This window comes from Moritella viscosa, from assembly GCF_900120065.1.
GTDB lineage: Bacteria > Pseudomonadota > Gammaproteobacteria > Enterobacterales > Moritellaceae > Moritella > Moritella viscosa.
This window is the reverse complement of the sequence record NZ_FPLG01000019.1, coordinates 1-51,033: the sequence shown is the minus strand read 5'-3', so window position 1 is coordinate 51,033 and position 51,033 is coordinate 1. Positions and strand designations below refer to the sequence as shown.

Below are 51,033 nucleotides of genomic sequence, written 5' to 3'. Positions count from 1 at the left end.
GATTTGAGTTGACCATTACACAGAGGCGTGATTGGGTAGTAGGTGTGAGATCCTTTCCATATCTTTAGTGACATTTTGACTTCGGTTAAGATCAACCAGCACCACTTCTATAGAGGATTCTCTGACATGGCGACGAATATTTTCATCGGTATTCTCGATACTCGCTGGCGTAGTAATACCTTCAAAACGAAAGGCTTCTTCTACTAACTCTTTACACTCTACCGTTTGGTTAAATAAAACCGCCGAAAAAGTATCTTCATGTTTTACCTTCTCATCATTTTTTGATTTGAGTAGATCTACAATATCAAGCATTACAAAGCCTTTGATGGACGAGTATCCATTTCAAATTGATTCAACATATTTTCGGGATTACTCATTAACTGCCAACGCATAGAATCAATCGTACAACCTAATTGATTATGATTAAAATCACCTAATTGAGCAGGACGACAAATGGGTACTGTCACTTGATGTCGCGTTACCCTAATAACATAATCAAAACGCTGCTTGATAGGCTGCTTAACACGGGCAATGCTTATCATAGAGGCCTCTATACCTTGTGCATGCAATTTAGATTCAACTTTTTTAGCAAATTTGTACGCCGTATTGTTACTGACATACATTTCTATATGACCAAACAAGATGTTATCTTTTTGCTCGACAAGGAACGAATCAAGTCTATTTTTTGCATCTAGACTTTTACTTTTGTTCACGTTTAGCGACAATGAATAATGTATTGGTGTGATATCTACGCCAATACCACTCGTAACATCGGCGCTGTCAGCACAAGCTGTCAAAAACAAAATACTACTAATAATCAATACCTTAATGTATTTCATAGTTTAAACCCTCCGTTTGACAACAACTCTTTAGTCCATTTAGCACTCTCAACCGAAAATTCCTGTTCCACAGCAAAGAAACGGCTTAGGGTTGTAGTTCTACGCATCGTCGGAAGTTGAATTTGCTCTGCGCTGATAGGCTTAACAAGATTAACAGTCGCAACAATAACGAGTTCCGTTTTATTACGCTCTGTCTCCGTCTTCCTAAATAGCGCACCTAATATCGGTATCTCTGCAAGCAAAGGCACTTTTTTTAATACTTCTTTATCTTCAGTGCTCATCAGTCCACCAAGTAAAAAGCTCTGGCCATCGCCTAATTCAACAGTAGTGCTTGCTTTACGTGTTTTAAGTGCAGGTAAATCATATGTATTATCAGCAAACTGAGTATCTAAATTACTAACTTCAGGCTCAAGAGATAGTCTGATTTTACTGTCTTGCAGTACTTCAGCAGATACAGTGAGTTTGATGCCATATTCTTTATATGTGACTCTCGTTCCACCATCTTCATGGAAAATCACAGGTAGCTCACCACCGACCAGAAACTCTGCAGACTCACCAGAAATCACAGACAAATTAGGCTCAGCTAATATTTGTCCCACCGAGTCATTTCCAGTCGCAGAAAGCCAAGAAACAATATCCTTACTAGCCCCTGTGGTTAAGTTTTTAACAAATTCGCCAGCCGTGAAATTTGCATTTAATATTGAGCCATATTCGACACCGATATGTTCAAGGAAAGTATGTGAAACTTCTGCAATCGATAACTTAACATTTACTTGTTTGGTTACCGCCAACTCAAGTTCATTCAATAGACCTGGGTAAGTTTTTTTCTTTATTTTATTATTTCTACCGAATAGCGGTAAATATCTACTACTATTACTAGACGCATTTATTGACTTTGATACAAGGTTCAGAATCTTATCTGACACGTCCTGAGAAGATACAATGCCTCGCACCAACACCTGTGTATCCACATTCGTCAGTGTCACCTTTTGCGTAGGAAATAATTTACGAATTTTGTTTCTGATACTGGCAAGATTACGGGCAACCACTATTTTGTAATTAAGTATGATTTCTCCATCTTCGTCAAAAATAACAAGATGTGTTTGACTACGTTTTTTGGCATAAATAATGGCTTTGTTCTTATCAATAACTTGGTAATCAGCTACACTTGGATCGCTAACAAATATAGTGCCAATTTCACGCTTGGTTGTTACTGTATGCGCATCACCATTATCGATATAAATCCATTTTTCCGCATAAGCAAGGTTAGGCAGTGTGAATAAGCATAATGCGGTCAATATTCTAAATAGAAGCTGCATATTTAATTTTATATTTTTCATTTATTTTATTACCACATGATTAGCACGCATCTCAGTAACGGATTTGAAATCTGGTAATACATCACCAGCATCCGCCTTTAGATCACCGGCGGTATAATCCCCGATTGATTTATGTACCTCTATTTCAGCAATTCGCTTCGCAACGGTTACCTTAGCAACTTGCTTTCTTGTCAATTCTAATATGATGTCAACATTGGCAGGTACATCTTCTAACTCGCTGTTTTCGGTAAGCACTTGCTCTACAACTTTAAGAATTTTGATGTTTAAAAGCACCGGATTAACACCGATCATTCTTGCCGTCTTTGCTGCAACAGCGCCGAATTCGATGCTCATACGTGACCGCGGTAATGTTAGCGCTACCAAATCCACATGCATGCCATGACGAATGACACCGCCAACAACAGCTTCGGCCGGTACACGTAACACATAAGGGACACGGTCTGGAGCTAACACTAGCTCGATGTATCCTTGGTCTTGTGGAGATACCAGCATGTCAGGAAATAACAAGGTGCTTTTACTGAGCTTCTGGCTATAAACAGCACCAGACGAGAAATTGATACTCATCTCGGTATCAACCCCATTTTTATTCGCTTCGGCTTCGGGTAAATACCGAATTTCAAAATCACTACGCTTTACAATGTCACCACGCTCAACATCGTTTTTTAACCACCAGGTCTTTAGCTTTTCGACATCTGTGTCTTGGACTAATGCTTCGATAACGGGAATATTGGTTTCCGGACGACTTAAGCTACCAGCAATACCATACAAACCGATGATAATTAATCCAATAGCAAGGCTTAAAATGAGTTTAGACTTCACACAAGGTTCCTAAATTGATGCAGCGATAGCAAATAAAGCACCTACACAAATAGCGAAACCATAAGGCACACCGCGCGTATAAGGTTCTCTCTTGTACCAAGAAAAAAGAATGAGTATTGCAGCTTGTAAACCACCAATAAAAACAATGACCATAATGGTCAAGAGTAAATAACTTGGGGAAATTGCAATTGAGAAAGCAAACAGTAGTTTTGCATCTCCGCCACCAATCATATTGAAGCGATTGAGCATGAACCCACAGATTAAAACCAGACTTGAATTAATGATGCTCAAATAGTCGTAATTATTAATAAAAATAAGCAAGCACAATACAAATACGCACACGCAATTAAAATTAGATATGTACCTGATTTTAAAATCTGAAATACAGATAAGAACAGATAATGTGGCTAAAAATAGCCACAAGTAAAAATCCATTAACTCTTAATTACCTGGAGTAGGAGTTGGACCATTAGCCGCAGTAGATATGTTGCTAGAAATAGTACTCATAGCTTCAGTTAATGCTGCACGCAAGCTGCCATTGAATACAGCTAATACGATAGATGAGATTGCTACACCAATAATTGCGTATTCGATAGCGGTAACACCACGTTGATCTTTTTTGAACTCGTGAAGTGCAATAGCTGATTTTACATATAATTTAGTGATCATGGTTTTCGACCTTACAGTGAATTAAATTGATAGTGAGATTCTAAAATTAATCTCTTCGATTAAGTTCATTCTATTTAACCAAATAACGAAAAAAATACACACTAAGGAAAACCAAGGGAGTTTAAACTGTTAACAAGCAACACAGCTTACACTCCCTTAAAGACTGGCAGTTACCGGTTACTTACACTTTAGAAGGTATCCACGATTAACAACGCTAGGAGAAATAATGAAACGGGTTTATTTAATACTAAAATCAATGTTCATTGCATTACTACTGTCTCAGAATGCGATTGCTTATGCAGACGCGATTGAGGGGAAACATTACGATAAAGTCAAAAATAATTTTTATGAAGAAAGCCTTGGTGTTGAAAAATTCTTCTCCTTAACTTGCGGGCCTTGCTGGAAGGTAAGTACGATGTTGCCAAGTATCAGTAAGCAAAGCCAACAAACAATACATAAAACACACGTCGTATTTGATAAGGTAACTCGGGCGGCTGCAACACTTTATTACTCGGCAGAAATTCAGTTCGAAAAATTAAATCTTAAAGCGAAGTCTAAGTTTACTAATGAACTTTTTATGCTTGTTCAAAAATCGAGAAAAATTGAAAACGTCAATGTGACAGATCTGTTTCGTCGCTATCAACTCACACCAATCAGTCAACTCACAAAAGAACAGCAAGCGAAAGTTAATACACAGCTGGCTCGTTCAGAAAAACTGACTGCACAAGCCACAATCATGCAAATTCCAAGCATCATTGTAAATGGTACATATCAAGTAAATATGCGCCCACATAAGTCTATTTCTGAGTTATCAGAAACAATTAAATATCTGGCTAACTTGAAGGATTTGATGAGTTAAAAATAGAGTCTTACGCGAAGATATCCCTCCTCCTAATTTAGGATAAAAGTGAGGGATATTATTTAGAGAGATAACCGCTTAGTGGTTCATTACCAGTGTAACTTGTCCACCATTGCTATTATTGTGAAGAAAAACCTTTCCATTCAAAAGTTTAGTCAATTCAAATATTAAAACCAAGCCAATGCCAAATCCATCTTTACTTAAGATATTAGCAATATCCCCCTTATTAACGGCTGATATTGTTTTTTCTGAAAAGCCCTTACCATCATCCTTAATTCTCACCACATCTACATTAGGGTAAGATGTAAGTGAAATTCGAATCGTTTTATTTGCATAACGTTCGGCATTAGATAAAATATTTAAAAATAGGATTTTAAGCAGCTTCGCATCACTTTGGATTGTTTTAGAACAGTTAACTAACTCGAAGTTTTTATGCCCCCCCAGCGTTGAAATCGTTGACTCCAAAACGTCAACCAAATTAATTTCCTCTTGGCACAATACGACTTCTTTGTTCAACAGTTTAAAAAGATGGAGGCTACTTTCACACAGCGTATTTAAGCTACAAACTTGCGTACCCAAACGCTCTAAAAGAAATTCATTATTACCTTTATTCGACACCAATATATCACTGGTTAGCTGAATAGCTGCCAAGGGTGTTCTGATATCATGTGGAAGTGTTGCGTAAAGCATTTTTTGTTTAATAATAAGCTCATCAATCGCACTCGCCATCTTATGTTGGTTTCGTATCAAACTGCGAATCGACTCAGGTCCGGTTTCTTCCACTCGGGTCTTAAATTTCCCGTCAGAATAGTTCTCTGATAAGAAGTGAAGAGACATGATCCCATTACTCCATGCTCGAAGCGATATCAACAAAATCATCAAGGTGCATAAAATTTGAATGGCATCATCTATTAATTCAATTTTTTTTAGCTCCTTTACCACCGGCGCATTCGCGTAGGCATCACTATCAAAAGTCGCTCGGATAAACTTAACATCATCATAACTACTTGTAATCGAATGCAGGTTGTCCTGAGGTGAAGGTGAAGTTGTAGCGTAATTAGAGTCTGCATTGCATTGAAACTGCCATACCGCCGCATCGGTATGAGTATGGTCGTCATGGTTTTCCAAACCCTTTATTACCATTTCGACACGATTAAGATTAAGTTGCTCTTCAAGCGCTTTCTTTTGAGGGTTTATGAAAATATCAGAAATAATTGAACTGAGAATATAACCCAATATTACGGAGGTAAATACTTGGGTAATGAATGTTTTCATCGTTTTATCATCGGATAAGAAAGAAAGAAGCCTTTCGCTCGTCGATTTTTGATCAACTCAACACCCGGTAGCTGTATAGCGAATTTTTTTCTTAACGAAGAGATACGCATATATATAGAGCGGTCTTCTTCGTGATAACTAAAACCATGAATTTTTTCGAATAAGACAGCGACAGATATAGGTTGCTCCGCATCTGACAATATTTCTAATAATTCATATTCCGAGGGAATGAGTTTAATCTGAATTTGATTGTAAAACACACTCGAATGCTGAGCACTTAGGTAAAACTGATTACAACTTAAATTATCTTCTTGTTGTTCATCGACTTGTTTTTCAAGCAAATATAGGTCTAGTTGACGCTTGATCCTTTCACTTAACACTTTCGTTCTGATCGGTTTAGTGACGTAATCATTTGCCCCTAAAAGCAGAGAATTTGTTTCTGTTAGCTCTGTATCATTGGCGGTCATCATTAGTATTGGGGCTTCAAATTTCTGCTCTTTTAACGTTTTGAGCACGCTTAATCCTGAAGTATGCGGAAGCTGTATATCGAGGAGTACAAGTTTGGGTTGTTTTTCAATTATGAACTCTACAGCACCATCACCAGTATCAAGACAGTCGATATCATAACCTTCTATTTCAGAAAGAAAATAACACAACATTTCTCGTAACTGAAGATCATCCTCAATGATTACAATGTCTAACATATAATACCTATATTCTTTGGTTCAGCGAAAAATGGCAGAACCTTTATAGTCATAACTTAAGTGGTTAAAATGAAATAAACATAATCTATATAAAATCAATTAAACGACATTAAATCAACAATCAACCTTCTCCGGATTATCCCTCTAATAAAGCAAGCAACGCAATGTTTAAATCGCATTTATATGATATTTAATAAGTACATAATAGTAACGGCGTATTTATAAAACAATTAATGCCATAAAATGAATAGACGATAAGAAAACCTCGCATTACATTCACATTAATATAAGCATAAATATAGCAAATAGAATAATAGGTGCTTAATTGTCATGCTGGATTCTCGTTACTTGACCAGTGCAGACAAGCAAGCGCTATTTAAGGCTGTATCACAAGCACTACTTATAGTGCCCTGATTATCAGAACAGCGGTAATTTGGTCGAGTTCTTAATTTCTTTTACCGCAATATTAGATTGAATCGAATCAACCACTTTGATACGGCGTATTTCAGAAATCTTGTCATAGTATTCATCGAGATCTCTCGCTACAATTTGAAGAATAAAATCTGCACTGCCCGCAATACAAAAACACATGAGCACCCAATCAAAATCTCGAATAATCTGCTCAAATTTATCAGTCTCTTCTGGTGCATGATTATTTAAAGAAACCAGACTAAAGCCTATCACATTGAAACCAAGTTTTTTACGGTCTAAAACCGCCGTATAATGAGTCACAATCCCCTCTTTCTCAAGTCGCTTCCAGCGTCTCCAACAGGGAGTTTCACTTAAATTAACCCGTGGTCCTAACTCATTAATCTTAATTCTACAATCGCGCTGCAAATGTTCAAGGATAGTTAAATCGGTGCTATCCAGCATTGTATTAGTGTTTTTTTTCACATTTACTCCATTAAAAGAAAAAAACCTCTATTTTAAGGCACTATTGTAAAGTACATAGCAGCTTAATTTCAACGTACTTATGTAACATATACCCAAACTACTTTGTGAATGATCACAAATTATAGGCAATGCTAAAATAATAAGGAACCTTGATGTTTAGTCATGAATTTTATGCCTTAGTGATTATTACCTTAATCACTGTCATAACCCCAGGTCCAGACTTTGTGGTGGTCGTCAAAAATACGGTTAGTGTTTCGAGACGGGCGGGATTTTTAACTGCGTTTGGTATTGCTACTGCAATTTGGGTACATATATTTTACTCCATTGTCGCCGTCCAATTTGTGGCTACGCAATCTGAATTTATATTTGAAATTATTCGACTACTCGGGGCAACCTATCTATTCTGGTTAGGATGGAAATCATTAACGTCGGCAGCACAACCTTTAGTAACAACAACTGAAACGGATAAAATTCAACGTTCTGAATTTTGGAAACAAGGTTTTATTAATAACCTACTAAATCCTAAAGCTACGCTTTTCTTTATCAGTATTTTTAGCCAAGTGGTCGATCCCAATACCCCGATCTTTCTTCAGGTCGGATACGGTGTCGTCATTACGATGATCTGTTTTTCTTGGCTTTGCTTCATCTCAATAATGTTAACCATTGATAATATGAAGCCTTATGTTAATAAAATTGTGCAACCCGTTGAAAAAGTAGCTGGCGTTATTTTTGTCTCCTACGCATCAATGGAGATTTATAACAGTTATCAACTTCACTTTTTATAATAATTGAAGCAACGCTGTGAAAGCTCGAGCCTGTATAGCTCGGGCTTAGCTGTAAAATGTTTACTTAGCACATTACATATTCAGCCAATCAACAATCACGATAAGCCTGTACTAATTTATCCAGAAAACCACCCAATAATTGATTCATCCGTGCTGTCGAATGTTTAAGGATCGAATCCGGATCTTGAATATACTGACCTATTGATTCAGTATTAAATGCTAACTGATCATGTTCAATCAAAGGAGCTAACTGCTCACTTATAAACTCAAGGTGACACTGAAAGCCATAAACTAGCGTTGAATATCGTACGATTTGTCGTGGGCATCCTTTACTCACCGCCAATACCACGCTGCCACTTGTCAATCCCGGCATGTCATTATGCCAATGACCCACAACCTCTGCTAAATCAAATTCCGCTAATTTAGAATCGATGTGCCCATGCTCTGTCATCGCAATAGGAAAGTAACCAATCTCTTGCTCTGGGCTTATTTGGTTCGCAGCGCCTAAGGCTTCACCAATTAACTGCGCCCCCAAGCAAACTCCAATAACGGCTTTGTTATTCGCGATTGCCTGTTTAATGAATGCTTGCTCGCCAAGACTATCAAAGTGCGGACACTCCTCTTATATAAAAGCATTTAAAGAACGCTTTTCCCTAACACCACAGCAGTTTCGCTTAAGAGATCATCGAATTTATGAAGCGCTGTAGAAGCCGCACCTCTTAGCCGATAATAGGTGCAACAAGGCTGAAGTAAGAGTTACACGACCACCAGCATCTAAATAATTAAAGCCTTCTTCAGCTAAACAAGCCTACCCCATTTTATATAGTACCGGTTGCATTTATGCCTTATCCTGCAGTATAGTGATAACAGGGTGTTAACATAAACTTAACATCCATTATCCCCACTTTAACTACAATTTGGATTAATAAATGCCTATAGTAAATCAAGTTCACCTTACAGAGTTAAGATGTATCCACACCGATAATTATGTGGGTTACGACAATTACAGACTCGAATCTAGACTCGATAACGGTCCGTGGACTAAATTTCATGAAGGCAGTTTAAATACTGGATTACACACCACATTAGATTACGAAATGATATTTGTAGATCAAGCTGAGATTCGTCTTATTAATGAAGATATGATCACTTCTGATGATGACCTTGGTACTGTGACTATCAACCCTGAACATGCTTGGAGTATAGCGATATTTGAAACATTTTCAGCTGAATATGAATTAAAATTTAGCGTTGCTCCCCATCTAGAGAAAGCGCTCACAATGGCAAAAGACATTGCTCGTGAGCAGCGCAAATTAACTCATGAGGAGGTAATGGCTCGGAGAGAACCATCGGATGCTGAATTGGACCAACTTGCCATGTCAAAGTTGCCCGAATTAATGGCAAATGGGGCTGATGCGGTACTGACTGATGTCTTAACTACGAAGGCAAGAATGATGGCCGGCGAGGAAGGGCTTGAACCCCTACTTGGTGGTGACCTTGCTAGGCTTATCGAGTTACTGAACCCGCTGAAAGGTGTTATTGACGTCTACAGAAAAAGACAATACGCCACATTCCTGTTGGGAGGTGAGCTCGATGTATCACAGGTTGTTGGCGAAGTTATAGGGGTCAGCTATGGATTAGCGTTGGCAATGGATTTCACTGAATGCCGATGGATTATTGAAGTTGGCGCAGGTATAGGTTTGCATGCGGGTGTCAGTGGTGGCATGTGGTTCGGATTTAACCGTAATCCCCCTGAGGATGTTGGTGGAACGACGGTAGATTACGTTTACGGTTTTGATCTTAGTCCATTAAGCGGAGTGATATCCGCCTCGTTTGATCTCAATATCGATTTCAATATACCAACGTTTAACCTTCAAGAGGTGTGTTATGGTATAAAAACTGGTGGGCTGCTTGAGCGTAGTGTAGGGGTAGCCTATTGCTATGTTATGAGTAAGAATAACATTACTAATGGATTTCAAATGATAGATGTTGGATAAGCAATAAATTTCGACCATTGGGCATAATCATTTTTATGCCCTCTCTCATTTAACCTGTTTCTTATTTCACTTGAAATTTATTCAACCAACTGGCTAAATCATCCGTTAGTTTCACTAATGTTTCCGCGCTTTGCTCACCACTAGAAACAGTACTTGATAGTTTACAGCTGCTTTCTTCAATCATATTCACCTGCATGGCAATGTCTTCGCCCACGATTTTTTGCTCTGCCGCCGCGGTCGCAATTTCATGGCTCATCGATGAAATGGTTTCTAGTGCTGCCACGATCTGCGCTAAAGCTTCGGACGCATGCTCTGATTCAGTCACTGTGCTAGCACTGGTTTCAGCACAAATATCCATGGTTGAAATCGCATTACGAGAACCTGTTTGCAGATTCGTCACCATTTGTTGGATTTGTTTAGTACAGTCTTGTGTTCGTCCAGCTAGGTTTCTCACTTCATCAGCAACCACCGCAAAGCCACGACCTTGCTCACCTGCACGCGCCGCTTCAATTGCAGCATTTAACGCAAGTAAATTCGTTTGCTCAGCAATATCACCAATTACATCTAAGATCTTGGTAATATTGTTTACATCACAATCAAGTGCGGATACCGCAGAACTGGCCGTATTAAGCTGCGCAGCAAGGCCTTGGATATTATTAACCGTAGAATTAATTAAGTTATGTGTATCGACACTTTGCTTATCGGCGTCGAGGGTATGCTGCGCCGTTGCTTGTGCAGAATCTGCAACACCATTTGCTGACGACGCCATTTCAGTCATCGCCGTCGCAATCATAGTGGTAGACTCCTGCTGTGTGTCAGTCAATTGACTAATCAATTTAGAACGAGAATCAACATCGTTTAACTCTGTGCTTAACGCATTCAATGCTTTACTCAAATGTTGAACCAGTTCGCCCAGCGACATACTCATCGTTTGTACCGCACCGTAAATACTGTCTTTTGGTGCATAGTCGTTAAATGATGTGGTAATTTTACCATCCGCAACGCACTGGATCGCAAACAGCACATCTTGTGGCTCACCACCAATAATAGCTATCATGCGTTTTATCGCCATAATTAACAACGCTAAAATCAAACTCGCAACAATAAAGCATAAAGTAAACTGCCATTTAGCACTCGACCAAAAACGCGCATTCACTTCATTTTCGCCAATACCAGTACCAACGACCCAACCCCAGCGTGCTGTTCTTTTCGCAATTGAATTCTTTTCCTCAATCGAACCATCAGCTAATCGCTGCGTCCAAGTATATTCCGCTATTTTTGAGGTTTGGTGATTCACCGCATTCATTAAGATCTGGCCGACACTCTGACCCTTACTGTCTTTAAAATCATTAAAGCTAGTGCCATGCAATTGTGGGTCAAGTGGCGCAGCCAAAAAGATAAGATTTTCATCTGCAACATACACATATTCATTATCTTTATAAACATTATTTCTCAGTACCTGAATAGTGATCTGTTTGGCTTGGGTTTCTTCTATGTCACCACTCGCTACCATTTTTTCCATATCATTAATGAAATTATACGTGGTTTTAAAAATTTCAGTCACACGGGATTTATTATCCGCCGTGCTTGATGCTTTTAGCGTCCAAAGTCCCACAACAGTAATGGCGACAAGTGCTGAAAGTATGATACCAGCAAGTAAATAAGATTGTGTTTTCAGATTCATAGTTCGTACTTCTATCAGCAAATGAGTGGACTTAGTTATTATCGGCTAAATTGATGAAAACTTTACGATGTATCATAATTAAACCACGTCGCAGGTTAAAATTTCGAGCTGAGATAAATTTCAGATATATTAAACCAACCATTATTAGGTACTCCATCAGTTATGTTAAGATTCATACCTAACTCGTAATAACTCCAAGCTAAAAACACAACAAAAACAACCTTTCAGGTTGAACTCACCTTAAGTAGCTATAACTAAAATAGTTAATCTAGCTTGGTGAATAGAGCTATTTTACTAATTATTATCGTTAGAATACCGATTAAAAATAGTATGAAATAAAATATAAATTCATTTCACTACTACGACCGATAGGAGTTTAATACCATGATGAATCTAGCCCTCGTTCACCGAATCACCAAGATCATCCTCAGTATATCTATCAGTCTTTTTTTTCTGTTTGTCGGTATCGACAACCTGCTTAACTTCAATGCAAACTATCAATTTGTACAGCATGTATTGGCGATGAATTCGATGCAGCTTTGGTTTGATGCCAGTACCCTTGAATATCGCACAGTAACAAACCCCACCATTCAACTCATCAGCTATACGATCATTATTTTTGCTGAATTATTGGCAGGTATATTTGGTTTAATCGGTAGCATTATCATGGTAAAAAATATTAACAAAGCTGACTTTTCGCAGGGCCAAGCATGCTTCTTATTTGGTGGTTCAGTGGCGATTGCACTCTGGTATTTGGGCTTTGCTGTTATCGATGGTGAGTGGTTTTCTATGTGGGCAAATCAATGGAATGGCCAAATGAAAGCGTATACCTTTGCAACATCTATCCTTGTTTCGATGATTTATGTGTTAATTCCAACACCAGAAGAAAAATAATGTGCTTAGTGTAAGCAGTATAGCGAGCATTACCCAATGGATTTATACGGAAAAGGCCACGAACAGACTAAACCGACAGATACGCTACAGTAATAAATAGATTTACTGTAGACTGTTCAAGTCTTTCTTATACGAGCGCTTTCAATGTCTAATACCTGTCAAGATAATCAGTCAACTGCTAATATTTCACTCGCACAATTAACGCAACAACTCGATGCAATGCACATTGCCCAATTAACCTCATTTGCTTATAGCCTACCGCCACTGTATTTTTGCCGTGAATATTTAGAGCAAGACGAGCAAACTGCCATTGGGCATTGCGTACAACGTTTAGAAAATGGCATAAGCAATCAGGATTTCACTTTAGACAGATTAACTGTTTTATTAGCAGAGAATGATTATTACGACGACTACGAAGCGCGTCTGCGTTTAGGGCCAGAGCCTGTATAACAAGAGGCGAAATAATTATCGCACAGCACTTATTTATTATATTCGATGCTGTTGTAAAAAAGCGCCGTAAATAGGCGCTTTTGGTTATTTATCAACTGAGTACAATAAACAGCGACACACCATTTCTGTTTATCTGTAATAGCATTGATGACTCGCTTAGCTTTAGTGCTTTTTGAAAAGATTCAATGTCGTAAACTTTACGCTTATTTGCTCCAACAATAATATCATTTGGACGCAGGCCACTGTAGGCAGCAGGTGAGCCAAGCAATACGTTATTGACCAAAACACCTTTGCCACTCGAGTTATTTTCAAATTGCGCGCCAGCTAATAAACGATGTGATATAACATTATTTGCTAACATCGAACTAGGTTTACCAACTTTTACCTTGATCTCTTTTTGAACGCCATCACGCAATATAGTTAGCTTTACTCTATCCCCAATAATTTTCATGCCAATTTGACTACGTAATTGAGCAGTCGATTTAGTATTATCACCATCAACAGCTAATATCACATCTCCAGATTTTAACCCCGCGTCGTAAGCTGGTGAGTCTTCTATGACATTGGTGAGCAATACACCTGATTGTCCATTTATTAATTCAAATACGTCACGTAAGTCCTCGGTAAGATCTTGAATACCAATACCAATTTCACCTCGTTTAACTTCACCATGCGCTAATATCTGTTCCATACTCACTTTGGCCATATTGACAGGAATCGCGAATCCTATACCTATGTTACCACCAGCTGGCGCAATAATTGCGGTATTAATGCCCACAAGTTCACCAGCTAAATTAACCAAAGCACCACCAGAATTACCTGGATTTATTGACGCATCAGTTTGAATGAAATTTTCATAGCCCTCGATACCTAAGCCACTTCGACCAAGTGCACTTACAACACCCGTTGTTACTGTCTGACCTAAACCAAACGGATTTCCTATAGCCGCAACAAAATCTCCGACTTCGAGCTCTCTTGAATCACTAATATTAATCTCTACAAGGTTATCCGATTTAATAGATAGAATTGCAATATCTAAATCAGGATCGGAGCCAACCACCTTCGCGTGATAACTCCGACCATCAATCAAAGATACCAGAACGTCATCAGCGCCTTTAATAACATGATAATTGGTCATCACGGTGCCACTCTTAGCATCTACGATCACACCAGAACCCGCACTTTGTTGACGCTTTTTTGGTTGCGCTTGGTACTCATGTTGCTTAGGAATATTAAAAAAACGTTTAAAAAAAGGATCATTTAATAATGGATTGTAGCTGTCTTGTTGCGTTGAAAACGTTGAAATATTTACCACTGCAGGGTTAATCTTTTTTAACATAGGTGCCAACGAAGGTAGTGCCGAACCATTGGCATCAACATTCGGGAGTGCTGCGACAGTTGCTTGTGTGAAAAGGCTACAAAAAATAATCAATAAGCTAGCAAAAAATTTTACGTTCATTATCAGTTCCCTTATCAAGGTAAAAACGAGGGGGAAACAGGGCCGCTACGCAGCCCTTATGCTAAATTAAACCGTTTTTTCAGTTTTAATTTTCACATTTTCCTCAAGTTGATGTTCTATCACTTTTTCTTCTTGGTTTATGGCAATATGTTTAGGTTTCATTGCCTCAGGAATTTCTTTAACCAAGTGAATAGTTAATAACCCATGCTCAAGATTGGCACTCGTTACTTCTACGTAATCAGTAAGATCAAATTTACGTTTAAATGCTCTATTAGCAATGCCTTGATAAAGGTATTTATGTTCCTCTTTATCTACTTTATCTCCAGAAATAGTAAGGAGACCTTTTTCTACATTGATATCGAGTTCGTTCTCAGAAAATCCAGCAGCAGCTACCGTAATCGTATATTTATTTTCGTCGAGAATCTCAATATTGTAAGGTGGATAAGTCGGTACAGTATTATCAGCACCCAATACGCGACTAAACAAGGGTGCTAATCGGTCAAAACCAATAGTGCTGCGGTAAAGAGGGGTTAAGTCGATTGTGTTCATAATATATCCTCCGAAAGAAGCAATACAAAATAAGTTAAAATGCTATAAAGGGGGCTTTCAGTGAAACGTCTCCCTTGACAACTATTTTATATAATCGAATTATATTTTTTCAAATATTTATTTATAATAATAATTAATAATTAAATAACAGTCTGGAATATACTTTATTTTCATATCATTACATAAAGCATCGCTAGGTTTAGATTTAAATTGTAAATGATACAAGTCACACAAACTTCAATAATTTTGCAGCCTAGATCCTATAACAATCATTTGATACTCAATCAATAGTACGAATTGACTTACTCACAATTTCATATTCTATCAATGATAAAACATAATGAATTCAGAACTTAAGCAGTTAAATAAATGACGAAAGACAGTTTTAAACTAAAAAAGTCAACTCAAATATCTTTAATTATATTGAATACCTCTACAATCCTCAGCGCCATCATGGTACTAATAGCAAACTATCTCCGATGAAATTTGACAAAAATATAACAAAAACTAACAAAGTGTCGTGTAAGTTGGAGAGGAAAGGAGCATAGTTTCCTATAATCATAGAGCGAGGACTGGCGTAGCGCGCCTTGAAGCATAAAATGTTTAAAGAAATAAAAACATCACTAATCATACAACTTATTTTTGCCGCCTCAGTCGTGCTATCTGTTATTACGGTTTACGCTATTCATAATTACAAACATCAGCAACAGCGCTTAGCAGCTCAAAACTTATCGGATAGTTATGCCAATCTAATTAAGAGTAATATCAATCAGGTATTATCAGCCACCTTCCCGCTTGCCGCCTTTGTTCAACATCAACACCTTGATGAAGCAGGCTTTGCCCAATTCGCAACTGAAATGTTACCTTTCTATCCTGGCATTGTGGCACTGCAACTTGCTCCTGATGGTATTATCCAATATATTGCGCCGTTAACAGGGAATGAAAAGGCGATAGGACATAACTTACTCACTTCAGCTAGTCGGAATAAAGAGGCTTTTGCTGCCAGAGATAGCGGTAAATTAACCCTCGCAGGACCTTTTAATTTAGTCCAAGGAAAGTATGGGGCCGTTGGACTATTACCTATCTATTTGGATAACCCCAACGGGGAAGCCTATTTTTGGGGCTTTGCAACTGTTTTAATGCATTTTCCACACGTACTCGAAACTGCAAATCTACCGGCACTGGTAGAGGCAGGGTTTGCATATCAGTTATCACGCATTCATCCAGACACCAAAAAAATTCAAATTTTATCACATTCAGCAGAACCACTATTAGACGACTATGTCGTAAATAATATAAAAATCGAAAACGTGACTTGGATGTTAAAAGTGTCCCCTATCAATTGCTGGGCTCACTACGCTTCAATTATAGTAACGTCTCTGTTCGGCATAATATTTACGATTTTAACCACCTTTTTCTCCATACTAGCCATGCGCATAAAAAACAGCCAAGCATCACTTAAAAATATTGTGGCTTCACGTACTAAGGAATTGGGGGATAATTTAAAACGCTTAAACTTGGCGCTAACGTCAGCGGGTCAAGTGTGGTTTGAGCTAAACGTACAGAGCGGTGAAATCTTATTTGGCGGCCAGTACGAACAACTGTCAGAGTACATGCCAGGCGATATTCAGACGACCTTAGCGCAATGGCTAGAAAAAATTCATCCCGATGATCTTGAATCTGTCTCCAATAAATATCAAAAAGCTTTGATAGCAGGTATTCCATTTGAGCTGGAATACAGAAGAAAAGACAAAGATGGGAACTGGTTATGGATCCACACATCCTGCGAATTTACAGAATCAGACGCACATAAAAAACCGCTCTGGTGCACTGGCGTTCATACCAATATATCGCAACGCAAAAAAATAGAGCTACGTGATAATGCACGCAGTGCCGTATTAGAGAAATTATTAAAAGGCGAACCATTAAACATAATTTTGGAACATATCGTTAATTTTATCGAACAAGAACAAACGGGATCACTCTGTTCTGTGCTACTGGCAAATGCACAAGGTACTCATCTTAATGCTGGATTTTCTTCGTCACGCATTCCTGATGATTACAATGAAGCTGTTGATGGCATTGAAATTGGTGATGGCGTAGGCAGTTGTGGTACCGCAGCGTTCACCAAAAAAAGAGTAATTGTAGAGAATATACAAACTCATTCCTACTGGACTAATTTTAAAGCGTTAGCAGCCAAGGCTCAACTAGCCGCTTGTTGGTCTGAACCTATTATCGGTTCAAACAACCAACTGCTTGGCACTTTTGCAATTTACCAACGTAAGCCAAGTATGCCAACAGAACACGATTTCAAATTGCTCGAATTCGCAGTTCAACTCAGTGTGATAGCGATTGAACGAAATCTGTCAGATAAAAAAATCAAGCTTTCTTCCCGTGTATTTAGCGATACCAATGAAGGGCTAATGATTACAGATACGACAGGTAAAATTATTGATATCAACCCTGCTTTCACTCGAACCACTGGTTACAGCCGTCACGAAGTATTAGGTCAAACCCCGAATATCCTCTCTTCTGACAAGCAGAGTCCTGCTTTCTTTATTGAAATGTGGCAAAACCTCATTGAACAAGGCCACTGGTATGGTGAAGTCTGGAATAAAAAGAAAAACGGTGAACTCTTTGCTGCTCGATTGTCTATTTCTTCTCTCACAAATGACGATGATGATACATTACACTATGTGGGTTTATTTTCTGATATAACCGAGATTAAACAACAACAACAAAAGCTGGAGTTGATGGCGCATTATGACATGCTCACCAAGTTGCCCAACCGCTCACTGCTTGCAGATCGTTTTAGGTCTAGCATTGCCCACAGTAAACGAACTGACACTATGTTTGGTGTGTGTTTTCTCGATTTGGACAATTTCAAACCTGTTAATGATAACTATGGTCATGACATAGGCGATCAGTTACTCATTGCTGTCGCCCAGCGTCTGAAAACTAATATCAGAGATGAAGATACCGCGTCACGCCAAGGGGGAGATGAATTTGTCCTGCTGCTAGGTGATATAGAGTCATTTGATCACTGTAACGAAATACTGCAACGAATTAATTATTTTCTGGCCCAGCCTTATATAATCGCAGGGCATACTTTTAATATTAGTGTCTCGATTGGGGTAACGCTATATCCAGGTGATGATGCTGACTTAGATACTTTATTACGTCACGCTGACTATTCGATGTATCAAGCAAAATTAGCCGGAAAAAATCGCTTCCATCTATTTAACCCCGAGCACGATCAACTGACGATTAAAAAACACCTGCAACTTGATGAGATACAACAAGCCTTATCAAATAACGAATTTGTTTTGTATTACCAACCCAAAATCAATATGAAAAGCGGTGAAGTATTTGGTGCTGAAGCGTTAATTCGATGGTTGCATCCAGAGAAAGGATTGATCCCGCCACTTGAATTTTTACCGATCATTGAGGGATCAGAATTAGAGAACCGGATCGGAGATTGGGTTATTAATGAAGCATTGAAACAAATTGTGGCATGGCAAAATCAGCGTATTTTTATTGAAGTAAGTGTCAATATCGCATCCTATCACCTGCTATCATCCGCATTCTTAACGCAACTTGAAAATGCGTTAGTAAGCCACCCCAATTTAAACTCCAAATATTTACAATTAGAAATATTGGAAAGCAGCGCACTGGGTGATCTCAATACAATCCGTAACATTCTCAATACCTGTCAGGATGTACTAGGCGTGAATATCGCTCTAGATGATTTTGGTACGGGTTATTCCTCTCTGACTCACCTAAAAAACTTGCCTGCTAATACGATCAAAATAGATCAGTATTTTGTAAAAAATATGCTAGACGACCCTGATGATTATGCCATTATTAATGGCGTCCTTGCGCTAGCTGATTCCTTTAATCGCGAAGTCATTGCTGAAGGTGTTGAAACAACGGAACACGGTTTGATGTTACTCAACATGGGATGCTATGCGGCGCAAGGCTATGGTATTGCCCGGCCCATGCCAGCCTCTGAATTCCCAAATTGGTTACACAATTATACACCAAACCAACAATGGCTCGATAGTGGCATTTAAGCTGCACCAGCGTATTAACACAGCGACGCTAAGACTGCAGGTTATTCAGCAAAAGTAAATGCGATATCTCATAACACTCTATCTATAACAAAAATATGTCATTATCATAAATATAGTATATTTTACATATATATTGATGCTGCATATTATAACTCCATCTTTCTGAGGAGTAATAATAATGAAAAATATAGCTGTTATTGTCATTATGGCAAGTGTGTTTACTTTCAGCTTAAACGCGGCGACTAAGGTAAATTTCTCGATCATCAATACAGGGCAATCTGCGAGCAGTTCTGAAGGTCTTATTGTATCGGGTGGGGATTGGTTTAAAAAACGTCAGCTCGAGCACAATGCGGTACTCATTCAACATGAACAAGGAGATTTATTAATTGATACCGGCCTTGGTAAAGACGTAGATAAGCAAGTGGCGGCCATGAGCTGGCTTGACCAGCAGTTATTTGCTTACACTAAGGCTTTGCCAGTGATAGATCAGCTACAAAAACAAAGATATGATTTCAAACGATTAAAAGCCATAATACCGACCCATTTACATTGGGATCATGTATCTGGAATTGAAGATTTCATCGCTTTAAACACACCAGTATGGGTGCAGAAAAATGAACTTGAAACCGCAAAAAAACATGCACCACCAGCCTTTATTCAAAGCCAATTTGATGATCCTGCGATAAACTGGAATTTCATCTCATTAAATAAGAAAAATGTATTAGGTTTTTCAGCTAGTTTAGATATTTTTGATGATGGTTCTGTCATCTTGATCGACCTGTCTGGTCACACCCATGGTCAGATAGGTGTACTGGTTAATAATGAATATCTGTTTATTGGCGATAGCACATGGTCAATTAAAGGTGTGAAAAATAATGTAGGCCGCAGCGGATTAGTGAAATGGTTAGTGGATCTCAATTACGATCAACAGCAGTCCGATAATATGGTTAAAAAATTGCATCAATTGACCATACAAAATAAAAAGTTAGTTATTGTGCCAGCTCATGATGAAATAGTCGCAGCAACTTTGCCGCGCTATCCTAAATTTTTAATGTGATCTTTAAAATTAGATTCACACGCCATAAAAAGAGGTACTCGTGGATTTAAAAGCGTTGAAATATTTTGTTGCAGCCGTCGACGCTGGTAGCATCACCGGGGCATCAAAACAATGCTTTGTTGCTCAGCCTTCAATCACGATAGCCATTAATAAGCTGGAGTCAGAATTTGATACCGTGCTGTTAACTCGTCATAAAAAGGGGGTGACTCCGACTTCGGCCGGACAACAGTTTTATCAACATAGTAAAGCCTTGTTAAATCAAGCAGGATCAATGTTCGATTATTTTAACCCTCAGCAATCACGACAAACCATCACCATTGCAGTGCAAGCAGATATAAGTTTAGTCTATTTAAAACGGCTCATGTCTCAGCTGCAACAGCATTGTCCCCAATGGTTGCTGCATTTAACTAGCGATAGTACCGCAGATATTTATTTAGGCAGTGATTACCCAAACGATTATTTAAACTGCGACAGCAAAAAAAGTTTAGCGACATTCCACCCCTTGTGGCAAGATCAGTACTACTTAATTATTCCTAACAATCATGCGCTAAGTTTTAAAACACATGTCACATTAGAGCAGCTGCACGGTGTCGCTATGATTGAACGTAGACAGTGTAACAATATGTGTCTATTGATGGATTATATGCGTGAACTGCAAATAGAACGTGTGGCATCGGTTGATACCGAAGAATGGGCGCTGGCATTGGTAGAGCAACAAATAGGACTTTTGCTCGCCCCACTAACGACCGAGCAGCTTGAACATGAAAATTACACAGCGATCCCCATTTCAAACATAACAGGGGTAGAAAAAATAGAACGTCAAGTAGGGATAACGTTAGCCTCTAATCGTTTACAGCAGCCCGATTTTATGGCGCTAATAAATCGCTTGCTATGCCCTAACCGCAACTAATGCACCCGTTGAAACTATGATTCACACTACCAAATGCGACTGTAGCCGTCAGCATGATTAAAGCTGTATCATAGGCAGACACATCGCCAATATTGACAAATGTAGGGAAGAATCCCACATAAAACAAAATAGCCTTAGGGTTACCTAACGTGATTAACAGCCCCGTCATCAAGTTAAAAACCCTCAAAAAAGTGCATTCCTATCCATAAGTGAATAGTGATCTTCATAACACTAGAAAGCCAAAAATACAGAAAAAACAATCAAGATCAACATAGTTGAAACAAAGTCTTTGACAGTGAGAATAGTTATCAATACGATTCGAATTGAACTCAACGTAGTTTAAATGAGTAACAATTAATAGGGACACAGTATGAAAAAAATGACTTTAGCTATGCTGATCGTAGTAGCTCCTTTCGCTTTAATTAACTCCTCCTTTGTTTCTGCAGCTAAATTTGCAGATACAAAGCAAATAGCCCAGAAGCGACCAGACTACGGTATCAGTGTTGCGAGTGCTAAACGTGAAATAGCATTGGAACTGAGCCGACAATACACTCAGGTCTTGCCAACCCTACAATCTGGCATCAATCGATATAATTTAACAGTCAATGCGGATCAAGTATTACAATCTAGTGGGGTTGCAACTCAGGCATTGCATAAAAGTGAACAAGCGATACGTTCTGCAAAAGGTTTATCAACTAGTTCGGTACAAAACTCCATTTTTAAGCGCGTTGATAATCCTAACTTAGTTCAATTTCGTCTCGCTGACGCAAGTATGCTGAGCGACTGGCAGCACGGTGTGTCACCCTTATTTGCCTTCGAGCCAGAAGGCAACGATAAAGACTGGGCTAATATTGAAGCCTATGATGTAAATGGTGATATTCAGCTGCTAGATGTGTACCAACTGCCAGACAGACCAGTTTTCGTGGTTGAATTAGATAAACAACAAACGATACGTGAAGGGCTAGCAGTAATGCGCAAGATCTTAGCTCAAAGCTCTGATTCAGAAAAACAACTTAAGTCGGCCTATCCTCAGCGAAGTGCGTCTAAATCTGGAGATAAACCGATATCGACAACCCTAATTAAGCAGATAAGCTTACAGGATGATCAAGAACCTTGGATATCAGGTGCTGCTGAAGTATACGCGATAGTGAATGGCGTTAACCCAACCCGTGATGAGCCAGTCCTTGATATCATTGAAATGCCTTATCTTGATTATGCAGAGAAAGAATACTATCCAAATCAAGTCGTCATTCATTGGGAACGCTATCGTTGGGCTGCGGCAGATATTATATTGATGGAGCATGATGACGGTACAAATTACAAAGAACTTGCTACGCAGCTCGTATCTGCTGCCGAAACAATTTTAAAAGCGATTCCAGATCCTGAAGTACAAGGCTTTGCTATTATAGCCACCATCACTAATGGAATAATCAAATCGTTACCTGATGCATGGTTTACTAATGACGATGATTTTGTGGATGCATATTACACCTTACAAGAAGGTGAAACATACACAGATCACTATGGATCAGGTGGTAATGCAAGGGCGACCTTTACACCTCTAGTTATTCAACCAAGGTCATAATCTATTACTAAAATAGTGTGGTGGTATGGCTCATACCACCACAATCTAAAACACGAATAGATCGGAGATTAGTGAAAAGTATTACGATTGCGAGTGGTAGCATATATAACCGTTAATAATGAAGAATTGTGATGAATTGATTTAAAACACTTAACACCTAATTTTAGGTATACTTAAATTGATACTGGAGAACTAAAATGAATCAGTTATTTACATACATTGAGGCTATAAATGGCGTAGATGAAAAAGTGCGTATAGTTAATAAAGTGATAACTAACAACGCTTACAACGATCAAGGTGTTACGGTCACTAATTTTGAAGCCCTATTATCTTTTTCTAATGGTGTTATTTTAAAACACAGTATCGAGTCTGATGAGTTACCACCATCCTCTGAAGTATGTCCTGAATATTGGATTAGCTATGAAGTTATAGATTCATCCACTGAATCTGTAAGCCCAATGAAAAAAACATTTCTCAGCAAGTGCCAAGAGAGCTTTTGGCTAAAAATACAGAAAACGACGTGAAATAAACCCCTTCCGTAAGTTTACTTTAAGCTTATCGTCCTTTGACGTTGATATGTAAAAATATCAGACCGGAACATCAAAACTATTATTGACTCATTCATAATTTTATCTCATGATTATTTTCATTTCAAATGAGAGTGAGCCATGTGCCAGATTTTTGCCAACCAACCCTTAGAAAGTTACAGTTATATCACTCGATCTATTCGTATTAGCGGTCATTCTACAAGCATAAAATTAGAAGCCAGCTTTTGGGATATTTTAGCTCAGATCGCGCATCAGCAAAATATGACGACACCAAGCTTTATCACTTATATCTACAATGAAGCATTAGACTACAACGGAAAAATATCCAATTTTGCTTCGTTGCTACGCTGTGCTTGCTTACTTTACTTAAAGAGGCCAGATGACGTTATGGAGATAGTGAAACAGCAGCTTATGGAAACAAATCATAATAATTAAATTGAATGTAACACCCTAGTACTACCTAAGCCTTCCTGAATTTAGTTACTCTGCTTTCCACAGTAAATCGGAAGAGTAACCAATGGTCAAACTGATCCACAGCATGTTAAGAGTGTCCGACTTAGAACGCTCAATTTTGTTTTATCAACAAACCCTTGAGCTTAACTTGGTCGACAGGTTCCCTTTTAAAGACTTCACTCTCGTCTATTTAAGGAACAAGGAGTCTGCTTTTGAGCTCGAACTAACCTTCAACCATTCATCAAATGAAGAATCTGTTCATGGTAATCAATATGGTCACTTGGCTGTGAGTGTTGCAGATATTGATTCCGTACATCAAAAACTAACCAATCTAAATTTACAGCCGAGTAAAGTTAAATGCCTGCAGTGGGAAGGTAGATTATTGGCTAAATTCTTTTTCATCTCAGATCCGGACGGATATAAAATCGAATTTATAGAACGGAAAGGTCGTTATGTTTAACTATTTAAAAACACTGAACAGCGTATATAAACAGGAAATTTTATGATTTGTTTAACAGCAGAATTTATTGCCAAAACGGGTAGCGAAAATCAATTAGAACAATTGCTAACCAGCATGCTAGAGCCATCACAACAAGAAGATGGTTGTATTAGCTATCAATTACAACGCACGGAAGATAAAAGCATCTATCTATTTCAAGAAAGATTTGTCGACCAAGCCGCCTTCAACTTTCATTGTGAGCAAGATTATTTTAAAGCCTTAATTGAAAATGTGGGGAACTTAATCATTGCCGAGCCAAAAATTCAATTTTACATACCTGTTGAATTGAAATAATCATCCGCTTAATACTAAGAAGGCGCTCAACTGAGCGCCTTTACGACGTTTAAGCGCTATGACCGTCTTGTTAGCCTATCGTACCAATAACCGCCGTTACACCGCCGATCAGCATTTCCACACCGATAACAGCCAAGATCAGCCCCATAAGGCGAGTAACAATACTCAGTCCACTCTCACCGATTGCCGATATGATCTTTGACGAAAAAATAAAACAAACAAAGGTGATAAGACATAAAACAGCAAACGCCGATATTGTAATAATAATTTCACCCCATCCACCTGCTGATGAATAGTTCATTGCAGTTGCTATCGTGCCTGGTCCCGCAAGCAGTGGTACAGCTAGCGGTGATACAGCAACATCTGAATCGTTACTTTCTTCTGCGGTATGTAACTTCGAACTTTTTCCTTGCAGCATATGATAACCGACAAGGAATACCAAAATGCCACCCGTTATACGTAATGCAGGTAACGTGATCCCAAATAGATGGAAGATTGATTTACCTAAAATCGAAAATAAAACAATAATAACAAAGGTGATAGTGAGAGATTTAACGGCAATTTTGACTTGTTTCGACTTGCCCATAGTCCCTGTTAATCCAGCAAAAACGGTGGTATTTGCAATCGGATTCATAATGGCAAAAAAGGCCATAAAAACGGTCACAGCATGTTCAAGTAATTGGCTCATTTATCTTATTCCTTAGTCAGTTAACGATTTAAATCGCACTAATATTTATATCAACTATATCAGAACAAGTCTGCTAAGTTATAAAATATATAGTGACTGACAATAAAGGGAAGTATGTGGCGTATTAGGAGAGCGAATAGAAAATAGAGAGAGGATAAGTTTACTCGGGTTGACTTAAAAGCGATAGTGGCATGCCATACAAAAAAAGCCACTCAATGAGTAGCTTCAATATTTGGAGCGGTCAGCTAGGATTCGAACCCGGCGTCTTCAACTTGGAAAGCTGACGTATTACCATTATACGATGTCCGCATGGGTTGAGATATTACTTCAGTTTTATCGTAATGCAAACAGAAGAAATGTAAGTGTATGTAAGCGTATTTTTTCGATAACGAATGAAAAACGAAAGAAAGAATAAGTGTGCTCGGGTAGACTTAAAATCGATGCTGGCATGCCATACAAAAAAAACCACTCAATGAGTAGCTTTAATGTTTGGAGCGGTCAGCTAGGATTCGAACCCGGCGTCTTCAACTTGGAAAGCTGACGTATTACCATTATACGATGTCCGCATGGGTTGAGATATTACTTCAGTTTTATCGTAATGCAAACAGAATAAATGTAAGTGTATGTAAGTGAGGGGTCCCATAAATTGGGGTTAGAGTCTAATTTTACTTAGTCCGCTATCAGCGATTTAAAAATACCAACTGAAATCAATATAACCCTTTTATACGCGCTACAGCATTATTCAGCGCTGTCTCAATTTTATTATTTTTCGCTTTAACGTCCATACCGCTAGTAATAGAAATTCGAAATGCGTAGGATGCAACTCATATTACTTTAAGCAATGAGCTATGAGCACCGACATGTCGATCACAACAACAGAACACTCTGTTACCCGCGCCTTACTAATTTCTATTCGCACACCTTGTACTACGCAACAGGACGTGGACGAATCATTATCTGAATTAGGCCGTTTAGTTAATACCCTCGGCTTTTCAGTGGTTGGAACCAAAACGCAACGACAAAAATCGACCAAACAACTGTCAGTATTAGGCTCAGGTAAACTAGAAGAATTAGCCTCGTTAACAGGTGAAAGCACATTTTATGAAGATGAAGTGCAGATTGAATTAGACCAAGACGAGTTAAGCCAATTATTAGCAACAACAGATGTTAAATGCCAAGCCAACATTGTGGTATTCGATTGCGAACTAAGCCCGAATCAATTAAGTAATGTTAAGGCGGCACTCGGCGTAGAAGTTTACGATCGTACCCGCGTTATTATCGAAATTTTTAGTAAACACGCACGTACTCGTACTGCGAAGCTGCAAGTAGAGATCGCGCGACTTAATTACTTAACACCGCGATTACGTGATGAAAGCAGTGGCGATCGCGAACGCCAAAAAGGCCGTTCAATCAGTGAAACTGTGTTTGAGATTAATCGTCGCCGTGTTCGCACTAAAATAGCCGAGCTACGACGCGAACTGACCAAGGTACAACGCGAGATGCAAGGTCGAAGCAGTGGTCGTATCGAGCAGTTAACCGTGGCGTTAGTGGGTTATACCAATGCCGGTAAATCATCTTTAATGCGTGCTCTAACAGGATCTGAAGTATTAGTTGAAGATAAACTGTTTGCTACTTTAGATACCACGATACGTACATTACAGCCGCCGACACAACCGCGTATTTTAATCTCCGACACCGTTGGTTTTATCCAGAAGCTGCCTCATGATTTAGTGGCATCATTTCATTCAACTTTAGAAGAAGCAAAAAATGCAGACTTATTGCTTTACGTGGTTGATGCATCAGACGAAAATTTCATTTCGCAATTAGCCATTGTAGATCATGTATTAGGGCAATTAAATATCGATTTGAATAACAAAGTATTATTACTCAATAAGGTAGATTGCTTAAACGAAGAACAGCAATTAGACCTACTGGAGCGCTATCCAGATGCGCTACAAATCAGTGCACATGACAAAGGTGATGTCGCGTTCGTACATCAGGAAATTCAAAACTTATTAGAAAAGAAAATGTGTCCAGCTTGCTTTGATATTCCCTACACAGCCAGTGGTGTGATAGGTGAAATTCACAGTAAAATGCAGGTTCTAGAAGAGGAATACCATGAAAAAGGTATTCGTATCACATTAAAAGCAAGCCCGGTTGCCCTAGAGCGATTACATAAAATGCTGCAACTCACTACTTTTTAATACGCAGTTAGAAATAAGTAGACCTCGTACTCCGGTTAGGGCCTCAGTGTCCTAGCCGGATATCCATGTGGTTAGTCTCTTGATCGACACACTCACTCTTATATATTATGTGATTTGTTTGCGGTGAGATAAACAGCCTTGACTTTCGAACCTACAAGTTCAGCAGTTATCGTTTGAAAACCTAAAGATTTAGTCATGTTTTCAGCCAACTGAGGAGTAAGCATTATAGTTGAAGATGACTTTGCCCCATACTTCCTCATGTACCTGAACTTCAAACGTATTTTATTAAAAAAGCTCATTCCGTGAAGCGTAAAACTTGCGATAACAAGTCTCCCATCATTTTTCAATACTCGAAAACATTCAGACAGTGCAATTTCTGGGTTGGGAATAACATGTAATAGATTAGCCATAAAAACAGTATCAAATGAAGAGTCCTGATACGGTAAATTAAAGCAATCTGCTTTTTCAATTTGAACCATTTTGTGGTCTTTAAACCTATCTCGAGTTATAGAAATCATCTGGTCTGAAATATCTGTAGCCACTATGCTGGACGCCGATTCAATGAAGCACTCAGTATATGTTCCATTACCGCAACCAAGTTCAAGAATATTCCCAGTACCAGATAGTAAATTCAACTTACTTTTTACAGTTTGAATGTCTTTTATACCAACAACATAATTGTTACTTTCTTCAAAACTCTTCGCAAACTGTTCCCATTTGTTATCTGTCATAGTGAACACTCCATAGTCAATAGTGATGAATTAAATGAAAAATAGAGCCCCCAAAAAAATTAGGAGACCAGATCAACGAGCCATTACAGTAGGCATTTTTATTACACATCTACTATTTATTTACTATTATTATGGCAATTATTTTATCTTATGATTGCTAGTTCAAATTTTTGATCTCGAAATGAAATTGCTGATGCATAACCTATTGAATATAAGAGTGGCAATGCGCATAATGATTCTTGGTCAAATATAAGTTCTTCAGTATTGTATTATGAGGTTATTATGATTGTTCGGTCTTACTCAAAATTTTCAAAAGATAATCCATTTTGCCATAAATTGCATATCATTTCTTTATTGATCATAACCTTATTTTCGATTTATCAAGTATTAGAATTCAACCGCGTTATTTTTTTTATAGGGTTTATTTTTATTATTCCTTCGATAGTACTGCTATCTAAATCATCAACGTATAAAAGAAAATATTTAAGCTAAATTCGATTTCTAGACTGTAGTGGTTCATTGATTTTCGCCTACTATTTACGGTGGTTTTATCGCTAGGCACGAACGGAAAGCCTAGCAACTTGTCGCAAGTCCTGCACCGAAAACGCGCACATAATAGGTTTGTTATGTTAATGTCTATCACGCACCAAGAAGAGGTAAATGCTTACGCTGTTGATAGGTTAATCCCAGCTCTAGACAATACTTGATAACTGGTTCTGGTATAGGTTCTGATAAATTCAACACTATTGCCCTATTACCTTGAAACTCCAGCACGTCACCATATAACTCTCGAAAGGTGTCTACCAACTTAGTTTTGCAATTGAAAAATAAGTAATAACTATTTGGAGTTTTCAATTTCCAGTCCATTCGAATTGGACTACCAGTCTTGACGCTGTAGCTCGGCTCACCCCATTTAAGAGATTCTTCGACTCCACCTAACTCCAACTCAGAAACGAGCCTAAGAACTAAGTTTCGTAATTCTCCTAGCCGAATTCGAGCATTCTCTGGATACTCATCAAACCGATTTTTGACTGCCTTGTCCATTGAGGCCTCCTATTCACATAACATTAGTATCACAGGACGTCTCGACTACCCTAATGTATTCACCTAATTACTAGCAACTAATCAAATAAAAAAAGATAACATAGATAGCATAGATAGCATAAGTAGCTTATTGGGCTTCAACTCCCCAAGCCCCCGGAGCTAATACGTACCCTTTATTTCTGATGGTTTTAAAGCGAGGGTTTACCTGATCATTATCAAGTAGTTTTTTTCTTAATTGGCTTATTCTGTTATCAATACCTCGCTCTAAACCATCAAATTCTGCGCTAGTAAGGTATACGTAGATGCCATTTAGAGTGACTTTTCGATTGAGTGAATCGATAGATAATGCACCAAATTGAATAAGTTGTATCGGTAAGTCTGCTTTTGTGGAAGTTGTTCGGCGTAAGAATGCTTTGATTTTGGCTAATAATAGGCGTGGCTTGATTGGTTTTATAAGATAGTCATCTGCGCCAACTTCTAGCCCGACAATTTGGTCGATATCATCCTCTTTTGCTGTGAACATTAAAATATAACCGTTATAAGAGGAACGCACATCTCGACATATACTGATACCATCTTTTCCGGGCAACATTACATCGAGCAACACTAAAGAGGGCTGTTCTGCCAATATTCTTTTTTCTGCAAGTAATCCATTTGACTCATAACTAGCATTAAAGTTTTCTTGCTGCAGGTAGTCACAAATAGACTCTGCAATACCTATATCATCTTCAATAACTAGAATACTTTGACGCTTCATGATCCGTTCCATATAAACAAATTAGTATGATGGTTTTACTGGAAGTGTAATTTTTACTTTTACTCCACCTGAGTGACTATCTTCAATCCATACTTTACCATGATGCCAGATAACAATTTGTTTAACAATCGCCAGCCCAAGTCCTGTTCCACCTGAATTACGTGAACGGCTTTGATCCAATCTAAAGAATGGTTCAAACACTTTTTCCTTATACTTATCCTCGATTGAAGTACCGTCATTTTCAATCGTAATTAGGCACTCGTCATTGAGTATTTCAATGTGAACATTGATGGTATTTAAAGAATGTTTATAAGCATTTCGAATTATGTTATTAATCATTCTTCTGAAATAAAAAGGCTCGATTGGTACGTATATTTGAGATGGCACATGAACAACATTAATGGTCGTGCCTTTTTCGTAATATATCCACTCTTGCTTTACATTATCAAACCAGGTTGTCAGTTCAGTCATGACAAATTCAAAATTAGGTCGTTCTCGGTCAAATCGTGCATACAGCTCCATTTCATCAGACATGACTCGTATTTCCGAAATAGCTTTTTCAATACGATGCATCTGTTTTTCTTGCTGTTTTAATGACGGATTTCTAAGTAATTCAATGGCAAATTCAATTCTCGTTAACGGCGTTCTTAATTCATGAGAAACAGCACTGTTCAACATAATGTTATTGTCATATAGCGTCTCGACTCTTGCTGCCATCTTATTAAATGTAGTGGTTAATCCATTTAAATTACTGCCTTTAAAAATGGTGGAACGACTAGATAGATCACCATGTCCAAAATTTTCGGTCGCTTTGAGTAGAGAAGCTGAAGTTCGCCAAGAGGGAAATAGCCAGATGCTTAACGGTAAGAAAACCAATACGCCGATAATGATGACAAATCGCATTAATACATCATTAATAATCCTTTCTTCTATTACGCTGTTAAGTGGGCCAATAACAACAACTGTATTGTGATTAGGTATCTTCTGGAGGATATATTCAGGAATGTCGCTTTCGTTTAGTGGATCAATATACTGAAAAACAATCTCTTGGTTAAGCAAGTCTTCGCGTTGGATTTCAGAAATTCGACTGTCACTTAAGGCAATCATTTTAATCGTGACGGAAAAATATAGATCTATCTGTGCCATTCTCTTAGACCAATCGTCCGAAGGTATCGTTAATAAGTCTTGATAAATGAGGTTTAAAATTGCAGCAACCTCATCCTGTTGTACTGTTTGATGAATTGGGGCTGCATTGTCTATATCGCCAATGACCAAGATGAAACCGTTATCACCCAACTGATAGTAAAGTTCTGATGTTTCTGAATCGAATAGGGTTTGACCTTGTGCTAATACTTTAGCTTGTTCAAAAGTTAATGATAGCGGCTCCTTTTTTTTCAGTGTTAAAACATAGTTGAATTGAATTTGCAGTTGAGCCAGAGCTTCAATTTGTTTACCTTGTTCAATTGTATTAAGTTTCTTTGCTAACAAATAGATCGTACCAGCTGAGCGATAGGTTTCAATCGTTTCAACATGACCTGATTGCTCAAGCCAAAGCAAGTTTAGCGTTGGTATTAAAAAAGTAAAACTAACAAAAACAGACAGTGAAATAATAAACATTAATTGGATTAATATATTACGAAAGAACATTGGGTATCTCCAACGTTATTGTATTGTTTAAATTATTACGAATAACCTGGCCCTTACACTGCTGAGCAAATAGTAAAAGATACTGTGCATTTAGATTTATAGGCATCTTAACATCTGTTTCATGCTCACTTTTATAAACCAAAATCTGACTCACTTTCTGGTTAATGGTTAAATGCAGTTCTAATCCGAGCGTTGTCCCTATTGAAAGACTCAGTATGCTTAAGATAGCGTTATCAAAAAAATAAGGGTCTATATACGTTAAAATATCAGGCTCGATATCACTTTCAGAATGATTGATAACAGTCAGTTTGCTATCAAGCTTTATTTGCCATTGCAGTGAATGTTTATTTATCCACTCGGTCAATTTAATCGGCACAAATTGACGGTTCTCTTTTTCTCGGTTAAATTTTCCTATTAATAAAATCAATGAAGTAATATCGCGCATATCATTAACCGACTGTTCCATTTGGTCTAAAGTCTCGCTTTGTTGCATGCCTTTTTTGTATTGCTCTAGCTGTTTTTCAATTTTGGCCAAGGGCTGTTTGAGTGCTTTTGAAGAGGTATGGATCAATTGTTGGTTATCATAAAAAAGTTGCTCCGTTCTTTGCGCCATCTGGTTAAAGGTTCGAGCTTGAGGGTTTAGCAAACTAGCAAAAAGGATAGGCATTCGGCAGGTATAGTCTTGTGATCTGAACTTGCTGGTTACTTGGTTTAAATAGTAGATCGAACGCCAAGTCGGTAGCAACCATATTAGCAATATCAATACATTGAACATCCCAATACTAAGCAAGATAGAAATATTCCCAACGGTAATTTCATCTGTAATAAATGGGGAAATTGGACCTCCGGATAATATACGACCATTGGATAATTGCTGATAAAACCGATCAATGCCCGAACCATATTTATAACCATTTAGAGTAGTTTGAGTAAGTAACTTTCCTTGCTTAAGTTGTTCAACCTCATCTATGGATAAAGGTAAATTATCGATAGATAGGAGCTCTATTGGATAACGAAAATTAATCGTTAATTGTTGAGTTAGAGTATCCCAGTGCTCAATGGGTGTCTGATTAAATTCTTGGATGAGTAAAAACACGGTACCCATAATTTCATGCTGAGAGTATGACAAACTCGACTCGCTTCGCATATCAGGGTCACCAATAATAAATACTTGATTATTATCTAACAATTTATATGAGTTCAGCGTATCTGGATGAACCCAGAAATCATTTTTTTTTAATGTATTAAATTGCGCTTTAGTGAGACTGAGTTCGCTAAACCTTTGAACCTTTACTGTGTAGGGGAAATCATCCAGATTAACGCTATTTGAGCCACCTTTACTTGCTTGTGAATTCAATTGTTCTGCTAGTATATTTGCAACGCCTTGACTTCTTAAAGCCTGAAACTTAACTTTCCCTGGTTGTAACCAAAGAGGTTCTAATAACGGCATGACATAATTTGGTACAGCATAAAAAAACAACAGCACAATAACTAATAGCTGTACGATAAAAAAACGGCTCAAAGCTTATCCCTCACATCGGTAATATGATGCAATCCTATCACTTTAAATCTTGTCGATAGATATAGAATGTCTGATTTCTTCTATTTTTGTCTTGTTTTGTCTTGTTTTGTCTTTACATTAAATATTCATTATTTACATATCAATAGGTTATGAATATACCTCATCGTACACTCGGACATAATAAGACATTAAAATACGTTCCTTGAAACTCTAATCATCTAATCTTGATAGCATGATTTTGACATTAAATTACGCTATTCAACTGGAGAAATGGAATGAACAAAAGTGCTATATTGATTATTGGAATGCTTACTTCTGGATTCGTACAGGCAAATGGATGGACCGGTAATGGATGGACCGGTAATGTAAATGGTTTTGTCGGTAATAAGTCATTAGACAGTGATTGGGGGGAGTTTGATTCACAGAGTGAATTTGGCATTATCAGTGATTTTGGCCACCAAAGTTGGCCCTTTCTTATTGCGATTGATGTTTTTGCTTCTCTCGATGATGCTGATAATAAAGAGAATAAAAGTAGTAAAGGTCGTTTGCGTGTTGATGCTGTAACGTCCGAGGTTATGGTTGGTATTAGACGTTATTATGATTTTAATTACGTCATTACCCCCTACCTCGGAGGCGGGATCACTTCAGCTTATGGCCATCGAGAAATTAAACAATCCGATGGTACGTATAAGGATGAACATGATCGAGGTGTCGGGCTTTGGATCGGTGGGGGGTTAGTATGGAAACCATGGAAGCACTTCAATATCGGTGCTGATATTCGTTACTCGCATGCCGAGATTGATCTTTTTGGAAAAGAGCTAAATGCTGGCGGGCTTCATACAGGCCTGACTGCTGGATTTAATTGGTAGTATTGCGAGTCACGTTATGATTAATGACTCTGTATTCTGGCGCACGGTGGATACAGAGTCATGGTAAATTATTAATACCATGAAGTATTCACACTTTGCACCAGAACATTTAGAGGATGCAGTTAAATTGAATCCTTTGATTAATTAATATAATTCGTAAATACCTTTACCAATAGCAGCAAAAACTCGGCCATCTTTATTTTCAACAATACGTTCAACGACCAACACTTTTTTGCAACCTGCTGAATCCGGGTTCCATTGACAAGCATCAGTTTTGATTGGAGCCATCAAAGAATTGCTATTATCAGTTACTTCCCAATCGGAGCCATCTTCAGATTTAGCAATACCATAATCATGTGAGCCAACAATAATCCCGTCAGTATATGCAACAGATACTAAATTATGGTCTATAATCCCTGAATTATGAGGTGTAAACTGCTCCAAGTTATTAGATTCAGAATTATATTTTATTAATCCATTAATATTATTAGCCATGTAAATATTTCTATTATTATCTTCAGAAAAAGCAAGTATCCCGCCAGCAGGCATTTGGGAGTTAAGCTCTGTCATTGGTGTCCAAGAACCTTTTGCATAATAAGAAATACCACCTTTTATCATAGAACCCGCCCATACACGATCTTGGCTATCAACAAATAAAGATTTAAAGTCTGTAAACTCATCTAGGCCATGTTCTGTGATTTTAGAAAATAAGCCATCTTTATAAGAAAATAATCCATCACTAGTCCCTATATAAAGCTTATCTAACATAGAAGCTAAACTGAATACAGCAGAACACTCATCATCATTCTTTGTTTTGCATGATAATCGACTGTCTAGATCGGATACTATGTTGCTATCCAAGTCATATTCAACAAGTAGCTTCCCTCCCATATATTGATCCTTCCGACCACCCATATATAGTTTATTACCTACTCTAGCCATATCATAAATAGGTTTAGGTAAATCTTTCCCAGATATATTCAGTAGCGTTATGTCGTCCGATTTAATATTAACGGAACGAACTTCTACATCCTTCATCATATCGCCTGTAGCGACATAGAGCGTATCGCCAAAAATACTAATATCTGAAATCTTATTGTTAAATGTGGCTATAGGACGAAGGATTTTATCAAATGATCCCTTAAATACTTCTTCTGCTGAACCGTCAGGTAAAGAAGTACTTATCTCATAAAAATATTTACCATATTTAAGGCTTGTATTATTGTACCCAGAGCCCACATTAACAGTAATTTCAGATGCAGCAGAAGATATAACCTTCTCAAAAATCATCGCATGATCTTTATCATAAACTTTAATTTCTGCATTAATGGTTTTAACAAAATTAAACGTAAGTTGATCGGTTACAAACCGAGTGCCCTTCTTCACTTGAAATACAGGGTCGGTTGTTAGCTTAATAACTGACGTGTCAGGTACTTCCACCTTGTCAGGCACCTCCACTTTCACAGGTGATTCCGCTACTTTAGAACGATCAACTGACTTAACATCCTTATCACAACCTGCCAAAGCAAGTATTAAAACTAATATTGTGTATTTTTTCATTATCATATTCTTATAAAAAATGGTGCTGCGATTATACACAAATGATAATGATTGTCATTATCACTTACATTGTAAGATTGTATTTTTAAATTATTGGCAAAATAAATATGCAATTACAGTCACAGCAACTAAATGTTCTGAACATTCGCTTAATATCAAAGTAGAAAAAGGTCCTCTTACTATTTCAGGTGACAAAGAGGAACACAAATACCTTTAAATAGAAGGAGTATCACCTTAATTAAAAACTAATTTGTCAGTAACCGCTCTAGAATCCCCGCCCCCCCAAGAAGTTCCCCAAGTTACTACCGAGCCGTCTTTTTTAATGCAGCAAAAGCAGAATCTGTAGAATAAATAACTCTGATATCCGTTAATTCATTAGCAACCGAACTCGAATCACCACCACGTCGACTATTACCCCAAGTGACTACCGAACCGTCTTTTTTTAACGCTGCAAAAGTATCTCCTGCAGGATAAATAACACTGACATCCGTTAATTCACCAGCAACCGCACTAGAATCGCCACCAAAATCAGGCTCACCCCAAGTTACTACTGAACCGTCTTTTTTTAACGCCGCAAAAGCGCCATTAGTCGAATAAATAACGCTGACATCCGTTAATTCACCAGCAACCGCACTAGAATCGCCGCCCCAAGAAGAACCCCAGGTTACTACCGAACCGTCTTTTTTTAATGCTGCAAAAGCAGAAATATTAGAATTAATAATAGGGGCTGGTTTATCCTCAGTGGAAATATCTTTAGTAGAGGTATCTCCAGGATCACCACTACCACATCCCGCTAAAAACAAGCAAATCAGTCCAATTAAAAAAGTGTTTTTCATTCCTATACCTTCATGCAAAATACTAGGTTATATATTAACAATCTCGCGCGATTGATAATGCGTTTCACTATCATTACTGCAATCATAATTACAATCAAGAGTTTAAACACGAGCAATACATTTCGATACAATTGAACACAATTAGATACATTTAAGGACAAATGAACACTATTAGACGCATTTGAGCACTCTTAGATGTAGTATCAGTTAAACACACTACTAAACCAACCAGAATTAAACATATTCAACACCAGAAACCCCAGTAAAGTAAAATAAACTTCGGTATTTTTTATTATTTATAGGTTTATGTGTTGACTATACGACATATAAAAGTAAAATCGCAACTCAGAATAAAAACTCAGTTTAAATGAATAAAAAATCACGGAGAATTCAATGAGTGAAACCAGAAAAAATATATTAGTATTTTTAATCCCGTCTTTATTTGGATTATTTTTCTTTCTTGCACCATTAAGCGTTGATGGTAATTTTACATTCCCACTGGCTTTAATGGCTAAAGGCGTAAAAGGTCTGCTAGGTGACGCGATTCATCCACTCATTACCACGATTATTTGTTTATCAGCACTGATCTCTGTATTTGCTAATACAATTAAACCTGCATTTATTGTTCACTCTGAATTATTAACGCGTTTATTTATTCTTACCCCTATTTGGGTTGTGATCCGTGTTCTTGGTGCTGCATTCACATTATTCGCACTTTATAAGGTTGGTCCAGAGTTCATTTGGAGCGCAAATACCGGCGGGCTAGTATTGCATGATCTATTGCCATCACTTCTTGTTACCTTTTTCTTTGCCGGCTTATTACTGCCATTATTATTAAACTTCGGCTTACTCGAGTTCTTAGGCACTATTTTAAGTAAAGTCATGCGCCCTGTATTTCGTTTGCCAGGTCGTTCTGCTATTGACTGTATTTCATCATGGCTTGGTGATGGTACGGTTGGTGTGATTTTAACAAGTAAACAATATGAAGAAAAAAAATATACACAAAGAGAAGCTGCTGTTGTTGCAACCATGTTTTCACCAGTCGGTATTTCGTTTTCTTTGGTGGTATTAACACAGGTTGGCTTAGAAAATTACTTTGTTCCTTTCTACGCAACAATTTGTCTGTCTGGCATTATCGCAGCAATGATTATTCAGTTTCTGCCACCGCTAAGCTATAAAAAAGACACATACATTGATGGTAGCAAACCAGATCTTGATAACGAACTTATTCCGGAGTCACTGTCAGCTGTCAAATACGGCTACCAACTAGCGCTGGAAAGAGCGAGTAAAGTAAAAGGCATAAAATCAACGTTTAGTGAAGGTCTACAAAATTCATTAGATATGATGTTCGGTGTATTACCAGTGATAATGGCTGTTGGTACGATTGGTTTGGTTATTGCCGAAACAACACCGTTATTTGCATGGTTAGGTGTACCTTTTGTGCCACTATTAGAGCTATTAGATCTACCTGAAGCACAAGCAGCAGCAGAGACGGTACTGGTTGGTTTTACTGATATGTACGTACCATCGATTATCGCAGCATCAACCATTGAGAGCGATATCACTAAGTTCGTGATTGCTGCATTATCTATCTCTCAGCTAATCTTTATGTCGGAAACAGGCTCGGTAATCTTATCAAGTAAGATCCCAGTGAACATCATTGAGTTAATCGCGATCTTCATTCTACGTACATTAGTTACATTACCTGTAATCGCATTATGTGCGCACATGTTGTTCTAATATAACCTCAGTTGCGGCAGTCATGCCGCAACACTTTTTCCAGGCAGTTATCTCCTGCTTACGAAGCTCCGCATCGTAATAACATTTATCATCACTATATTTTCCGACATCTTTTATGGAATTGGTTATACACTTTTTCGATTACAACCTTTTTGTTTCTGCCATCAGGGTTGCTTTCCATAACTGATAGAGCACAACTTTTATATTTCATACGAAAATTGGTGGAATATAAATTCACTCGCCGTTACCACCCTGTAAACCTTTGTACTAAATATAACTAAGATACACTTCATTCATGTAATTTCTTTAACGCCTCACATAAAATAGCAAGGCGATAAAATAACAAGTTTATGGCATTCTACCAACGTCGATACAGCTCATAATATCTTTTAAGTCACACGCTTTATTAAGATAAACGTTTTTTTGATTTTCACTAGTAGTTATTTTAGCTGCAGTGCTACAACCGGAAATATTACCCATTTCACAACTTTTAGCGAAGTACAACAAAGCCCCGCTCTTATCACGAAGAGGCTCTAAACCACGCCAAGCAAAAGTGTAACATGCGTCTGAATCATTATTACTACAACAAGCAGTATGCGCGTCTTGTAAGGGCTTGGGGAATTTATCAACTTCAGCGACGCAAACCTCAGTGACCTTAGCAGGTCTTGGTGGCGGAACCATAACGAAAAAGCTTTTTTCAACCACAACCTCATTTTGCAGTAGCACACTTATGTTCCATTGCCCGTTCAGTAATTCAGCGTCTGATTCGAACTGCCACATCGTATAGTTGCTACGACCAAAATACATCATATCCTGCCAGCTCGTTACCGTGGTCTTTTTACCATTAACTAGCATTTCAGGGTGAGTAACTTGAATTGTCACAGGTAAATGTCTTTGCTGTTTACCGGCTACCTCATCTATCGGCTTAACACTATATTCAAAACCAAAATAGTGACCTTTTTGTGCGGGCACAGCTAAGGTGCGCTTATATTTATAACCAACGGCCTGACCACCATTAATAATTGGCTGAGCCAAACCAGACTGAGTTATTTCAGCCGTGATCAGTTCTGCAGTTAATGACATTTTAGATTCTGTTTCTGTAATCTTGCTATTAGAACAAGCGGCTAAGCTAAGTAAAAGCACTAACGAAGATGCAATTTTTAACACTGAATTATTTTTTACCACACTAATTTCCCTATATTGATAATATTAAGGGGTACATAATAACCAATATATAATAAAATCAAAGTATTATAGTATTGTCTTAATAAATTAATACCGCATTTTAGTTCGTTATGTTTATGCCAGCGTTCAACTATCACTCTCATCATCCAACTTATCGCCAAATACGAGTTAAATCTAATAGAACACTTCTATTGATAAATTTATTTTCCTTGGAATTATATTTCTAAATAAAAACAATATGATTAACTCAGTTGGAACAAACCTTAATCTAAATTATTTAACTAGGAGTGATAATCATGAGTAACTTACTTAACCAAGCAAAAACTATCTACACTGCCGCAAAAGACACAGCAAAAACATCTATCACTGCTGGTTTTGGTGTTTATGGCACCGTCGTTGATGAAGCATCAAAATCATCAGATAAAGCAACGCAACTTTTTGAATCTCTTGTTGAACGCGGTTCGCAAGTTGAACATAATCTAAAAGAGCAAACGTCTTCAATCTTTGCTAAAAAAATCACGTTAGAATCAGTTGAAAATAAAGTGCAAAGTATCACAAGTCGTTTTACTGGTGTTCAAGGCTCAAAATTGAGTGAATTAGAAGGCAAAATGGACCAACTTACTACGCTGGTTGGCGAACTACAGACTAAACCTAAAAAAGTGACTAAAGCACCGGTAACTGTAACTGCTGAAGCATAGTTATTTAACTATCGTGGTTAATTGAAATGAGCCTCCTGACTGGAGGCTTTTTTGATCTTGGAATAGAGTACAAACGGCTTGTTAGAATTGCAAATCACCACTCGGGATTCCCCCTAAACTGGCAAGGTGATGACTTGTATTTTCTGGTGCTACAGCGAATACTTATACTTCACCAGCGCTATTTAATATGGGATTAATCAGTTTCGCCTCATCGCGAGTTTCATGCGTAAATAAAAGTATATTTCCTTCAAAACCAAATGATTCTAGTTTCTCACTCTGATAGCGAGTGATATTAATGCCACCTATAGGGTTACCAATCATTGGAAGTATAATTTTATTATAAATATCAGCTATAGTTTTCTTAGAATCCACATCTAATTCTTCATCTAATTCACAGCCGATCTGAGCAAGCTTAACCTTATCCAAAGGTTCATTATATTCTGTATTCTTATACGTAAACGTTAACCGATATGAAGCCATTTTACGTTCCTTATATATTTACGGTTCGAATAAAATATGCGGGTTAACACTTGAAATTTCAAGCCCTCGATATAAGAATACTACGCGTTGGTAATCGCGCTTAAGTTCTTTATTATATATCTAGCTTTTGCCCCAAACCTCACGTATCCCCAAACCAGAAAAAACTACAGATTTACAGTTTCTACTACTTACACTGTCAGGCATTACATCCGTTAAAAACACCGCAACGTTCATTTCTGTAGCATCCTGTATTCGAGCGCTCAATAGTGCCTTTTGGCAACCTTTACCGCGATAGTCTTCTTGCGTATATGCGCTCTTATTCTGCATTGTTCCCTCAATATAGAATGAAATATAATACCTCTCGAAGAGGAAGAAAATAGTTGGTGATAATAGTGAAGCGGAACAGAGCCAGCTTTTTCCGCTTGAATACTCTTTTTATATACTTACACTACACTTCAATATTGATTTATTTCCAACAGTAACCAAATTTGATTTAGTACTTTTAATATTAATCTCGTATTTATTTAACGACTTTTTAGCTTTTTCAATAGCTGCATTCATACATTTACTACTTGATTGAACAAGAGGTTCCTTATCCGGTATTTCATACGAATAAGAAAATACATCTATTTCATCATTTGAATCGTCTTTGGAAAATTTATCTTTAACCGAATTGTAAATATCTTTGCTTACATCGACTGAATCTGACACTAGATTATCTGGTGCTTTTATATTTATACACCCAGACAGAGAAAATACTGCACTTAAAACTATTATAACTGACTTCATCATCTTCCTTTATTGATATTTAAAAATAACCAAATGAATAATATAGTATTTATATAACAAGACTCTCGATCACCCAAATCTGCTCAGCCTAGTCAAGAGCAACGAATCAAATAAAAATAAGATACTAATCTGACATTAGAGCCTATTCTAGAAAGTGTGCAGTCCTGTTACTTCTTTTTCAATCCTATTAATTATTCACAATGATAATTATACGACTGATTTTATTAACATTTAATTTTATAGCAAGGAAAAACAAAACTATTTTCTGATAAAGTGTGACAAAGCTGAAAAATAAACAAATAACACGATATGAAATTATCGTATCTGATTAAAAACGCCGGCAGAATGACGGCGTTAGGATAGGTAACATATTAAAGGATTGATCTATAAGAAATAAAGCTCTAATAGGACATTTTAATCGGGTGTGGTTTGGTTTCAGGTTCAATAGCTTGATATTAAAGTGCTGTAACACGCACTGATAAGTTATTTTTTCGCCTTTTTACTTTCAAATTTTTTAGTATACTCACCAGGCTCTGATTTTGAACGCCAAACTTTGCGTCCTTTTGAACGGAGTCTTTTTAGAACTTGTAACTTTTCACGTATGTTTGAAAAATATGCCAACTTATTTTTCTCTTCTTCAGATAATAGCTTTGGGTTATGTCGCGAAATTAAACGAAGTAGATGGTAGCGTGTTACTTTTTTAGAAAAAAACCACATTGGTGACCAAGACATACCCCGAAGAGTCACGCGTTCAAAATCAACTATAGAAACCTTGTCACCTTTAATAAGTAAATCGCGCTCAGGTAGAGAGTGACGAGCTACACCTGCATCTAACATTCTTTCAACCAGTAAGCGCAAATGTTGCAGTGCTTCATCAGAAAGTTGCTCCTTATTCTCACCAAATAAACGAGTCATTGTTAGAGTTGCATCATCATCTTCATATTTAATTATTTCAGGAAAACCAGACAGACCAGTTAATCTGAGCAGCGCGAATTTTTCGCGATTATAACGTTTTTTGTAATTTGGTCTAACTTTAAAAGTTTTTACTACTTCATCATTGCCAATTTCGACCCGCATTTTACCCGTTTCATATATTGATACCATACCCACCAACAAACCTCTCACCCTTACAAAGAATACCAGCCTAATACCACTGGAATGACGCTAAAAATAAACAACAACCCCTTGTAAAAATCACCACCAGAAAAACCATACACTAAAGTCTATGCCCTATATGGGAATAATGGAAAAACAATTAGAATTATTTCATATAGAAAAGAAACTAAGAAAAAAAACAGAGGTTGCCATGCCCAAATTAATGCTCATGAATGAGCACTAGTCTAAACAGGAATCTATACTAATTGAAGACCGAATTTGTGGCAAGCCAAACACTGTAAACCATCGTAAATCATTGTAAATACAATATTATTTATTTACACTTCGCTAAAACTAGCGATAAAATAGCGCAAGCCAAACATTATTGCACCACGACTAACTCACCAAGCACGCTTAGACCATGACGCAAATACAAAAATCCCCCCAAACAAACTACTGCCAATGACTTTAAGGAGCTGACTTTCAATCAGAGCGTTGAAGAACGCAACTCGATCTGAGTCTAGAAATAGATATAATATCCGTAGATTCAATTAACTGCCTTATAAGGCCCAAGTCCAACCCTACTATTAAGATCTACTAGCGCGAGCGGTGTGTAGTCATCAATTAGCTTTAATTTTTTGAGTACAGAGACATGGACACTTGGGGTATTTATATCGGTTACCGATGCGACCCTCGGCTCCTTTCCTCCATAGTAAAATTTGTATGAGTCATGTATTTTTTTCGATACATCTTCAGGGTAAGGATAATAACGAGTATCCAATTCCACTTTGTGTTTTATTTTGGCTATCATCCAATTAAATGCAACATTAGAATGATGCCTTTCTTTGTATCCACCTCCGACATCAGCATGAACGCCAGAAAACCAAACCTGCTCTATGACTTGATTATCAGTACCAGCACGCATTGCCCATAAGGTAGGCTTAAACGTTTCTCTCTGCTCATCAATTGAAACAGCATGGTAAGCATGCAAAATATCTTTATTAAGCTTTGTATCATGAAATTGAAGGTATTTATTGGTGATTTCTTTTAAGAATCCGATTGGGATACCAAGTGAACCGACAGTGTCCCATACGCCAACCACTTCGATCTGACAATTGGTATTATTTTGTTTAAAGCTATTTTTTTCGTGCTTATCAGCATACTTATAAATATCGAAAGCATGTTCAATCGACATTTCAGTAAGCTGATCTTTATTTAACAGCCCGCAGCTGTAGATCATACCAGCGAGTGAACGGGCGGTATATGCACCTCGGCTAAAACCCAAAATAAAGATTTTATCGCCACGCTCATAATGTTTACATAATTCGAAATAGGCTTCTCTTATGTTTTTAGCCAGCCCCCACCCTGATATTCCACCAATAAGACTATTGTACCAGTGCGAACCGACACCTTCGTCGTAATACACCACTTGCCGCTTTGGTTGTGTTTTATCTAAGATATCCCACAAATTTCGAACATTGGTTTCTTCGTTTTCTGTATGTCCATCTTCATCTGGTTTGTTCCATGTACCATCTAAACAAAGAATAATGTTTTTACTCATATTTCCTCCTATGTGATGAACGGATATTTATCATTAGGAGTTTATTTGTTTGTGATGGAATTATATTTCTAAATAAAATCAATATGATTCATTCTGTTGGAACAAAACTGAATCTACATTATTTAACTAGGAGTGATTATCATGAGTAAACTACTTAACCAAGCACAAACTATTTTCACAGTCGCAAAAGATACTGCAAAAACATCAATCACTGCTGGTTTTGGTGTTTATGGCACTATCCTTGACCAAGCATCAAAATCATCAGATAAAGCAACGCAAGTTTTTGAATCTCTTGTTGAGCGCGGTGCGCAAGTTGAGTCAAACCTGAAAGAGCAAACGTCTGCAATATTTACTAAAAAAACCACATCAGAGCCAGTAGAAACTAAATTGCAAAGTATCACTAGCCGTTTTACAGGTGGTCAAGATTCAAAACTCAGTGAATTAGAAAGCAAAATTGATCAACTAACGGTACTGATTAGCGAACTAAACACAGCACCAAAAAAAGTGACTAAAGCTAAAGTAACTGCTGAAGCATAATAATACGTTAACTGTCGTAGTTAATTGAAATTAGCCTCCTTATTTGGAGGCTTTATTGATCTTGGGATAAAGCGCGAACATAATCTTTATCTTCTCCTTTAGCAATCACGATAACCCCTTTATGCATCAAATTTGTATAACAGGACTCTCGCCCACCAAATCCGCTCACCCTAGCCAATAGAAAATGATCGAATAAAAGCGATGAAACGAACCGTTGAAAAAATCGAAAATCACATAATTGAATATTATTTGAGCGTTGCAACAAAGCAGATAAGACTAAAAAGCCATCGCTTAACATTACCAATTCTGAAAATAATGGGTTAATTACTTAAACCGAACTGAGACTCCCCCCCCTAAATCACACCCAACACCCAATTAAGTGTAATACATCGCCATTCCTTTAATATCAACAGATTAAACCAACGCAACGTAAATTCGAACTCGCAAAACCATCCAGCACCACCGGTTAAAAAACAACAAAAAAGAAACGATAATGTAACAAGGTGGTTTTTATTTCGCATATATATGTGATAAAGATCTAAAAAACCATTAAAAAAGTGCGGTAATATTCAAATTAAATAACATTTAATTAATATTCTTAATTATTAATGTAAGTTACTTGACGCAACATATAATGCTTGAAGGATAAGGTGAACACTATATTTACGCGACTAATATCTACACTTAGCTTTAACCGTTTCGACCTCGATATCACTTACTTTTCCTCAAGCAGATCTTCCGGTTATGAATATCTAATCATGACGGAAACTGACGCTCTAACAATAAATAATACCGAATTACCCGTGGTGTATAACAACATCCTGCGTTATCCGTTTGCATCAAGTTATGCCTACAGTACGAACAAGGGGCAGACCCTTTCTGATTTTCTGACACTCAATATTCAAGCAATTAATGGTCGATGAAAACAGCCTAACTTCAACGATGTTCATGTCTTTGAGTTCGGATATGGAATTTGTGCAAGCAAAACTTCATTACTCATATTGTGCTGCGCAATACCAAATTAATACTCAAGCTAGGGTCAAACCTGACCCCCTATAAATTTAAAAAATGAACACGAAGGATTTACTATATGTTTAATAAAGGATTTACAGTTTTAGCTTTAACTATTTTATTTTCAACTGTCGCTGTTGCAGCTAGTTATATACCGACTATTGCAACTAGTCATACACCACCGACTGTCGATATAGTCACAAGCACAACTCATCACTTTAATTTCAGCGATAAAAAAGAAGTATCTGCTATTTTTTCGGTTAAACCTAAGGGATTAACATTATTATCCGCTGTTGTTCAGAGTGAATCAGTGGACGACCCAGATCAAGTTAAAGAGTACAGACTTGATGATATGACATTTTCTATCGCTGACGATGAATATGTCTTTAAGAATACAACACCACAGAAAGTGAGTCAGATCACGGTAAATTATAATGATGGTATAACGAATGATAACGTTGCGTTATTAAGATTTGATACCGTTATTGAACCCTTTAGCTCGGTTGTATTTGAACTACCAGGGTTAGCATTCAGCAATATTCGTCATAATGACCAGATGAAGCTATTTTTACCTCAAGTCATCTTTCCACCCAAGGATAAGTCTTGCGATAGGGTGCCAAGATATTGTTACCTACCACCTAATCCAAAACAAAAAACAATATATAATACACACATAGTGATGTTGCACAATGCATTGAATACCGTTGCATTTCCCCCATTTATAACAAGAATAATTAATACATATTGCCCGTTTTTTAAGGAGTGTAAAAAGTATGGCACTCAACCCTTGTCATATGCATCACGTAATATGCTTTCATTAGGCGCTGAGGGTCATACGTTTAACATACGGGTATTGGCTGGCGATTATTTTTCTGCTGGCAGGGGTGGTGGTGATAGAGCGTGGATTAATAATAAAAAAGCAGCGAACACCTCAGGTAAAGCGGCTGTTTATGAAGGTTATATTACAAAAGGTTCAGGGAGTTATAGACCCTATCATCAAAGAACCTACAATACATTCTTTCATGAAACAAATCATGCATTTGGTTTTTCCCATGATTCAGCAATGACTTATGGGTTAGGTGTTCCGTATAGCCAAGTCTTTATTACTGAAAATTTTTCAGAAATAGACAGAACAACGATCGGTGAAGTAAACGTACCGTCTGTATTTGTGACAACGGAGCTTAACGCAAAAAATGAAATGACATTGGCATTTTATTATTTACCTGATGAAAAGGAATATGAACAGGTTTCACTTACGATGCTAGGGTTATCACTTAATAGCGGTAGTGTTGCTTATAAACTCGATCGTTATAACAAGCCTGTTGATAATACCTTAGTGTTGCATTTTGATTCATTACCCACTGCAACGACATATATTCGTACCCATAATACCGATACAAAATATTTATCGACCATTAAACTCTTTCCGAGTGAGTTAGTGCCCGTTATTACCTATAATATCGAAGGCAATGACTATGGCATTCTCGATGATAAAGAGTTACTTAATAAAGATTATGATGGTAGACAGATCCGAAATATTTGTACAAATATGGATGGGTTACTTGCAACAAAAGATGAATATCAACGTCTTTGGTACGATTTAAAAGAGAATAATAAATTGAATCTATTACAGGAACGCGTATTTTTATCGAGAGATGGACCATCGAATAATACAATATGGAAATTAGAGTTTAATGACGATGCAATGTTAGCGAGTCAGCATTCTATAAATGATAAACTAGGTACTGATAAATCGCTGGTTTGTATTAAATAATAATTGACCTATTGCGTATTTTAATAACGATATTACGCAGTTAAAACTTGCATCTGTTTACAGGTTTTAACTGCCTCTTTTCCGTTTTGATATAAAGCTTCATTTTCAACCCAAATGTAGTTGAGCCTTTTTTAAGGTTCTGCCAAAAGCTAATTTATATATGTAAACATAACAATAATTAACTAAAAATGATGGGATGATTTCACACTAAATTTAGGAATCAAGTAACGCCGCAAACAGTAGCCAGAGGTCGATTGCTTTGTCTTGTTAGGTAATCTATCTATTAACAATATCAGGTGGCGTACTGCAAACTGCATCGATGACTTCATCTGAGCAGATTAACCTGTAATGAACAACTTTCTCTATTCTCTATCGCAGTGTATTTTAACTAGCTCTGAGCTTATTAATCTTTGGAATGTTGAATCTTCACCAGACTCTTCTTCAGCATAACCAGGAGAGGATTCTTCCCTGATATTAAAATAAACACATCCTTTAAAGTAGAAATCTGCTTGATTCTTCTCATGATAAATAGCTGGGTAAGACATAACGTCATTTCCATATCCTCACCTAACATTTGTATAACAGGACTCTCGATTCCCCAAATCTGTTCACCCAAATTAATAATGACTAGTCGAATGAAAAATAAGATAAAATACCAATCTGATATTAAATCAAACTCTGAGAAATATAAAAATAACACAGTATAAAATCATAATATTTAATTAAAAACGGCAGTGCGATTAACACTACCTATATTGCGAACTGTCGTAATGATGAAACTTACTCCGCCGAAGACTTACTTTTAAGTTGTTTTATTTCAGCTTTTAACTTTCTGATTTCTAACCAGTCAACACAGAACACAACAACAATGATAACGATAAAATAAACATCGATATATTCTGTTATCAAAGGAGATACAATAAATGCAAATGTTGCAAATCCAAGCCCTGCGATGCTCAATAAAAACTTATCCTTATGAATTCAAAAGTCATTATGCTATCACCCTCGCTCGTATACCGTATGCCTTTCGATTTGAATAGATGTTTTAGCTAAAATAAAACTTAAAAATCTATTTCATTAACCATAAAGAACAGCAAAAGTGAATTGAATTGACTAGCCATCAACATTTTATAAGCACCAACAGCCACCAGAATAATGATAAGCGTCACATTATATTATTGATAGAATGAGTTAAATCACACAACTAAAGCTCATGAAAAACATTCATCACAATTTATAAGTGTATCCATACCAAGACACCCACCCGCCTTTTACTATGTATTGTCCTATAAAACTAGATTATAAAAGGGCAAACATGAAAAATACCTTGTTCGTAATACTGAGTATTACACTATCAGCAGCTGCTTCTGCTACAGTCTGCAACCAACATCTCGCTCAAGGGACACCGAATAATAGTGACCAGATTTTATGTCGGGATGGTTATGCCGCAGGATATAACTACCAAAATAAAGTATCGAACTGGGTGGCTTACCACATAACTCAAGATAGTGTGAACGCTTTCTATAAACGCTCAAATAGCTTCCGCACAGATACTGAACTTCCAGCCGACTTTCGCGCTACAAGCCGTGATTATACAAAAACAGGTTATGATCGCGGCCATTTAGCGCCATCGGGCACTATGGACTTCTCTCAAGAATCTATGCAGCAAAGTTTCTTAATGTCAAATATGGCGCCGCAGCTACCAGGGTTTAACCGAGGGGGATGGAAAGGCCTAGAAGAAAAAGTACGACAATGGGCAAACACCTACGACGAATTGTATGTCGTATCAGGTCCTATTTGGGATGGTAATGAAACCTATATAGGTAACGGAGTTTACATTCCTAATAGTTTTTACAAGGTCATACTCGATCCAATTTATAATGATGCAATTGCATTTATTATTCCCCATAGAAAAGTATCTTCTTCTGAACTCCCCTCTTTCATCACAAGTGTTAACGAAGTTGAACAAGTTACCCAACTCGATTTCTTCAGTGACCTACCAGACAGTGTTGAAGATGAAATTGAAGGTAAGATATGGGATATGTGGTAATTCAGAACTGACCGAAAAGGCTAAAACTAGTGCGCATAAGAATGTTTAAATAAGTCAGTAGTTCGCGAGGTAAATCTAGCGAACTACTTCATCCTACATCTATTCAACAGATAGTATCTAGTTGCTTTCGAACAATACGACTAACCTCAAGAATGGCACATCTACTATCAAGAGATCTAAGCTTATCGATATAAACAACCCTTTCAGCCAAGACATCTTTTGTAAGATGAAGTTTATAAACCAGCTCTCTAATAACTAAAGAAAGTTCGCTTTTCTTTTTAAACAACCACTTCGTATGTACCACCTGAAAAAACTCCATAGAAAAATGTATCGTTTTCTCACTATCTTCAAGTAAATAATCAAACTCAAAAAATAACACTTCACCATTAATAGCTTCATTATTTCCAGCTATGACATGGAGGTTAGATAAATTATGAATACGATTAAATGTTTTAGTTGTCGTGAGTTCGACAATTTAACGAATATCATAATCAATAGCTCGATTGGCTGTAGGAATTATAATTATATCCTGCATTATTTCTAATTATATAGGCATCTAACTATACAATATTAAAGGGATTTTAGTCTGATGAATGATTCGCTATGTTAATTCTAGCGAACTAACTCCCTCCAAAAGTTAGTTCAGACCTGTAACTAACAGCCATCAAGCATCCCTGCGTGTTTCCATATTTGTTGTAATAAAAAATTGAGGGGGCCACCACAAGTCTTAGTATTAAAATAGTATATTCCATATCGTTATTTACTTATGAAAATTATCTATAAAAAAACATTTGAAAAAAGATCACTTTATTATATAAAATAATTTCCAAGAGGAACGTTTCACTGAAAGTCTCTCTTTTAACACTATGATTTATTTTGTATTGCTTCTTTGGAGGATATATTATGAACACTATCGATTTAACCCCTCTTTACCGTAGTACGATTGGATTTGACCGATTTGCTCCTTTATTTAGTAGTTTATTAGGTGGCGATAGTACTGTACCAACTTATCCACCTTATAATATTGAAACTCATGGAGAAGAGAAATATTCAATTACAGTAGCTGTAGCTGGTTTTTCTGAGCATGAACTAGATATTAATGTAGAAAAAGGTGTCCTTACTGTTTCTGGGGACAAAGGGTATAAAGAGGATAAGGAAAAACACCAATTCCTTTATCAAGGCATAGCTAACCGGATGTTTAAACGTAAGTTTAATCTGACCGAAAATGTAGAGGTCACAGGTGCTAATCTTGAACATGGGTTATTAACAATTAACCTGGTTAAAGAGATACCAGAAACTATGAAGCCTAAAAAAATAGCCATTAATCAGGAGGTCGAAACTATAGACGATCAAACTAAAAAGGTCATTTGATTTAGTGTAAGGGCTGCTTTGCAGCCCTATTTATCTTAGATACTTCGTGAAATATAGCAAACTAACTCCCACCAAGAATTGTTCCAGGCACGTAGCTAACGTGCCATTAAACATGCCAATAAGATTACCTGCTGTCACAATAGATAAATATTACTAGGTAATAATTATTGCCATTACTTAAACCCGAACATCGCTGCTGAAGTCGTTGCGGTGTTGGGACCTACATTGTTTGTTAAACCCCGTTTAAA

53 protein-coding genes, 2 tRNA genes and 1 pseudogene are annotated in these 51,033 nt (G+C 37.4%); 23 read left to right on the top strand and 33 right to left on the bottom strand.

All coding sequences use genetic code 11. The features are described from left to right. Window positions 1-15: 15 nt before the first annotated feature. From BT797_RS03195 to BT797_RS03170, 6 genes are read right to left on the bottom strand one after another with little or no spacing between them, the layout of a single operon-like run. Window positions 16-312: a hypothetical protein gene (locus tag BT797_RS03195; RefSeq protein ID WP_244534110.1), complete on the bottom strand. Its 297-nt coding sequence runs from the start codon at window positions 310-312 to the stop codon at window positions 16-18. After that, window positions 312-839: a hypothetical protein gene (locus BT797_RS03190; RefSeq protein ID WP_244534109.1), complete on the bottom strand. Its 528-nt coding sequence runs from the start codon at window positions 837-839 to the stop codon at window positions 312-314. Before BT797_RS03190 ends, BT797_RS03195 begins: the two co-directional genes overlap by 1 nt. Beyond that, window positions 836-2,179 (bottom strand): type II and III secretion system protein family protein, encoded by a 1,344-nt coding sequence (locus tag BT797_RS03185; protein WP_045109330.1) that lies wholly within the window; start codon window positions 2,177-2,179, stop codon window positions 836-838. Before BT797_RS03185 ends, BT797_RS03190 begins: the two co-directional genes overlap by 4 nt. Further along, window positions 2,180-2,998 (bottom strand): Flp pilus assembly protein CpaB, encoded by an 819-nt coding sequence (gene cpaB, locus BT797_RS03180; RefSeq protein ID WP_045109329.1) that lies wholly within the window; start codon window positions 2,996-2,998, stop codon window positions 2,180-2,182. A gap of 9 nt (window positions 2,999-3,007) precedes the next feature. Next, a complete protein-coding gene (locus BT797_RS03175) occupies window positions 3,008-3,433 on the bottom strand; it encodes an A24 family peptidase (protein WP_075471050.1) in 426 nt (141 codons plus the stop codon). A gap of 6 nt (window positions 3,434-3,439) precedes the next feature. Further along, window positions 3,440-3,667: a Flp family type IVb pilin gene (locus tag BT797_RS03170; protein WP_045109327.1), complete on the bottom strand. Its 228-nt coding sequence runs from the start codon at window positions 3,665-3,667 to the stop codon at window positions 3,440-3,442. Between the two features lie 226 nt (window positions 3,668-3,893). Between BT797_RS03170 and BT797_RS03165 the strand changes: the two genes are divergently transcribed. Next, window positions 3,894-4,526 carry a thioredoxin domain-containing protein gene (locus tag BT797_RS03165; RefSeq protein ID WP_244534108.1) on the top strand — a complete coding sequence of 211 codons (633 nt, stop codon included), beginning with the start codon at window positions 3,894-3,896 and terminating at the stop codon, window positions 4,524-4,526. Between the two features lie 78 nt (window positions 4,527-4,604). Here the strand turns inward: BT797_RS03165 and BT797_RS03160 are convergent, their stop codons facing one another. From BT797_RS03160 to BT797_RS03150, 3 genes are all read right to left on the bottom strand, one after another. Then, window positions 4,605-5,801, bottom strand: coding sequence for a sensor histidine kinase (locus BT797_RS03160; RefSeq protein ID WP_075471048.1), 1,197 nt, complete (start codon window positions 5,799-5,801; stop codon window positions 4,605-4,607). Continuing rightward, complete coding sequence (locus BT797_RS03155) at window positions 5,798-6,505, bottom strand: response regulator transcription factor (protein ID WP_075471047.1); 708 nt, start codon at window positions 6,503-6,505, stop codon at window positions 5,798-5,800. Before BT797_RS03155 ends, BT797_RS03160 begins: the two co-directional genes overlap by 4 nt. A gap of 417 nt (window positions 6,506-6,922) precedes the next feature. Beyond that, the gene (locus tag BT797_RS03150; protein WP_244534107.1) at window positions 6,923-7,399 is read right to left on the bottom strand and encodes an Lrp/AsnC family transcriptional regulator; all 477 of its coding nucleotides are present in this window, start codon (window positions 7,397-7,399) and stop codon (window positions 6,923-6,925) included. A 152-nt stretch (window positions 7,400-7,551) separates the two neighbouring features. Between BT797_RS03150 and BT797_RS03145 the strand changes: the two genes are divergently transcribed. Further along, complete coding sequence (locus tag BT797_RS03145; RefSeq protein WP_075471046.1) at window positions 7,552-8,184, top strand: LysE family translocator; 633 nt, start codon at window positions 7,552-7,554, stop codon at window positions 8,182-8,184. Between the two features lie 88 nt (window positions 8,185-8,272). Here the strand turns inward: BT797_RS03145 and BT797_RS03140 are convergent, their stop codons facing one another. Beyond that, window positions 8,273-8,764 (bottom strand): glutamine amidotransferase-related protein, encoded by a 492-nt coding sequence (locus BT797_RS03140; protein ID WP_082293664.1) that lies wholly within the window; start codon window positions 8,762-8,764, stop codon window positions 8,273-8,275. Window positions 8,765-9,113: 349 nt separating this feature from the next. Here BT797_RS03140 and BT797_RS03135 point away from each other — a divergent pair, with 349 nt between their 5' ends. Continuing rightward, window positions 9,114-10,181 carry a hypothetical protein gene (locus BT797_RS03135; protein WP_075471045.1) on the top strand — a complete coding sequence of 356 codons (1,068 nt, stop codon included), beginning with the start codon at window positions 9,114-9,116 and terminating at the stop codon, window positions 10,179-10,181. Window positions 10,182-10,242: 61 nt separating this feature from the next. On the opposite strand, the gene BT797_RS03130 is transcribed toward BT797_RS03135, so the two are convergent. Then, window positions 10,243-11,865: a methyl-accepting chemotaxis protein gene (locus tag BT797_RS03130; RefSeq protein ID WP_045109318.1), complete on the bottom strand. Its 1,623-nt coding sequence runs from the start codon at window positions 11,863-11,865 to the stop codon at window positions 10,243-10,245. Window positions 11,866-12,249: 384 nt separating this feature from the next. Between BT797_RS03130 and BT797_RS03125 the strand changes: the two genes are divergently transcribed. Then, window positions 12,250-12,759: a DUF2165 family protein gene (locus tag BT797_RS03125; RefSeq protein WP_052678254.1), complete on the top strand. Its 510-nt coding sequence runs from the start codon at window positions 12,250-12,252 to the stop codon at window positions 12,757-12,759. A 144-nt stretch (window positions 12,760-12,903) separates the two neighbouring features. Beyond that, a complete protein-coding gene (locus BT797_RS03120; protein WP_075471044.1) occupies window positions 12,904-13,209 on the top strand; it encodes a hypothetical protein in 306 nt (101 codons plus the stop codon). A gap of 91 nt (window positions 13,210-13,300) precedes the next feature. Here the strand turns inward: BT797_RS03120 and BT797_RS03115 are convergent, their stop codons facing one another. Then, on the bottom strand, window positions 13,301-14,668 hold the full coding sequence (locus tag BT797_RS03115) for a Do family serine endopeptidase (RefSeq protein ID WP_045109316.1): 1,368 nt from the start codon (window positions 14,666-14,668) through the stop codon (window positions 13,301-13,303). Window positions 14,669-14,734: 66 nt separating this feature from the next. Then, on the bottom strand, window positions 14,735-15,217 hold the full coding sequence (locus tag BT797_RS03110; RefSeq protein ID WP_139291627.1) for an Hsp20 family protein: 483 nt from the start codon (window positions 15,215-15,217) through the stop codon (window positions 14,735-14,737). A 395-nt stretch (window positions 15,218-15,612) separates the two neighbouring features. On the opposite strand from BT797_RS03110, the pseudogene BT797_RS23540 reads away from it, so the two are divergent. From BT797_RS23540 to BT797_RS03095, 4 genes and pseudogenes are all read left to right on the top strand, one after another. Further along, a pseudogene (locus BT797_RS23540) lies at window positions 15,613-15,765 on the top strand (IS3 family transposase); the annotation flags it as partial. A 51-nt stretch (window positions 15,766-15,816) separates the two neighbouring features. Further along, window positions 15,817-19,290 (top strand): EAL domain-containing protein, encoded by a 3,474-nt coding sequence (locus tag BT797_RS03105; protein ID WP_075471043.1) that lies wholly within the window; start codon window positions 15,817-15,819, stop codon window positions 19,288-19,290. A gap of 178 nt (window positions 19,291-19,468) precedes the next feature. Next, window positions 19,469-20,347 (top strand): MBL fold metallo-hydrolase, encoded by an 879-nt coding sequence (locus tag BT797_RS03100; protein ID WP_045109313.1) that lies wholly within the window; start codon window positions 19,469-19,471, stop codon window positions 20,345-20,347. A 40-nt stretch (window positions 20,348-20,387) separates the two neighbouring features. After that, window positions 20,388-21,257: a LysR family transcriptional regulator gene (locus BT797_RS03095; protein ID WP_045109312.1), complete on the top strand. Its 870-nt coding sequence runs from the start codon at window positions 20,388-20,390 to the stop codon at window positions 21,255-21,257. Here the strand turns inward: BT797_RS03095 and BT797_RS03090 are convergent. After that, window positions 21,244-21,426 carry a LysE family transporter gene (locus tag BT797_RS03090; RefSeq protein WP_045109311.1) on the bottom strand — a complete coding sequence of 61 codons (183 nt, stop codon included), beginning with the start codon at window positions 21,424-21,426 and terminating at the stop codon, window positions 21,244-21,246. The genes BT797_RS03095 and BT797_RS03090 overlap by 14 nt on opposite strands. A 201-nt stretch (window positions 21,427-21,627) precedes the next feature. On the opposite strand from BT797_RS03090, the gene BT797_RS03085 reads away from it, so the two are divergent. The 5 genes from BT797_RS03085 (at window position 21,628) to BT797_RS03065 (ending at window position 24,636) form a co-directional block, all read left to right on the top strand. After that, window positions 21,628-22,842 carry a DUF3103 family protein gene (locus BT797_RS03085; protein ID WP_045109310.1) on the top strand — a complete coding sequence of 405 codons (1,215 nt, stop codon included), beginning with the start codon at window positions 21,628-21,630 and terminating at the stop codon, window positions 22,840-22,842. A 197-nt stretch (window positions 22,843-23,039) separates the two neighbouring features. Further along, window positions 23,040-23,366: a hypothetical protein gene (locus BT797_RS03080; RefSeq protein ID WP_045109309.1), complete on the top strand. Its 327-nt coding sequence runs from the start codon at window positions 23,040-23,042 to the stop codon at window positions 23,364-23,366. A 144-nt stretch (window positions 23,367-23,510) separates the two neighbouring features. After that, entirely contained in the window at window positions 23,511-23,825 is a 315-nt protein-coding gene (locus tag BT797_RS03075) for a ribbon-helix-helix domain-containing protein (RefSeq protein ID WP_045109308.1), read from the top strand. A gap of 82 nt (window positions 23,826-23,907) precedes the next feature. Continuing rightward, on the top strand, window positions 23,908-24,303 hold the full coding sequence (locus tag BT797_RS03070; RefSeq protein WP_045109307.1) for a VOC family protein: 396 nt from the start codon (window positions 23,908-23,910) through the stop codon (window positions 24,301-24,303). A gap of 42 nt (window positions 24,304-24,345) precedes the next feature. Next, window positions 24,346-24,636 (top strand): putative quinol monooxygenase, encoded by a 291-nt coding sequence (locus tag BT797_RS03065; RefSeq protein ID WP_045109306.1) that lies wholly within the window; start codon window positions 24,346-24,348, stop codon window positions 24,634-24,636. 70 nt (window positions 24,637-24,706) lie between these two features. Here the strand turns inward: BT797_RS03065 and BT797_RS03060 are convergent, their stop codons facing one another. The 3 genes from BT797_RS03060 to BT797_RS03050 all read right to left on the bottom strand — a co-directional run bounded on the left by BT797_RS03060 (window position 24,707) and on the right by BT797_RS03050 (window position 25,890). Beyond that, entirely contained in the window at window positions 24,707-25,324 is a 618-nt protein-coding gene (locus BT797_RS03060) for a MarC family protein (protein WP_045109305.1), read from the bottom strand. A gap of 233 nt (window positions 25,325-25,557) precedes the next feature. Continuing rightward, window positions 25,558-25,633, bottom strand: a tRNA-Gly gene (locus tag BT797_RS03055). A gap of 181 nt (window positions 25,634-25,814) precedes the next feature. After that, window positions 25,815-25,890, bottom strand: a tRNA-Gly gene (locus BT797_RS03050). Window positions 25,891-26,184: 294 nt separating this feature from the next. Here BT797_RS03050 and hflX point away from each other — a divergent pair. Beyond that, window positions 26,185-27,528, top strand: coding sequence for a GTPase HflX (hflX, locus tag BT797_RS03045; RefSeq protein WP_075471053.1), 1,344 nt, complete (start codon window positions 26,185-26,187; stop codon window positions 27,526-27,528). A gap of 98 nt (window positions 27,529-27,626) precedes the next feature. Here hflX and BT797_RS03040 read toward each other — a convergent pair whose 3' ends face one another. From BT797_RS03040 to BT797_RS03015, 5 genes are all read right to left on the bottom strand, one after another. Then, the gene (locus tag BT797_RS03040) at window positions 27,627-28,259 is read right to left on the bottom strand and encodes a class I SAM-dependent methyltransferase (protein WP_045109304.1); all 633 of its coding nucleotides are present in this window, start codon (window positions 28,257-28,259) and stop codon (window positions 27,627-27,629) included. Between the two features lie 639 nt (window positions 28,260-28,898). Next, on the bottom strand, window positions 28,899-29,303 hold the full coding sequence (locus tag BT797_RS03030) for a DUF1801 domain-containing protein (RefSeq protein ID WP_075471042.1): 405 nt from the start codon (window positions 29,301-29,303) through the stop codon (window positions 28,899-28,901). Window positions 29,304-29,430: 127 nt separating this feature from the next. Next, window positions 29,431-30,060: a response regulator gene (locus BT797_RS03025; RefSeq protein WP_075471041.1), complete on the bottom strand. Its 630-nt coding sequence runs from the start codon at window positions 30,058-30,060 to the stop codon at window positions 29,431-29,433. Between the two features lie 21 nt (window positions 30,061-30,081). After that, a complete protein-coding gene (locus BT797_RS03020) occupies window positions 30,082-31,707 on the bottom strand; it encodes an ATP-binding protein (protein WP_045109302.1) in 1,626 nt (541 codons plus the stop codon). Then, window positions 31,694-33,229: a sensor histidine kinase gene (locus tag BT797_RS03015; protein ID WP_075471040.1), complete on the bottom strand. Its 1,536-nt coding sequence runs from the start codon at window positions 33,227-33,229 to the stop codon at window positions 31,694-31,696. Before BT797_RS03015 ends, BT797_RS03020 begins: the two co-directional genes overlap by 14 nt. A gap of 275 nt (window positions 33,230-33,504) precedes the next feature. Between BT797_RS03015 and BT797_RS03010 the strand changes: the two genes are divergently transcribed. Then, window positions 33,505-34,098 (top strand): outer membrane protein, encoded by a 594-nt coding sequence (locus BT797_RS03010; protein WP_045109300.1) that lies wholly within the window; start codon window positions 33,505-33,507, stop codon window positions 34,096-34,098. A gap of 144 nt (window positions 34,099-34,242) precedes the next feature. On the opposite strand, the gene BT797_RS03005 is transcribed toward BT797_RS03010, so the two are convergent. Then, complete coding sequence (locus BT797_RS03005) at window positions 34,243-35,658, bottom strand: hypothetical protein (RefSeq protein ID WP_045109299.1); 1,416 nt, start codon at window positions 35,656-35,658, stop codon at window positions 34,243-34,245. Window positions 35,659-35,960: 302 nt separating this feature from the next. Further along, the gene (locus BT797_RS03000) at window positions 35,961-36,494 is read right to left on the bottom strand and encodes an RCC1 domain-containing protein (RefSeq protein ID WP_045109298.1); all 534 of its coding nucleotides are present in this window, start codon (window positions 36,492-36,494) and stop codon (window positions 35,961-35,963) included. 393 nt (window positions 36,495-36,887) lie between these two features. On the opposite strand from BT797_RS03000, the gene BT797_RS02995 reads away from it, so the two are divergent. After that, window positions 36,888-38,234: a YjiH family protein gene (locus BT797_RS02995; protein ID WP_075471039.1), complete on the top strand. Its 1,347-nt coding sequence runs from the start codon at window positions 36,888-36,890 to the stop codon at window positions 38,232-38,234. 348 nt (window positions 38,235-38,582) lie between these two features. Here BT797_RS02995 and BT797_RS02990 read toward each other — a convergent pair whose 3' ends face one another. Continuing rightward, window positions 38,583-39,419, bottom strand: coding sequence for a DUF3859 domain-containing protein (locus tag BT797_RS02990; RefSeq protein WP_075471038.1), 837 nt, complete (start codon window positions 39,417-39,419; stop codon window positions 38,583-38,585). Between the two features lie 296 nt (window positions 39,420-39,715). Between BT797_RS02990 and BT797_RS02985 the strand changes: the two genes are divergently transcribed. Continuing rightward, on the top strand, window positions 39,716-40,117 hold the full coding sequence (locus BT797_RS02985; protein ID WP_075471037.1) for a hypothetical protein: 402 nt from the start codon (window positions 39,716-39,718) through the stop codon (window positions 40,115-40,117). Window positions 40,118-40,279: 162 nt separating this feature from the next. Here BT797_RS02985 and BT797_RS02980 read toward each other — a convergent pair whose 3' ends face one another. From BT797_RS02980 to BT797_RS02960, 5 genes are all read right to left on the bottom strand, one after another. Next, a complete protein-coding gene (locus BT797_RS02980) occupies window positions 40,280-40,597 on the bottom strand; it encodes a hypothetical protein (protein ID WP_075471036.1) in 318 nt (105 codons plus the stop codon). 120 nt (window positions 40,598-40,717) lie between these two features. Continuing rightward, on the bottom strand, window positions 40,718-40,924 hold the full coding sequence (locus BT797_RS02975) for a GNAT family N-acetyltransferase (RefSeq protein WP_075471035.1): 207 nt from the start codon (window positions 40,922-40,924) through the stop codon (window positions 40,718-40,720). Window positions 40,925-41,032: 108 nt separating this feature from the next. Next, entirely contained in the window at window positions 41,033-41,386 is a 354-nt protein-coding gene (locus BT797_RS02970) for a hypothetical protein (protein ID WP_075471034.1), read from the bottom strand. Between the two features lie 483 nt (window positions 41,387-41,869). After that, window positions 41,870-42,496, bottom strand: coding sequence for a hypothetical protein (locus BT797_RS02965; protein ID WP_075471033.1), 627 nt, complete (start codon window positions 42,494-42,496; stop codon window positions 41,870-41,872). Between the two features lie 532 nt (window positions 42,497-43,028). Continuing rightward, a complete protein-coding gene (locus tag BT797_RS02960; protein ID WP_075471032.1) occupies window positions 43,029-44,042 on the bottom strand; it encodes a DUF2235 domain-containing protein in 1,014 nt (337 codons plus the stop codon). A 141-nt stretch (window positions 44,043-44,183) separates the two neighbouring features. Between BT797_RS02960 and BT797_RS02955 the strand changes: the two genes are divergently transcribed. Further along, complete coding sequence (locus tag BT797_RS02955; protein ID WP_045109291.1) at window positions 44,184-44,579, top strand: phasin-related domain-containing protein; 396 nt, start codon at window positions 44,184-44,186, stop codon at window positions 44,577-44,579. A 52-nt stretch (window positions 44,580-44,631) separates the two neighbouring features. Here BT797_RS02955 and BT797_RS23525 read toward each other — a convergent pair whose 3' ends face one another. Beyond that, window positions 44,632-44,877, bottom strand: coding sequence for a hypothetical protein (locus BT797_RS23525; protein ID WP_139291625.1), 246 nt, complete (start codon window positions 44,875-44,877; stop codon window positions 44,632-44,634). 352 nt (window positions 44,878-45,229) lie between these two features. On the opposite strand from BT797_RS23525, the gene BT797_RS23520 reads away from it, so the two are divergent. Further along, the gene (locus BT797_RS23520) at window positions 45,230-45,502 is read left to right on the top strand and encodes a hypothetical protein (RefSeq protein ID WP_139291624.1); all 273 of its coding nucleotides are present in this window, start codon (window positions 45,230-45,232) and stop codon (window positions 45,500-45,502) included. A 167-nt stretch (window positions 45,503-45,669) separates the two neighbouring features. After that, on the top strand, window positions 45,670-47,364 hold the full coding sequence (locus BT797_RS02950) for a hypothetical protein (RefSeq protein WP_075471031.1): 1,695 nt from the start codon (window positions 45,670-45,672) through the stop codon (window positions 47,362-47,364). 362 nt (window positions 47,365-47,726) lie between these two features. Here BT797_RS02950 and BT797_RS23515 read toward each other — a convergent pair whose 3' ends face one another. Both BT797_RS23515 and BT797_RS02940 read right to left on the bottom strand, forming a co-directional pair. Next, entirely contained in the window at window positions 47,727-47,909 is a 183-nt protein-coding gene (locus BT797_RS23515; RefSeq protein WP_139291623.1) for a hypothetical protein, read from the bottom strand. Window positions 47,910-48,144: 235 nt separating this feature from the next. Next, window positions 48,145-48,324: a hypothetical protein gene (locus tag BT797_RS02940; protein ID WP_075471029.1), complete on the bottom strand. Its 180-nt coding sequence runs from the start codon at window positions 48,322-48,324 to the stop codon at window positions 48,145-48,147. Window positions 48,325-48,679: 355 nt separating this feature from the next. Here BT797_RS02940 and BT797_RS02935 point away from each other — a divergent pair, with 355 nt between their 5' ends. Together BT797_RS02935 and BT797_RS02925 are read left to right on the top strand one after the other, a co-directional pair. Then, the gene (locus BT797_RS02935; RefSeq protein WP_045109285.1) at window positions 48,680-49,414 is read left to right on the top strand and encodes a DNA/RNA non-specific endonuclease; all 735 of its coding nucleotides are present in this window, start codon (window positions 48,680-48,682) and stop codon (window positions 49,412-49,414) included. 903 nt (window positions 49,415-50,317) lie between these two features. Continuing rightward, window positions 50,318-50,785 (top strand): Hsp20 family protein, encoded by a 468-nt coding sequence (locus BT797_RS02925; protein ID WP_082293663.1) that lies wholly within the window; start codon window positions 50,318-50,320, stop codon window positions 50,783-50,785. Window positions 50,786-51,033 lie beyond the last annotated feature (248 nt).

Excerpts from the sequence above, each read along its gene's own strand:
- BT797_RS03130 (WP_045109318.1), bottom strand. The coding sequence starts at position 11,865 with ATGAATCTGAAAACACAATCTTATTTACTTGCTGGTATCATACTTTCA.
- BT797_RS03060 (WP_045109305.1), bottom strand. The coding sequence starts at position 25,324 with ATGAGCCAATTACTTGAACATGCTGTGACCGTTTTTATGGCCTTTTTT.
- BT797_RS03190 (WP_244534109.1), bottom strand. The coding sequence starts at position 839 with ATGAAATACATTAAGGTATTGATTATTAGTAGTATTTTGTTTTTGACA.
- BT797_RS02980 (WP_075471036.1), bottom strand. The coding sequence starts at position 40,597 with ATGGCTTCATATCGGTTAACGTTTACGTATAAGAATACAGAATATAAT.
- BT797_RS03025 (WP_075471041.1), bottom strand. The coding sequence starts at position 30,060 with ATGAAGCGTCAAAGTATTCTAGTTATTGAAGATGATATAGGTATTGCA.
- BT797_RS02975 (WP_075471035.1), bottom strand. The coding sequence starts at position 40,924 with ATGCAGAATAAGAGCGCATATACGCAAGAAGACTATCGCGGTAAAGGT.
- BT797_RS03080 (WP_045109309.1), top strand. The coding sequence starts at position 23,040 with ATGAATCAGTTATTTACATACATTGAGGCTATAAATGGCGTAGATGAA.
- BT797_RS03195 (WP_244534110.1), bottom strand. The coding sequence starts at position 312 with ATGCTTGATATTGTAGATCTACTCAAATCAAAAAATGATGAGAAGGTA.
- BT797_RS23525 (WP_139291625.1), bottom strand. The coding sequence starts at position 44,877 with ATGTTAAGCGATGGCTTTTTAGTCTTATCTGCTTTGTTGCAACGCTCA.
- BT797_RS03010 (WP_045109300.1), top strand. The coding sequence starts at position 33,505 with ATGAACAAAAGTGCTATATTGATTATTGGAATGCTTACTTCTGGATTC.
- BT797_RS03100 (WP_045109313.1), top strand. The coding sequence starts at position 19,469 with ATGAAAAATATAGCTGTTATTGTCATTATGGCAAGTGTGTTTACTTTC.
- BT797_RS23515 (WP_139291623.1), bottom strand. The coding sequence starts at position 47,909 with ATGTCTTACCCAGCTATTTATCATGAGAAGAATCAAGCAGATTTCTAC.
- BT797_RS03170 (WP_045109327.1), bottom strand. The coding sequence starts at position 3,667 with ATGATCACTAAATTATATGTAAAATCAGCTATTGCACTTCACGAGTTC.
- BT797_RS02970 (WP_075471034.1), bottom strand. The coding sequence starts at position 41,386 with ATGAAGTCAGTTATAATAGTTTTAAGTGCAGTATTTTCTCTGTCTGGG.
- BT797_RS03000 (WP_045109298.1), bottom strand. The coding sequence starts at position 36,494 with ATGAAAAACACTTTTTTAATTGGACTGATTTGCTTGTTTTTAGCGGGA.
- BT797_RS03175 (WP_075471050.1), bottom strand. The coding sequence starts at position 3,433 with ATGGATTTTTACTTGTGGCTATTTTTAGCCACATTATCTGTTCTTATC.
- BT797_RS03155 (WP_075471047.1), bottom strand. The coding sequence starts at position 6,505 with ATGTTAGACATTGTAATCATTGAGGATGATCTTCAGTTACGAGAAATG.
- BT797_RS03115 (WP_045109316.1), bottom strand. The coding sequence starts at position 14,668 with ATGAACGTAAAATTTTTTGCTAGCTTATTGATTATTTTTTGTAGCCTT.
- hflX (WP_075471053.1), top strand. The coding sequence starts at position 26,185 with ATGTCGATCACAACAACAGAACACTCTGTTACCCGCGCCTTACTAATT.
- BT797_RS02985 (WP_075471037.1), top strand. The coding sequence starts at position 39,716 with ATGAGTAACTTACTTAACCAAGCAAAAACTATCTACACTGCCGCAAAA.
- BT797_RS02925 (WP_082293663.1), top strand. The coding sequence starts at position 50,318 with ATGAACACTATCGATTTAACCCCTCTTTACCGTAGTACGATTGGATTT.
- BT797_RS03135 (WP_075471045.1), top strand. The coding sequence starts at position 9,114 with ATGCCTATAGTAAATCAAGTTCACCTTACAGAGTTAAGATGTATCCAC.
- BT797_RS03160 (WP_075471048.1), bottom strand. The coding sequence starts at position 5,801 with ATGAAAACATTCATTACCCAAGTATTTACCTCCGTAATATTGGGTTAT.
- BT797_RS02950 (WP_075471031.1), top strand. The coding sequence starts at position 45,670 with ATGTTTAATAAAGGATTTACAGTTTTAGCTTTAACTATTTTATTTTCA.
- BT797_RS03040 (WP_045109304.1), bottom strand. The coding sequence starts at position 28,259 with ATGACAGATAACAAATGGGAACAGTTTGCGAAGAGTTTTGAAGAAAGT.
- BT797_RS03165 (WP_244534108.1), top strand. The coding sequence starts at position 3,894 with ATGAAACGGGTTTATTTAATACTAAAATCAATGTTCATTGCATTACTA.
- BT797_RS03145 (WP_075471046.1), top strand. The coding sequence starts at position 7,552 with ATGTTTAGTCATGAATTTTATGCCTTAGTGATTATTACCTTAATCACT.
- BT797_RS03030 (WP_075471042.1), bottom strand. The coding sequence starts at position 29,303 with ATGGACAAGGCAGTCAAAAATCGGTTTGATGAGTATCCAGAGAATGCT.
- BT797_RS02935 (WP_045109285.1), top strand. The coding sequence starts at position 48,680 with ATGAAAAATACCTTGTTCGTAATACTGAGTATTACACTATCAGCAGCT.
- BT797_RS03075 (WP_045109308.1), top strand. The coding sequence starts at position 23,511 with ATGTGCCAGATTTTTGCCAACCAACCCTTAGAAAGTTACAGTTATATC.
- BT797_RS03110 (WP_139291627.1), bottom strand. The coding sequence starts at position 15,217 with ATGAACACAATCGACTTAACCCCTCTTTACCGCAGCACTATTGGTTTT.
- BT797_RS03125 (WP_052678254.1), top strand. The coding sequence starts at position 12,250 with ATGATGAATCTAGCCCTCGTTCACCGAATCACCAAGATCATCCTCAGT.
- BT797_RS02995 (WP_075471039.1), top strand. The coding sequence starts at position 36,888 with ATGAGTGAAACCAGAAAAAATATATTAGTATTTTTAATCCCGTCTTTA.
- BT797_RS02955 (WP_045109291.1), top strand. The coding sequence starts at position 44,184 with ATGAGTAAACTACTTAACCAAGCACAAACTATTTTCACAGTCGCAAAA.
- BT797_RS03005 (WP_045109299.1), bottom strand. The coding sequence starts at position 35,658 with ATGAAAAAATACACAATATTAGTTTTAATACTTGCTTTGGCAGGTTGT.
- BT797_RS02960 (WP_075471032.1), bottom strand. The coding sequence starts at position 44,042 with ATGAGTAAAAACATTATTCTTTGTTTAGATGGTACATGGAACAAACCA.
- BT797_RS03105 (WP_075471043.1), top strand. The coding sequence starts at position 15,817 with ATGTTTAAAGAAATAAAAACATCACTAATCATACAACTTATTTTTGCC.
- BT797_RS03085 (WP_045109310.1), top strand. The coding sequence starts at position 21,628 with ATGAAAAAAATGACTTTAGCTATGCTGATCGTAGTAGCTCCTTTCGCT.
- BT797_RS03020 (WP_045109302.1), bottom strand. The coding sequence starts at position 31,707 with ATGTTCTTTCGTAATATATTAATCCAATTAATGTTTATTATTTCACTG.
- BT797_RS03070 (WP_045109307.1), top strand. The coding sequence starts at position 23,908 with ATGGTCAAACTGATCCACAGCATGTTAAGAGTGTCCGACTTAGAACGC.
- BT797_RS03090 (WP_045109311.1), bottom strand. The coding sequence starts at position 21,426 with ATGACGGGGCTGTTAATCACGTTAGGTAACCCTAAGGCTATTTTGTTT.
- BT797_RS03065 (WP_045109306.1), top strand. The coding sequence starts at position 24,346 with ATGATTTGTTTAACAGCAGAATTTATTGCCAAAACGGGTAGCGAAAAT.
- BT797_RS03185 (WP_045109330.1), bottom strand. The coding sequence starts at position 2,179 with ATGAAAAATATAAAATTAAATATGCAGCTTCTATTTAGAATATTGACC.
- BT797_RS03120 (WP_075471044.1), top strand. The coding sequence starts at position 12,904 with ATGTCTAATACCTGTCAAGATAATCAGTCAACTGCTAATATTTCACTC.